General features: G+C 67.3%; 54 protein-coding genes (1 of these 54 only partly in view). 26 read left to right on the top strand and 28 right to left on the bottom strand.

Annotated elements, in window-relative coordinates; genetic code table 11:
• Nucleotides 1-1,651: the 5' portion of a multicopper oxidase family protein gene (locus ACFVTE_RS22315; protein WP_387104447.1), read on the bottom strand. It extends 539 nt beyond the left edge of the window; 1,651 of the gene's 2,190 nt are visible here — the first part of the coding sequence; its start codon is at nucleotides 1,649-1,651; its stop codon lies off the left edge, out of view.
• A 320-nt stretch (nucleotides 1,652-1,971) separates the two neighbouring features.
• Here ACFVTE_RS22315 and ACFVTE_RS22310 point away from each other — a divergent pair, with 320 nt between their 5' ends.
• Both ACFVTE_RS22310 and ACFVTE_RS22305 read left to right on the top strand, forming a co-directional pair.
• Complete coding sequence (locus ACFVTE_RS22310) at nucleotides 1,972-2,589, top strand: TetR/AcrR family transcriptional regulator (RefSeq protein ID WP_387104444.1); 618 nt, start codon at nucleotides 1,972-1,974, stop codon at nucleotides 2,587-2,589.
• 66 nt (nucleotides 2,590-2,655) lie between these two features.
• Complete coding sequence (locus ACFVTE_RS22305) at nucleotides 2,656-3,489, top strand: DUF427 domain-containing protein (RefSeq protein WP_387104441.1); 834 nt, start codon at nucleotides 2,656-2,658, stop codon at nucleotides 3,487-3,489.
• Nucleotides 3,490-3,638: 149 nt separating this feature from the next.
• On the opposite strand, the gene ACFVTE_RS22300 is transcribed toward ACFVTE_RS22305, so the two are convergent.
• Nucleotides 3,639-4,046, bottom strand: coding sequence for a VOC family protein (locus ACFVTE_RS22300; protein ID WP_331572255.1), 408 nt, complete (start codon nucleotides 4,044-4,046; stop codon nucleotides 3,639-3,641).
• A 288-nt stretch (nucleotides 4,047-4,334) separates the two neighbouring features.
• Entirely contained in the window at nucleotides 4,335-6,446 is a 2,112-nt protein-coding gene (paaZ, locus tag ACFVTE_RS22295) for a phenylacetic acid degradation bifunctional protein PaaZ (RefSeq protein ID WP_387104437.1), read from the bottom strand.
• Between the two features lie 137 nt (nucleotides 6,447-6,583).
• Between paaZ and ACFVTE_RS22290 the strand changes: the two genes are divergently transcribed.
• The 4 genes from ACFVTE_RS22290 (at nucleotide 6,584) to ACFVTE_RS22275 (ending at nucleotide 9,725) form a co-directional block, all read left to right on the top strand.
• Nucleotides 6,584-7,009, top strand: a complete 426-nt coding sequence (locus ACFVTE_RS22290) for a PaaI family thioesterase (RefSeq protein ID WP_387104434.1) — start codon at nucleotides 6,584-6,586, stop codon at nucleotides 7,007-7,009.
• 82 nt (nucleotides 7,010-7,091) lie between these two features.
• A complete protein-coding gene (locus ACFVTE_RS22285; protein ID WP_387104431.1) occupies nucleotides 7,092-7,841 on the top strand; it encodes an ABC transporter permease in 750 nt (249 codons plus the stop codon).
• A gap of 174 nt (nucleotides 7,842-8,015) precedes the next feature.
• The gene (locus ACFVTE_RS22280) at nucleotides 8,016-9,344 is read left to right on the top strand and encodes a hypothetical protein (RefSeq protein WP_387104428.1); all 1,329 of its coding nucleotides are present in this window, start codon (nucleotides 8,016-8,018) and stop codon (nucleotides 9,342-9,344) included.
• 84 nt (nucleotides 9,345-9,428) lie between these two features.
• Complete coding sequence (locus ACFVTE_RS22275) at nucleotides 9,429-9,725, top strand: antibiotic biosynthesis monooxygenase family protein (protein ID WP_387104426.1); 297 nt, start codon at nucleotides 9,429-9,431, stop codon at nucleotides 9,723-9,725.
• A gap of 20 nt (nucleotides 9,726-9,745) precedes the next feature.
• On the opposite strand, the gene ACFVTE_RS22270 is transcribed toward ACFVTE_RS22275, so the two are convergent.
• A complete protein-coding gene (locus tag ACFVTE_RS22270) occupies nucleotides 9,746-11,848 on the bottom strand; it encodes a S1 family peptidase (RefSeq protein ID WP_387104424.1) in 2,103 nt (700 codons plus the stop codon).
• The gene (locus ACFVTE_RS22265) at nucleotides 11,845-12,552 is read right to left on the bottom strand and encodes a tyrosine-protein phosphatase (RefSeq protein ID WP_387104421.1); all 708 of its coding nucleotides are present in this window, start codon (nucleotides 12,550-12,552) and stop codon (nucleotides 11,845-11,847) included. Before ACFVTE_RS22265 ends, ACFVTE_RS22270 begins: the two co-directional genes overlap by 4 nt.
• Nucleotides 12,553-12,721: 169 nt before the next feature.
• On the opposite strand from ACFVTE_RS22265, the gene ACFVTE_RS22260 reads away from it, so the two are divergent.
• The 3 genes from ACFVTE_RS22260 to ACFVTE_RS22250 are packed head-to-tail and all read left to right on the top strand — an operon-like array spanning nucleotide 12,722 to nucleotide 14,322.
• The gene (locus tag ACFVTE_RS22260) at nucleotides 12,722-13,573 is read left to right on the top strand and encodes an SGNH/GDSL hydrolase family protein (protein ID WP_387104418.1); all 852 of its coding nucleotides are present in this window, start codon (nucleotides 12,722-12,724) and stop codon (nucleotides 13,571-13,573) included.
• 52 nt (nucleotides 13,574-13,625) lie between these two features.
• Nucleotides 13,626-14,057 carry an SRPBCC family protein gene (locus ACFVTE_RS22255; RefSeq protein WP_387104415.1) on the top strand — a complete coding sequence of 144 codons (432 nt, stop codon included), beginning with the start codon at nucleotides 13,626-13,628 and terminating at the stop codon, nucleotides 14,055-14,057.
• Between the two features lie 34 nt (nucleotides 14,058-14,091).
• Complete coding sequence (locus ACFVTE_RS22250) at nucleotides 14,092-14,322, top strand: DUF6480 family protein (protein ID WP_377948614.1); 231 nt, start codon at nucleotides 14,092-14,094, stop codon at nucleotides 14,320-14,322.
• 67 nt (nucleotides 14,323-14,389) lie between these two features.
• Here the strand turns inward: ACFVTE_RS22250 and ACFVTE_RS22245 are convergent, their stop codons facing one another.
• From ACFVTE_RS22245 to ACFVTE_RS22225, 5 genes are all read right to left on the bottom strand, one after another.
• Entirely contained in the window at nucleotides 14,390-15,244 is an 855-nt protein-coding gene (locus ACFVTE_RS22245; RefSeq protein ID WP_387104413.1) for a 3-hydroxyacyl-CoA dehydrogenase family protein, read from the bottom strand.
• A complete protein-coding gene (locus ACFVTE_RS22240; protein ID WP_387104522.1) occupies nucleotides 15,241-16,083 on the bottom strand; it encodes an enoyl-CoA hydratase/isomerase family protein in 843 nt (280 codons plus the stop codon). The genes ACFVTE_RS22245 and ACFVTE_RS22240 overlap by 4 nt, the downstream gene beginning before the upstream one ends.
• A gap of 50 nt (nucleotides 16,084-16,133) precedes the next feature.
• Complete coding sequence (locus tag ACFVTE_RS22235; protein ID WP_387104410.1) at nucleotides 16,134-17,345, bottom strand: thiolase family protein; 1,212 nt, start codon at nucleotides 17,343-17,345, stop codon at nucleotides 16,134-16,136.
• 181 nt (nucleotides 17,346-17,526) lie between these two features.
• Nucleotides 17,527-18,216, bottom strand: coding sequence for a pentapeptide repeat-containing protein (locus ACFVTE_RS22230; RefSeq protein WP_387104407.1), 690 nt, complete (start codon nucleotides 18,214-18,216; stop codon nucleotides 17,527-17,529).
• A complete protein-coding gene (locus tag ACFVTE_RS22225; protein ID WP_387104404.1) occupies nucleotides 18,216-18,674 on the bottom strand; it encodes an SRPBCC family protein in 459 nt (152 codons plus the stop codon). Before ACFVTE_RS22225 ends, ACFVTE_RS22230 begins: the two co-directional genes overlap by 1 nt.
• Before the next feature lie 119 nt (nucleotides 18,675-18,793).
• Between ACFVTE_RS22225 and ACFVTE_RS22220 the strand changes: the two genes are divergently transcribed.
• Complete coding sequence (locus ACFVTE_RS22220; protein WP_003797692.1) at nucleotides 18,794-18,970, top strand: CsbD family protein; 177 nt, start codon at nucleotides 18,794-18,796, stop codon at nucleotides 18,968-18,970.
• Nucleotides 18,971-19,119: 149 nt separating this feature from the next.
• The gene (locus ACFVTE_RS22215) at nucleotides 19,120-19,845 is read left to right on the top strand and encodes a dienelactone hydrolase family protein (protein WP_387104401.1); all 726 of its coding nucleotides are present in this window, start codon (nucleotides 19,120-19,122) and stop codon (nucleotides 19,843-19,845) included.
• Nucleotides 19,846-19,918: 73 nt separating this feature from the next.
• Here the strand turns inward: ACFVTE_RS22215 and ACFVTE_RS22210 are convergent, their stop codons facing one another.
• Complete coding sequence (locus tag ACFVTE_RS22210; RefSeq protein WP_387104399.1) at nucleotides 19,919-21,382, bottom strand: amino acid permease; 1,464 nt, start codon at nucleotides 21,380-21,382, stop codon at nucleotides 19,919-19,921.
• Between the two features lie 512 nt (nucleotides 21,383-21,894).
• Between ACFVTE_RS22210 and ACFVTE_RS22205 the strand changes: the two genes are divergently transcribed.
• Nucleotides 21,895-22,242, top strand: a complete 348-nt coding sequence (locus ACFVTE_RS22205; RefSeq protein ID WP_387104396.1) for a hypothetical protein — start codon at nucleotides 21,895-21,897, stop codon at nucleotides 22,240-22,242.
• Complete coding sequence (locus tag ACFVTE_RS22200; RefSeq protein ID WP_387104393.1) at nucleotides 22,239-24,209, top strand: hypothetical protein; 1,971 nt, start codon at nucleotides 22,239-22,241, stop codon at nucleotides 24,207-24,209. The genes ACFVTE_RS22205 and ACFVTE_RS22200 overlap by 4 nt, the downstream gene beginning before the upstream one ends.
• A 90-nt stretch (nucleotides 24,210-24,299) precedes the next feature.
• Here ACFVTE_RS22200 and ACFVTE_RS22195 read toward each other — a convergent pair whose 3' ends face one another.
• A complete protein-coding gene (locus ACFVTE_RS22195) occupies nucleotides 24,300-26,078 on the bottom strand; it encodes an ABC-F family ATP-binding cassette domain-containing protein (protein ID WP_387104391.1) in 1,779 nt (592 codons plus the stop codon).
• Between the two features lie 347 nt (nucleotides 26,079-26,425).
• Here ACFVTE_RS22195 and ACFVTE_RS22190 point away from each other — a divergent pair, with 347 nt between their 5' ends.
• The 5 genes from ACFVTE_RS22190 (at nucleotide 26,426) to ACFVTE_RS22170 (ending at nucleotide 30,879) form a co-directional block, all read left to right on the top strand.
• On the top strand, nucleotides 26,426-27,187 hold the full coding sequence (locus ACFVTE_RS22190; RefSeq protein ID WP_387104388.1) for a CPBP family intramembrane glutamic endopeptidase: 762 nt from the start codon (nucleotides 26,426-26,428) through the stop codon (nucleotides 27,185-27,187).
• Nucleotides 27,188-27,242: 55 nt separating this feature from the next.
• On the top strand, nucleotides 27,243-27,683 hold the full coding sequence (locus tag ACFVTE_RS22185) for a VOC family protein (protein ID WP_387104385.1): 441 nt from the start codon (nucleotides 27,243-27,245) through the stop codon (nucleotides 27,681-27,683).
• A 21-nt stretch (nucleotides 27,684-27,704) separates the two neighbouring features.
• Nucleotides 27,705-28,658, top strand: coding sequence for a 1,4-dihydroxy-2-naphthoyl-CoA synthase (locus ACFVTE_RS22180; protein ID WP_387104382.1), 954 nt, complete (start codon nucleotides 27,705-27,707; stop codon nucleotides 28,656-28,658).
• A gap of 75 nt (nucleotides 28,659-28,733) precedes the next feature.
• Complete coding sequence (locus ACFVTE_RS22175; protein ID WP_387104379.1) at nucleotides 28,734-29,906, top strand: AMP-binding protein; 1,173 nt, start codon at nucleotides 28,734-28,736, stop codon at nucleotides 29,904-29,906.
• Between the two features lie 91 nt (nucleotides 29,907-29,997).
• Complete coding sequence (locus ACFVTE_RS22170; protein WP_387104377.1) at nucleotides 29,998-30,879, top strand: 1,4-dihydroxy-2-naphthoate polyprenyltransferase; 882 nt, start codon at nucleotides 29,998-30,000, stop codon at nucleotides 30,877-30,879.
• A 3-nt stretch (nucleotides 30,880-30,882) separates the two neighbouring features.
• Here the strand turns inward: ACFVTE_RS22170 and ACFVTE_RS22165 are convergent, their stop codons facing one another.
• Nucleotides 30,883-31,206: a DUF4229 domain-containing protein gene (locus ACFVTE_RS22165; RefSeq protein ID WP_387104375.1), complete on the bottom strand. Its 324-nt coding sequence runs from the start codon at nucleotides 31,204-31,206 to the stop codon at nucleotides 30,883-30,885.
• Between the two features lie 174 nt (nucleotides 31,207-31,380).
• Here ACFVTE_RS22165 and ACFVTE_RS22160 point away from each other — a divergent pair, with 174 nt between their 5' ends.
• Complete coding sequence (locus ACFVTE_RS22160; RefSeq protein WP_387104372.1) at nucleotides 31,381-31,881, top strand: PLD nuclease N-terminal domain-containing protein; 501 nt, start codon at nucleotides 31,381-31,383, stop codon at nucleotides 31,879-31,881.
• A gap of 370 nt (nucleotides 31,882-32,251) precedes the next feature.
• Here ACFVTE_RS22160 and ccsB read toward each other — a convergent pair whose 3' ends face one another.
• Genes ccsB through ACFVTE_RS22135 form a run of 5 tightly spaced genes read right to left on the bottom strand, consistent with a single transcriptional unit; the run spans nucleotide 32,252 to nucleotide 37,178 of the window.
• Complete coding sequence (ccsB, locus tag ACFVTE_RS22155; protein ID WP_387104370.1) at nucleotides 32,252-33,358, bottom strand: c-type cytochrome biogenesis protein CcsB; 1,107 nt, start codon at nucleotides 33,356-33,358, stop codon at nucleotides 32,252-32,254.
• A complete protein-coding gene (locus ACFVTE_RS22150; RefSeq protein WP_387104368.1) occupies nucleotides 33,358-35,136 on the bottom strand; it encodes a cytochrome c biogenesis protein ResB in 1,779 nt (592 codons plus the stop codon). Before ACFVTE_RS22150 ends, ccsB begins: the two co-directional genes overlap by 1 nt.
• Nucleotides 35,136-35,891 (bottom strand): cytochrome c biogenesis protein CcdA, encoded by a 756-nt coding sequence (locus tag ACFVTE_RS22145; protein ID WP_353713065.1) that lies wholly within the window; start codon nucleotides 35,889-35,891, stop codon nucleotides 35,136-35,138. The genes ACFVTE_RS22150 and ACFVTE_RS22145 overlap by 1 nt, the downstream gene beginning before the upstream one ends.
• Nucleotides 35,892-35,897: 6 nt before the next feature.
• Nucleotides 35,898-36,509: a TlpA family protein disulfide reductase gene (locus ACFVTE_RS22140; RefSeq protein WP_387104365.1), complete on the bottom strand. Its 612-nt coding sequence runs from the start codon at nucleotides 36,507-36,509 to the stop codon at nucleotides 35,898-35,900.
• A gap of 3 nt (nucleotides 36,510-36,512) precedes the next feature.
• On the bottom strand, nucleotides 36,513-37,178 hold the full coding sequence (locus tag ACFVTE_RS22135) for a histidine phosphatase family protein (protein WP_387104362.1): 666 nt from the start codon (nucleotides 37,176-37,178) through the stop codon (nucleotides 36,513-36,515).
• 199 nt (nucleotides 37,179-37,377) lie between these two features.
• Between ACFVTE_RS22135 and ACFVTE_RS22130 the strand changes: the two genes are divergently transcribed.
• The 3 genes from ACFVTE_RS22130 to ACFVTE_RS22120 all read left to right on the top strand — a co-directional run bounded on the left by ACFVTE_RS22130 (nucleotide 37,378) and on the right by ACFVTE_RS22120 (nucleotide 39,780).
• Nucleotides 37,378-37,926: a YceI family protein gene (locus ACFVTE_RS22130; RefSeq protein WP_306925585.1), complete on the top strand. Its 549-nt coding sequence runs from the start codon at nucleotides 37,378-37,380 to the stop codon at nucleotides 37,924-37,926.
• Between the two features lie 129 nt (nucleotides 37,927-38,055).
• Complete coding sequence (locus ACFVTE_RS22125; RefSeq protein ID WP_387104359.1) at nucleotides 38,056-38,688, top strand: hypothetical protein; 633 nt, start codon at nucleotides 38,056-38,058, stop codon at nucleotides 38,686-38,688.
• A gap of 204 nt (nucleotides 38,689-38,892) precedes the next feature.
• Nucleotides 38,893-39,780: a hypothetical protein gene (locus ACFVTE_RS22120; RefSeq protein ID WP_387104357.1), complete on the top strand. Its 888-nt coding sequence runs from the start codon at nucleotides 38,893-38,895 to the stop codon at nucleotides 39,778-39,780.
• 47 nt (nucleotides 39,781-39,827) lie between these two features.
• Here ACFVTE_RS22120 and ACFVTE_RS22115 read toward each other — a convergent pair whose 3' ends face one another.
• Both ACFVTE_RS22115 and ACFVTE_RS22110 read right to left on the bottom strand, forming a co-directional pair.
• Nucleotides 39,828-40,523, bottom strand: coding sequence for a redox-sensing transcriptional repressor Rex (locus ACFVTE_RS22115; protein ID WP_387104354.1), 696 nt, complete (start codon nucleotides 40,521-40,523; stop codon nucleotides 39,828-39,830).
• A gap of 86 nt (nucleotides 40,524-40,609) precedes the next feature.
• Entirely contained in the window at nucleotides 40,610-40,867 is a 258-nt protein-coding gene (locus ACFVTE_RS22110; protein WP_387104353.1) for a glutaredoxin family protein, read from the bottom strand.
• A gap of 83 nt (nucleotides 40,868-40,950) precedes the next feature.
• On the opposite strand from ACFVTE_RS22110, the gene ACFVTE_RS22105 reads away from it, so the two are divergent.
• The gene (locus ACFVTE_RS22105; protein ID WP_387104350.1) at nucleotides 40,951-41,769 is read left to right on the top strand and encodes an HAD family hydrolase; all 819 of its coding nucleotides are present in this window, start codon (nucleotides 40,951-40,953) and stop codon (nucleotides 41,767-41,769) included.
• A 76-nt stretch (nucleotides 41,770-41,845) separates the two neighbouring features.
• On the opposite strand, the gene ACFVTE_RS22100 is transcribed toward ACFVTE_RS22105, so the two are convergent.
• The 8 genes from ACFVTE_RS22100 to ACFVTE_RS22065 all read right to left on the bottom strand — a co-directional run bounded on the left by ACFVTE_RS22100 (nucleotide 41,846) and on the right by ACFVTE_RS22065 (nucleotide 50,511).
• Complete coding sequence (locus tag ACFVTE_RS22100) at nucleotides 41,846-41,944, bottom strand: 30S ribosomal protein bS22 (RefSeq protein WP_003792170.1); 99 nt, start codon at nucleotides 41,942-41,944, stop codon at nucleotides 41,846-41,848.
• 221 nt (nucleotides 41,945-42,165) lie between these two features.
• On the bottom strand, nucleotides 42,166-42,378 hold the full coding sequence (locus ACFVTE_RS22095; protein WP_003797758.1) for a helix-turn-helix domain-containing protein: 213 nt from the start codon (nucleotides 42,376-42,378) through the stop codon (nucleotides 42,166-42,168).
• A gap of 96 nt (nucleotides 42,379-42,474) precedes the next feature.
• The gene (locus ACFVTE_RS22090; protein ID WP_387104348.1) at nucleotides 42,475-43,611 is read right to left on the bottom strand and encodes a 3-deoxy-7-phosphoheptulonate synthase; all 1,137 of its coding nucleotides are present in this window, start codon (nucleotides 43,609-43,611) and stop codon (nucleotides 42,475-42,477) included.
• Nucleotides 43,612-43,980: 369 nt separating this feature from the next.
• Nucleotides 43,981-45,285: an MFS transporter gene (locus ACFVTE_RS22085; RefSeq protein ID WP_387104346.1), complete on the bottom strand. Its 1,305-nt coding sequence runs from the start codon at nucleotides 45,283-45,285 to the stop codon at nucleotides 43,981-43,983.
• 91 nt (nucleotides 45,286-45,376) lie between these two features.
• Nucleotides 45,377-46,885, bottom strand: a complete 1,509-nt coding sequence (locus ACFVTE_RS22080; protein WP_387104343.1) for a rhamnulokinase family protein — start codon at nucleotides 46,883-46,885, stop codon at nucleotides 45,377-45,379.
• Nucleotides 46,882-48,930 carry a bifunctional aldolase/short-chain dehydrogenase gene (locus ACFVTE_RS22075; RefSeq protein WP_387104342.1) on the bottom strand — a complete coding sequence of 683 codons (2,049 nt, stop codon included), beginning with the start codon at nucleotides 48,928-48,930 and terminating at the stop codon, nucleotides 46,882-46,884. Before ACFVTE_RS22075 ends, ACFVTE_RS22080 begins: the two co-directional genes overlap by 4 nt.
• Nucleotides 48,918-50,084 (bottom strand): L-rhamnose isomerase, encoded by a 1,167-nt coding sequence (gene rhaI / locus ACFVTE_RS22070; RefSeq protein ID WP_387104340.1) that lies wholly within the window; start codon nucleotides 50,082-50,084, stop codon nucleotides 48,918-48,920. The genes ACFVTE_RS22075 and rhaI overlap by 13 nt, the downstream gene beginning before the upstream one ends.
• A 61-nt stretch (nucleotides 50,085-50,145) precedes the next feature.
• Nucleotides 50,146-50,511 (bottom strand): L-rhamnose mutarotase, encoded by a 366-nt coding sequence (locus tag ACFVTE_RS22065; protein ID WP_387104337.1) that lies wholly within the window; start codon nucleotides 50,509-50,511, stop codon nucleotides 50,146-50,148.
• 178 nt (nucleotides 50,512-50,689) lie between these two features.
• Here ACFVTE_RS22065 and ACFVTE_RS22060 point away from each other — a divergent pair, with 178 nt between their 5' ends.
• The 3 genes from ACFVTE_RS22060 (at nucleotide 50,690) to ACFVTE_RS22050 (ending at nucleotide 56,074) form a co-directional block, all read left to right on the top strand.
• A complete protein-coding gene (locus ACFVTE_RS22060) occupies nucleotides 50,690-51,715 on the top strand; it encodes a LacI family DNA-binding transcriptional regulator (protein WP_387104335.1) in 1,026 nt (341 codons plus the stop codon).
• Between the two features lie 218 nt (nucleotides 51,716-51,933).
• Nucleotides 51,934-54,006, top strand: coding sequence for a DUF6807 family protein (locus ACFVTE_RS22055; protein ID WP_387104332.1), 2,073 nt, complete (start codon nucleotides 51,934-51,936; stop codon nucleotides 54,004-54,006).
• 52 nt (nucleotides 54,007-54,058) lie between these two features.
• Nucleotides 54,059-56,074: a beta-galactosidase gene (locus ACFVTE_RS22050; protein ID WP_387104331.1), complete on the top strand. Its 2,016-nt coding sequence runs from the start codon at nucleotides 54,059-54,061 to the stop codon at nucleotides 56,072-56,074.
• The last annotated feature ends 146 nt before the right edge of the window (nucleotides 56,075-56,220 follow it).

Here is a 56,220-nt window from a genome sequence, read left to right as displayed (position 1 = left end):
GCACCGGGACCCGGTACTTGGGATCGGGGAAGAACCGGGACGAGTTGCTCCACATACGGCCGTTAGGCATCTTCATCACGTTGGTGAGGTAGACGACGTCGCCCTTGGTGGTGGGCGTTCCGTCCTGGTAGCGGGTGAAGTCAACAATCACCTCGCGTCGCTTGGCCGGCCACAGCTCAAAGGAATCGCGTTTGATCGGAACGGGCAACAGCCCGCCGTCGGACGCTATCTGGGTAAACTGCATGCACTGCTGCCCGTCCGGGATGCGGTACTGGCCCTCCAGCTCGTCATCGACGTAGCCCAGCGAGGCCGACGACTTCGGGCCCAGCGTCGAGCTCATCAGCTTGAACTCGTAGATCCTCGAGACGGATGCGTCCAGGAACCGGAAGCGGTACTTCCGCCGCTTCACCTCCATCACCGGGTAGGCGGTGCCGTTGACGGCGAAGATGTCGCCCACGAACCCGTGGTTGGGGAAGTGCTTGTAGAACGTCTTGCCCCACCAAGCGGGATGCTCCGCCGGGTTTTTCGCGGCCGGAAACTCGCCCTGTACATCGTGGATGTCCTTGTGGATGGTGACGCCGTCGTCGAGGCGGACGTCGGAGAAGGCCAGCGGAACGTCGTACTTGACGTCGAAGGACCCGTCCGGATTGTTGGTCCGGACACCGGGCAGCCGCAGGCCCTGGCGCTCGTCGCCCATGTCCGTGCCGTTCTTCGGGTCATAGATCGGATAGAGGCCCACCATGCCCTTGTATACGTTCGAACCGGTGTGGTCCATGGTGTGGTCGTGGAACCAGAAGAAGCTCTGCTTCTCCAGGTCATCGCCGCCGGCGGGCCAGTTCAGGTACAGGTTGTCGACGAACATCTTCGGCAGGAAGCCCGGGCTCTTCGGCCCGGCCACCATCGAGTAGTGCGGGTTGCCGTCGCTTTCCGGTGCGGTGTGCCCATTGTGCAGGTGGGTCAGGAAGGACCAATTCGGCGAGCCAAAGTCCTGGCGGTCCAGGTTTAGCGGATTTTCGTCCAGGTGGTTCTCAAACCGCACCAGCACCGGTTTGCCATACTCGGCGTTGATCATGGGCCCGGGGAAGGTGCCGTTGAATCCGTAGATGGTGCTGAGCGGAAGCGTGCGCTTAATGCCCGCCTCGATCCTTCTGCCGAACGAGTCGAACGACCGCGTCGGATTGCCGTCTGAGTCGATCGGCAGCACCTGCGACGTGGTGAACTTGTGGGTCCGGACCAGCACGTTGATCTTGTAGACAATGGGGTCCGGATAACCGATCCGGCTTGGCCAGAGCTGGTGCTGCTCGTTGCGCAGCGAGTTCTGCTGGCCAGGGCCGGGTCCGGGCGGGTTGCTCCACGTATCCACCTCTGATTTCGGTACCGGCGCCAGCGCCTTCGGGATCGGCAGCGGGTCGCTGAACGGCGAAATGATCAACGGGCTCGTCGGGTACTTTTCAATGTAGAACAGCTCATCACTCAGGGCTGTCGACGTGGCGGCGAATGCGCCGTCGGGCGACAGCAGCCCTCTTCGGGCCAGCAGCGGGCTGGCCCAGGTGTACGCTGCAGCCAGCGCGGCGCCGGCTCCTCCGGCCGCACCCAGGCGTATCAGTGCGCGGCGTCTCAGCCCGTTGGTGTTTTCAGATTCCTCAGACATAGTCTGTGCCTCCTTGGCATGGGGGCACGTGCCAACTCCAATGCCCCGGTCGTCAACCCAATATGTTTGGTTATGAGACCGAACCTGGCTGCGGGGACCTCCTTGTCCCGTGAGCCAGCTTTTCCTGCCGCTACTCCCCTGGCCAAAACTGTGGGGTCCCCACCTTGGGAAAATACTGATGGCCAGCCGGGCAGACCCTCCGAATGGGCGGTTTGCCGGCCGTCCCGGATGCCCGGGGCCCGCGCCACGTGATGGCACTCTGAGGCGTTTTGTTTTCGTCCGTGCCGGGATTACCGAACGTTCATGAGAAAATAGCGCGTATGCCGAGTACAGCAGCCAGCACAGCAGCCCCCACCAAACGCGGCCGTCCGGGCTACGACCAGCAGTCCGTGCTGCTGATCGCCGTCGACGTCTTCAACCGCCACGGCTACGATGCCACATCCATGGGCATCCTCGCCGAAAACCTGGGCATCTCCAAGTCGGCGATCTACCATCATGTGCCGTCCAAGGGCGACCTGCTGAAGCTCGCCCTGGACCATGCGCTCGGCGGCCTGGAGGCCATCCTGGAGCAGCCGGGGGCCACGTCGGGGGCCGCGGACGCCCGGCTGGAGTTCGTACTCCGGCAGACCATCGCCGTGCTGGTGGAGCGGCTGCCCTTCGTCACGCTGCTGCTGCGGCTGCGCGGGAACACGGACATCGAGCGCAACGCCATGGAACGCCGCCGCGCCTTCGACCACAAGGTGGCAGGGCTGATCTCCGCGGCCCGCGACGAAGGATCGCTGCGCCAGGACATCGACCCCCGCACGGTCACCCGGCTCCTGTTCGGAACCATCAACTCGATCGTCGAGTGGTACAAGCCGGGCGGTTCGCTCTCGCCGGAAAAACTGGCCGACGACGTCATCACCATGGCGTTCGACGGCCTGCATGCAAAGCCCTGAGCCAGGCCTCCGGCCCCTCAACAATTAGGCGTTGACGCCGGGCGTCCGGGTGCCCACCCTGAAAGCATGGCCACGAAACTGTCAGAGCTTCTGTTCGGCGCATTTCCTGATCTGCGGTACCAGCCCACCTCCAAAAGGATCCGGGCGGGCATCGACGGAAGTCCCGTCGTCGACACCCAGGAAGCCCTCCTGGTCTGGGAACCGAAACGCGTCACCCCGGTCTATGCCGTTCCCGAGAAGGATCTGCTGGCACGGCTCGAGCCACCCGCCGCCGAGGGGGACGGCGGCCCGGACGAGCTTCCCGTCCGGCTGTCGGCCGACGCTCCGCAGGCGCTGGATCCGCGGACCGGGTTCCGGCGGCATACGGCGGAGGGCGAGGAGCTCGACGTCGTGGCGTCCGCGTTCAGCGTGCCCCGGGCTGCGTTCCGGCCCTCCGATCCGGACCTGGAAGGGTACGTCATCCTGGATTTCGGCGCGTTCCACTGGCTCGAGGACCACGAGGAAATCATCGGCCACCCCCGGGACCCGTTCCACCGCGTGGATGTCCGCGCCACGCTCCGGCACATCGAAGTAAAGCTCGACGGCGTGCTGCTCGCTGACACCGTCGGCGCCCACCTGCTGTACGAGACGCTGCTTCCCGTGCGGTACTACATCCCGCCCGAGGACGTCCGGCTGGACCTGCTCGAGGCCAGCCCGCACCGGACCATCTGCCCCTACAAGGGCGAGGCCAAGTACTGGAGCTACCCGGAGTCGGCTAAGGGCAGGAACATCGCCTGGGCCTACGACTCGCGGTTCATCGACGCGCGGCAGATCCACGGCCTGGTCTGCTTCTTCAACGAGCGCGCCAACGTGTACGTGGACGGCGAACCGCAGGGCCACCCGGTCACTCCCTGGTCCTGACCCCTCCTCACCTTTCGCCGCTTAAAACCAATCCCTTCCTCACCTCCCGTCGGCTCCTCCCGGACCCTTCCTCACCTTTCGCCACCTAAAACCAAACCCTTCCTCAGCCAAGCGAGGAAGGGTTTGGGAACCTGTAAGCAGTGCGCGGATCAGAGCTGATACTCAGCCTGTGTTCCGAGCCTCTCGTGAATGCAGAGGATGTTGTTTTCGGTGTCCATGAACCAGGCGCATTTCTCGGCGTCGGTTGTACAGATGTGGTGATCGGTCCTCAGGTCGGGGAGGTCATAGTCCTGGAACCGAACGCCCCTGGACTCCATGTCCTGGACGGTCCGCTCAATGTCAGTGACCTCGAAACTCAAGGTGGTGTGCTCGGAGTGCTTTCCATCTTTCACAGGCATCAGCTGCAGCATCGGGCCGTCAGCGTTGCCAAATAAATCGCTTCCATCCTCAGCCTTGCCGCGGTGTGGGAGGCCCAACGTTTCCGCGTAGAATCCGCGGGCGCGGTCCGGATCATCGACAGGCAGGACGGTCGTGGCTGTTCTTAGTGCTAGGGTCATTTCGCCACCTCCTACGGGGGTCATTTTACGCCCGGAAAACCCCGAAAGATCAGGGGAAATTCCGCCCCGCACAGCAGGACCTGAGGACGCATCCGGCAAAACCCGACAGGACCTGAGGACGCATCCGGCAAAACCCGACAGGACCTGAGGACGCATCCGGCAAAACCCTGCAGGACCTGAGGACGCGTCCGGGAAAACCCGACAGGATGTGAGGACGCGTCCGGGAAAACCCGACAGGACCTGAGGACGCGTCCGGCAAAACCCGACAGGACCTGAGGACGCGTCCGGCTACTTCTCCACGAGGGTGAGGACGTCGTAGGTGGCCACGATTTCGTCGTTCTGGTTGGTCAGGACGGCGTCCCAGGCCACCTCGCCGTACTCGTCGGTCTCGCGCGGGGTGATCTTCTTGGCGGTCAGCGTCACCCGGATGGAGTCGCCCGCTGCCACAGGCGTTATAAAGCGCAGGTTCTCCAGCCCGTAGTTGGCCAGGACCGGACCCGGAGCAGGCTCCACAAACAGCCCCGCGGCCCAGCTCAGCAGCAGGTACCCGTGCGCCACGATGCCCGGGAAGAACGGGTTGGCCTCCGCGGCCTCCTGGTTGGTGTGGGCGTAGAAGGTGTCGCCGGTCGAGTTGGCGAAGGCGGAGATATCCTCGAGCGCCACCTGCCGCAGGTCCGAGCGGACGGCGTCGCCGATGCGCAGCGTCTCCAGCGACTTGCGGAACGGGTGGGTGCCCTCGGTCTCCACGGTGAAGTTGCGGTCGGCGCCGGTGTGCCAGACCCCGGTCACGGCGGTCAGCATGTTGGGCGATCCCTGGATGGCGGTGCGCTGCATGTGGTGCATCACCGAGCGGATGCCGCCCAGTTCCTCGCCGCCGCCGGCACGCCCCGGCCCGCCATGGACCAGGTGCGGCACGGGCGAACCATGGCCTGTCGACGAACGGGCGTCCTCGCGGTTCAGCATGAGCACGCGGCCGTGGTGGGCTGCGATGCCGGTGACCAGTTCCCGTGCCACGGCAGGATCGTTGGTGCAGACCGAGGCCACCAGCGAACCGCCGCCGCGGGCGGCGAGCCGGACGGCGTCGGGAATGTCCTTGTACCCGATCACCGACGACACCGGACCAAAAGCCTCCAGCGAGTGGACCGGCTCAGCCTCGGCGTCAGCCCAGCTGAGCACCACGGGAGACATGAAGGCGCCGCCTTCTACGACGCCCGTAGCGCCGTCCGTGCTGGTGACCGACGGCGAATCGAGGGTTCCGTACGCGAGCTCACCGCCGGCGTCGAGCATGGACTGCACGGCAGCCCGGACATCGGCGAGCTGTTCGAGGGAGGCGAGCGCACCCATGGTGACGCCCTCCGCGCGGGGATCGCCCAGCACCACGCGCTGTTCCACCCGGGCGCCGATGGCGGAAACGACGGCGGGCACCAGGTCCTGCGGCACGATCGCGCGTCGGATGGCGGTGCACTTCTGCCCGGCCTTGACCGTCATCTCGGTGACCACGGACTTGATGAACGCGTCGAACTCCGGCGTGCCCTCCACGGCGTCGGGGCCCAGGATGGCGGCGTTCAGGGAGTCGGTCTCGGACGTGAACCGCACGCCGCCCAGCACCACGTTCGGATGCGATCTGAGGGACTGCGAGGTGGACGCCGAGCCGGTGAAGGCCACGAGGTCGCGGTAGTCCAGCACGTCCAGCAGTCCGCGGACCGAGCCGGAAATCAGCTGCAGCGAACCCTTGGGCAGGATGTTGGATTCGATGATGGCCTTGACCACGGCCGCCGCGACGTAGCCCGTGGGCGTGGCCGGCTTGACGATGGTGGGGACGCCGGCGAGGAACGCGGGTGCGAGCTTCTCCAGCATGCCCCAGACCGGGAAGTTGAAGGCGTTGATCTGCACGGCAACACCAGGGATGCGGGTGTAGATGTGCTCGCCGGCGAACGATCCGTCCTTGGACAGCACCTCCATGGGCCCGTCCACCACCACCTGTGCGTTGGGCAGCTCGCGCCGGCCCTTGGACCCGAAGGTGAACAGCACGCCGATGCCGCCGTCGATGTCGATCATCGAGTCGATCTTCGTGGCGCCGGTCTGCGCGGAGAACGCGTAGAAGTGCTCGCGGCGGGCATTGAGGTACTGCGCCAGTTCCTTAAGCTTGAGGGCACGCTGGTGGAAGGTCAGCTTGCCGAGTTCTGTCTGGCCGGTGGTGCGGCCGTAATCCACGACGGCGGCCAGGTCCAGTCCGTCGGTGCTCACCTTGGCCAGGATCTCCCCCGTGCTGGCATCGCGGACGGCGACGGCGGTAGCCGTCGAGCCGGCGTCGGGAGTCCACCAGGAGTCCTGCACGAAACTGGGGACGGTCTCCACGGTGTCCAGGGTGGCTTCGGGGGCTGTGGCGGTGGTGGTCATCGTTGACGGGTCCTTCCAACGGGGGACAAATCTGATCCGGCCAGAACATTACTGACCGTCCGTTCGGTAATATGTCTACAGTACATGAATGTGCCCCGCTGCACACTAGCGGCACCGCACCCTACCCAAGGAGAGCCATGCAGCCCGATGCCCCCGACGCAGAACTGACAGACATGTGGAAGATCACCCTCGGCGAGCTCGACGAGAAGATGGGCGTGAAGATCGTCGAGGAGTCCGTCGAGCGCGTCGTGGCCACCATGCCTGTGGAGGGGAACCGGCAGTCGTTCGGCCTGCTGCACGGCGGCGCGTCGCTGGCCGTGGGTGAGGCGGTGGGTTCGTGGGCCGCGGTAATCCACGCCAGCACCCTGGGCAAAACCGCCGTGGGCGTCGATGTCTCCGCCACGCACCACCGGTCCGCACGGAGCGGTCTCATCACCATCACGGCCACGCCCATCCACCTCGGCGGCACACTGACCACGCACGAAGTGCTGATCACCAATGAGGCGGGTCAGCGGCTGTGCACACTGCGGATCACCAACCTGCTGCTCGCCCCGAGGGCCTGACACCCTCCGCCGCCTGACGCTTCCGGACAGCCGCCGCGCCGCACGGCGCCATCCAGACAGCCGCCCCGGCTAGGCTGATCCCGTGACCGAGCTTGGCATCCTGACTCCCACCCTGATCGCGGTGGGCCTCCTGATGGCGCTGACAGCCGCCGCCCTCAGTGGGTTCCGGGTTCCGCATGCCTTCGCGCCGGCCCTCGCCATCCTCCGGGGCGCGGCCCAGCTCGCTGCCGTCAGCCTGATCCTCGGTGCCGTGATCGCCAGCGCCGAATGGGTGGCCGTGGCGCTCGGCGTCATGTTCACCGTCGCCGCCGTTACCGCCGCCCGCCGGCTCGCCTGGTCCTGGCGCCGCCTTGCGGTTGTGGCCGGCTCGATGGCCGCCGGCATCCTCGCCTCGCTGGTCATCGTCTTCGGCACCGGGGCCATCGAGTTCACCTCCCGCTACGCGCTGGCGATCGGCGGGATCGTCGTCGGCAATTCCATGGCGATTGCCGGGCTCGCGGGCCGCAGGTTCAACGAGGCCGTGATCGACCGCTGGGACCAGGTGGAGGGCTGGCTCGCACTGGGCGCCACTCCGAGGCAGGCCACGCACGAAATGGCCCGCGGAGCCGTGTACTCCGCGCTCATTCCCACCGTGGACCAGACCAAGACGACAGGCCTGGTGACGCTGCCGGGCGCCTTTGTGGGGGCGATCTTCGGCGGTCTTTCACCGCTGGAGGCAGGCCGGTTCCAGATCGTGGTGCTTGCCTCGATCATGGCCGCCGGGTCGGTCACAGCCATCCTGCTCATCAGCCTGCTGGCCCCGGTACGGGTGCGCCCCGCACCGCTCGCCTAAGCAGCTGCCATCCGGAGTACGACCGCGGCCCTCCCCCGGTGCCACCGCGCACCTTTCGATCCTGCCCCGTTCCGTTGACATTGCGCCGGGCGCTTTATACTCTGGCCGCTCCGGACCACAGGCAGCGGCACTGCTGGGCCGGGCCTTATTGTCCGCCTCCCGGCAGGTGCAATCATGAGCACACGTTCCACAAGGGCCGCCGCCGCACTGGCGGCTGTCCTCTTGCTGGTCCTGCTGGCGGGCTGCGTCTCGACGACGAACCCTGCGACGCCGTCCACCCACTACTACGTGAGTGCGGAGGGGAGCGACACCAACTCCGGGACGTCCCCGGATTCGCCGTGGCAGTCGCTGATGAAAGTCAACGAAACGGCCTTCAAGCCCGGCGAGACCCTGAGTTTCCGCAAGGGTGACGAGTGGATCGGCAACGTTGTTCTGGACGAAAGCGGAACAGCGGCGTCGGCCATCAGACTGAACGGCTACGGGAACGGGAACCTGCCCACCATAACCGGCGGGGAGGGCGGAAACTGCTTCCGGCTGGACGGCAGCTACGTCGAGGTGGACGGGCTGCGGGCCACAAACTGCGGGTATGCGGGCTTCAACGTCTACGGCGACCACGTGGTGGTGAAGAATTCCGAGGCCTCGGACAACACCGCCGGAATCAAGGTGGGCACGGGCTCGGACTTCGGAAACTACTCCAACAATGTCCTGACGGACAACAACGTCATGAACGTCAACACGCCGGGCGACCAGTGCGGCACGCCGGACGCAGCCAACTGCACCGACGATTCCGGTGCGTTCGGTGTGCTGATCAACGGCAACGACAACGAGTTCTCCGGCAACACCGTCACAGGTTCCACGGCTTTCTCCTACGACTTCAGCCGGGACGGAAGCGCCTTCGAGATCTACAACGGCAGCCGCAACAACATCCATCACAACAGGGCCATCGACAACAACGTCTTCTCCGAGATCGGGCGCTCCGACGGGGCCGCCGACGGGAACGTTTTCCGCTACAACCTGGTCCGCTCCTCGTGCGGCGACGAATGTGCCGAGGCCGCAGGCCTGATCATCCGCGGCCCGGACACAAAGTTCGGCCCCACCAACGGCACCATTTTCGAGTTCAACACGGTGTGGCTGGACGGCAGCCACTCGCGCGGCGTTGTGTGCCATGCGAACTGCCCCTCCTCGACCGTCATCCGCGCCAACATCCTCGTGGCATTGCGGGACGCCCTGTGGATGGACGGGTCCGGCTGGACGGAACAGGCCAACGTGGTCAACGGCCCCAGCAACGTCCCGCTGGACAACAGCTCGACGACGGCTCCCGCAGAGTTCGTCAATCCCCCTGACGACCTGCACCTCACCGGTGGCAGCCCGGCGATTGACCGCACGGGAAGCAGCCCGTCCGGGGTGGACCTGGACCAAACTTCCGTTCCACAGAAGGGTCAGTGCTCAGGCTCGGGACAGGCGGACGCCGGCGCTTACGAATACAGGCCGTCGAACTGTTAGCGCGGGCAACCTCGGCCCTTCCGCGCGCCGTATAGCAGGAAGATAATCAGGTATCCGCTCTGCACACCAATGGAGGTGGTGGATGTGTCCGTGTACACAATGGGGATCTGGCTCGTGAAGCCGGGCCACGAGGACGACTTCGTGAAGGCCTGGAAGGACATGGCCGATAAGACCCACAAGGATTATCCGGGCGGGCGAGGCCTGCTGATGCGTGACCGCGATGTCCCTAACCGCTTCATCAGCACCGGGCCCTGGGCATCGCTCGAGCAGGTGGAACAGTGGAGGTCATCGGCCACGTTTACCGAGGGACTGGCGTCAATCCGCGACATCATCGAGCACTTCGAGCCGCACACGCTGGACGAGGCCGCCACCATCGGCTGAGCCTGTCTTCGCCGCCGGGGTTAACGCCGTCCGCGGCGGCGTACGACCACCAGCAGCACGGCACCGAGCAGCAGAGCCGCTCCCGCCCCGGCAACTGCGACGGTCAGGCCCGATACGCCTGTGTCGGCCAGCATCGGCGGCACCGCATTCGGGTCCGGAGCTGCCGCGCCGTCGGGTCCTTCGGCCGCGGCAGGGCCGGCAGCAGGAAGCACAGCCACCACGGACGGCTCCGGCGCGGGCTCAAGCACCGCGGGCTCGCCGCCCTGCGCCGCGGCCGGCGGGGACGCAGCAGGCGACCCGGCGGGGTCTGGACTTTCGGCGGGGTCCGGGGTTCCGGCGTCGGAACCTCCAGAGGTCTGTGCCGGTGCTGTTCTGAATGTGTTCAGCTCCGAGCGGCTGAAACCGTTCACCGTCTGCGCGGTGAATTCCTCGGCCGCGTCGGGCGCGCTGAAGGCCCAGTTGCCCGCTGGGTCGACGTCCACGTCGAACGGATCCCTGCCCGGGAAGGTGACCAGGACCTGGGTTCCGGCCGGAACATCGGCGGCCGGGGCAGCGGCCAGCCGGCCGGTGATCCGCTGGCCCGGAGCGATCGGCCCTGCCGGAAGTGATCCCGCCAGCACCGGCTTGTTCAGGAACAGGCTCAGCTGCACGCCCGGAAGGACGGACATCGAATCCCGCAGCGTGGCCGCGACGGCGAAGTTCTCGGTGGAGTCGTTTGAGTTGCCAGCGGAGTGCGTTCCCACGGCGTAGTTTCCGCTGATCCATGGCCCGCCGGAATCACCGCCTCTGGATTGCACGGATGTGGAGAGGAAGCCGCTGAAGGACCGCAGATCGGCAGGGTCCCCCGAGCCTCCGCCCACGATGTAAATCCCCACCTCGTCCACGGTGCCGCACGACCATCCGGCGGTCCGCCCGGAACGGCAGACGGCCTGCCCCACAAACGGCGCGGTCATGCCCGCGATCTTCACGGAGCCGGTCCCGAGTTTGGTGGCATCCGCCCAGGTGGTGGTGGCGGGGAGCGGGTCAAGGTCCGGCCGGATGGACTCGATGACTGCGATGTCGTTCCCCGGCGCGCCCGGATTCTCCGGGTCCGCGACCGTCGAGTTCCCGGGGCCGCCGAACTGGCTGAAGCCGAAGGTCCCGAGCTCCCCGGTGACCGCGTTGTCCGCGGCGAATCCGCCGGCGGGGTCGCCTGCCGGCAGGGTCACCTCGGCGAGCCGGGCGGCGCCGTCGTCGGCGCAGTGGCCGGCCGTGAGGACCAGGGGCTTGCCATCGGGGCTGAAGGCGCTGAATCCGGCGGAACAGACCACTCCGCCGTCGATCCGGTATCCCTGCCCGCCGAAGAAGTCCTCCTCCGGGGCCAGGGGTTCGCCGGACTCGAGGACGACGTTGGCGTACTGCCCCACGAATTCCGACGGCGACAGTCGCCCGCCGCCCGCAGGATCGGCCGACGCCGGAGCCTGGCTTGCCATGGGACCCGCGCCGTCCGCTTGGGGCTGGTTTACCCCGCCGGTGCGGACGATGAACTTGCCCTCCGCCTCCGCCACGGCCTGGAGCCCGGCCGGTCCCACCTCGCGGAGGTACGCCTGGTAGAGCTGCTCCACGCTCGCGGCCCGAAGGTCCTTCTCTGTTTGTCCCGCCGCAGCGCTTTCTGCGGCAGCCGGTTCCGACGGCGGCGCAAGCACGAACTCCCCGCGGGCCTCGGAGTCGGTCGCGTTGAGAGCATCCACAGCCTCGGCCAGGGCGGGGCCGGCACCCGCAACCACGATCCTGCCTCCGACCAGCCTGACCGCTTCAAAGCCGGGGACATTGCGGAGCGTGTCCAGGGCCGCCGCCGCTCGCTTGCCCTGCTCCCCGGCGGCGTTGAATTCCTCGAGGGTCATGCCCAGGTCGTGCAGAACCGCCTCGGCAAGACCCGCCGGATCCGCAGCCGGGGACGACACCGCCGGCGAGGCAGCCGGGGACGGCACCACCGACGAGGCGGCCGTGCCGACGGCATCCGCCGTCGTCGTGCTTTCCAGGGCAGCGTAAGCGGGCACCGACGTGAGCGGTGCGCCCAGTGCCACCGCGGCTGATAGGGCGAGTGCGCGCCGGAGTGCCCGGCCGGATACGGGAGAAGTCACAGGGCAACCCTAGCGGCGAGGGCGGCCAGCACCGCGTCCAGCTCCGGTTCGGTGACGCCGTTCCGCAGCAGGAAGTCGCGGGTGTTGAGCTGCCGCACGAAGTCCAGAACCTTGGCGCCGCGGGTCTCCAGGAGCGGGGCGAGGGTTTCCTCGTCGAGGTGACGTTCGTGCGGATGCGGCGGCCACAGGGTCCGGTGGCGTTCGTTGATGCTGCGCATTGCCGCCTGGTAGCTGGCCACGATCTCGGAATCACTGGCGCCTGCGAGGTCCTGGAGCATCGCCGCGATCATGCCGCTGCGGTCCCTGCCTGCCGAACAGTGGATCACGACCCCGCCCGGCGCGGCGGCCACGGCCTTGAACACGGCGGCCAGCCTGTCCGGAAAGAGCCGGGCATTGGCGGCATAGTGCGCGGGGTCGTTCAGGTAGGGGTCGCACAGGGCCTTGAACTCGGGGTTTTCCGGATCCTCGGTGGGTGCCAGGACCAGGGCGAAGGCGGCGAGCGCCTCACCCACCTCCGGATCGGTGGGCCGGCGCTGCCGTTCGCCGGGATTCCGGAGGTCAATGATCGTGCGGACGCCGTCCCGGTAGGCTTCCTTCCAGCCCGCCTCCGTGAGCCATTCCCGCCGCCCCATCCGGTAGACGGAGCCAGCCACAAGCCACGCGTTCACCGCCCCGTCCCAGCCGATCTGTCCCCTCGCGTTCACGGAGCCAGCTAACCACACCTGCCCCGGCGGCCGCACGGGTTCCGCGCAAGTTGCGCCTGCGGGCCGGCCGAATTGCCGGGCTGGAGTATTGACCCGCGGGCGTAGCCTTGGACAATATCTTTGGACACCGGGGCGCCGCTCCGCGGCCTGAGCGAATGTGGGGATTCAGATGACAGCCAAACAGCCTTCTCGACGGCGGATTGCCCGCCTCACCGGTGTCCTGGCGGCGTTGGTGCTCGCCGGCCTGACCGCCGCGCCGGCATCCGCGGACCGGTTCGATTCCTACGTGGCGCTGGGTGATTCGTATGCCGCCGGCCAGGGCGCCGGTCCGTACGTGGACGCCTGCCTGCGGAGCGACCACGGTTATCCGGCGCTCCTGGACGCGGCGCGCAAGATCGGCCTGGCCGGGAATGCGGCGTGCAGCGGCGCCACGACCGCTGCCGTCCGGGCGGCCCAGATCCCCTCGCTGAGCAAGAAGGTTGACCTGGTGACCATCACTGCAGGAGGCAACGACCTCGACTCCATTGGCGCACTGGTGGTCTGTTCGCAGGATCCCGGTGCGGCGTGCACTGCGGCCCTGGCACAGCGGGCGGCCGTCCTGCAGACAGCCCTGAACAGCCCGGCAGACAGCCCGTTCTTCCAGGATCTTCTGGCCATGCTGAACGACGTCAAGGCGAAGGCACCGCGGGCCGACATCTACGTGACCGGATACCCGCTGCTGTTCGAACCGGGCGCCGGCCCTGCCGCAGCTCCGATCAACGGCCTGACGCAGCAGCTGAACGCCGTCATTGCCAGGGCGGCCCGCCAAGCCGATGGCGGGCGCTCGAAGGTCGAGTATGTGGATGTGTCGCAGGCGTTCTCCGGGCACGGCATCGGCTCCGCGCAGCCGTGGATCGTGGGGCTGCCGCCGCTGTGCACGGCCTCTGCCACCTGCGGCAGCCAGACCGCCGATATCTTCCATCCGACGGCTGACGGCTACACCAAGGGGTACGCCGCCTCCATCCGGGCGGCGATCGACTAGGCGCCGGCCCAACACCGTGTGCCCCGGCGCCGAGCGTGGCTAGGCTGGTGTCATGATCACAGTCTCGGGCACTGTCGCTTCATCCCTGCCGGCGCGGACTGCGTTCGCCTACCTGTCCGCCTTCGAGCACACCAGCGAGTGGGACCCGGGCACGGCGGTCATGGACAAGCTGACCGAGGGACCCGTCGCCGTCGGCCACCGCTACCACGCCGAGGCCGTGTTCCGGGGCAAGCGGCAGCCCATCGAGTACGAGGTCATAGAACTGTTCGACAACCACATCAAGCTTCGGGGCCAACACCGGAACCTCGTGGCCTTCGACTCGATCGACGTGCGGTCGCTCAGCTCCGGTTCCGAGATCGTGTACACGGCGGAGTTCAGCATCAACTGGCCCTACAAGCTGCTGCAGCCGTTCCTCACGCCGCAGTTCATGAAGCTGCGCGACCCTGCCCTGAACGGGCTGCGGCAGAAACTCGAATCGCTGTAGCCGTCCAGCCGCGAATCCAGCATAGGAGGACCCCGTGAGCAGCCAGAACCCTGATCCCCTTGAAGACCACCTCACCGGGCTGGAACCAGGCGGCGGAGTGCCGCCCGGGGAAACACCGCCCGCTGAAAGCTCCACCGGAGGACCCCAGGGGCACGACGAGGGAGGACCGCCGCGGGGAACCCAGGTGGCGGTGCTGGTCCTCATCGGAATCGTGGTGCTGCTGTGCCTGTTGTTCTTCGTCGGCTACATCGTCGGCCTGCTGTAAGCGCCCTCCTGTAAGCACACCCGACCGCTGAAGGCGCGCCTGCGAGCAGCCAGGCGCGCCCCGCGGGTCAGTCAGCCCAGTCGAAGAACCCCTTGCCGGTCTTGCGTCCCAGTTCGCCGCGGGCCACCTTGTCCCGGAGGATCTGCGGCGGCGCGAAGCGCTCCCCCAGCGTCGAGTGCAGGTATTCGGCGATGCCCAGCCGGACGTCCAGGCCCACAATGTCGGTGGTCTTCAGCGGCCCGGTGGGGTGCTTGTAGCCCAGCACCATGGCGGCGTCGATGTCCTCCGCGGAAGCCACGCCCTCCTCCACCATGCGCATCGCCTCAAGCGCAATCGCCACGCCCAGCCGCGAGGACGCGAATCCCGGGGCATCATTGACGACGACGGCGGTCTTGCCGAGCGCTTCCGTCCAGCCTTTCGCTTGGGCCGCCAGTTCGGGTGACGTCTCCTTGGCCACCACCACCTCGATCAGGGTGGAGGCGGGCACGGGATTGAAGAAGTGCAGCCCCACGAAGCTGGCCGGCCGCTGCAGCTGGGCGGCAAGGTCGGTGACCGAGAGCGAGGACGTGTTCGAGGCCAGGAACGCGTCAGGCGCCAATTGTGCCTCCACTGCTTTCAGGGCACTGACCTTCAGCTCGAAGTCCTCCGGAACCGCCTCCACTACCAGGCCGCAGCCGGCGAAGGCTGAGTAGTCGGTGGACGTGCTGAACCGGGCCAGGACTTCCTCCGGCGTTCCGTCCAGGGCGCCGCGGGAAGCGGACTTCGCCACGGCGTCGGCGACCCGGGTGCGGGCGCCGGCGGCAGCATCGCCGTCGCGCTCCACCACCACAACGGTGGCGCCCTTGATGAGGAAGGCGTGGGCGATGCCTGCGCCCATCCGGCCGCCGCCGAGGACTCCGACGTGCTGGGGAATCGCGGTCATGAGTTGGTCCCGTCTGTGTTCTTCGTGTCGGTCTTCTTGTCGCTTTTCTTGTCTGGGCTCTTCCTGGCTGAGTTCTTCTTGTCCAGGAAAGCCTGCATGCGGTCGAACTTGGCCTGCGACTCGAACAGGATTCCCTGCGCCAGCTGGTCGATCAGCGGGTGCGCCTCGGCCGGGGCGTGGAAAACGGACTTGGTGATCCGGACGGCCAGCGGGTCCTGCCGGGCGATCCGGTCGGCCAGCCGGTGGGCGGCGTCCATGAGTTGGGCAGGCTCGTGGAGCTCGGTGACCAGGTTGACGGCGAGGGCCTCCTCCGCCTTCAGCACCCGGCCGGCCAGCAGGATTTCCTTGGCCACGGGTTCCCCCACGAGTTCCTTGAGCCGCCAGCATGCGCCGGCCGCGGCCAGGATGCCCAGGCCGGTTTCCGGGTTGCCGATCCGAATGGCCGGGGTGCCGATCCGGAAATCGGCAGCGTAGGCCAGTTCTGCGCCGCCGCCAAGGCAGTAGCCGTCCAAAGCGGCGACCACCGGCATGGGCAGCTTGGCGATCCGCACAAAGATGGTGGAGTTGATGCCCTGCAGCGCGTCGTCGCGGCGGCGTTCCCGCAGCTGTGCGATGTCCGCGCCCGAGGCGAAAACGCCCTCCGTGCCGGCAATGATGAGGACCTTCGGGTTCTTCTCCAGCTCCGCGCACACGGCATGGAGCTCGTCCACCATCTGCTGGTCGATGGCGTTCCGGACGTCGGGGCGGTTGAGGAGCACCACCACCCGGTCCCCGCGCTCCTCGACCAGGAGGGTGCTGAACTCCAGGGTGCTCAAGTATCCGTTCGCGCTGTGCTGGATCGCATCGTCCCGGTTCGCTTTGTCCGGGTTCGCGTTGTAGGGGCCCGGCACTAGACGCGCTCCAGCAGCATGGCGGTGCCCTGGCCCACGCCGATGCACATGGTGGCCAGGCCGATCCGCGCCTCTTCGCGCTCCATCCGGCCCAGCAGGGTAATGGCGATCCGGGAGCCACTGGAACCCAGCGGATGCCCCAAAGCGATGGCGCCGCCGTCGTTGTTCACAATGTCCGGGTCCAGCCCCAGGCGCCGGACGCTCGCGAGGGACTGGGTGGCAAACGCTTCGTTAAGTTCGACGGCGCCAAGGTCACCGACGCTGAGCCCGCTCCGTTTGAGTACCTTCTGGGTTGCCGGAACCGGGCCGATGCCCATGATTTCCGGTTCGCAGCCGGCGGACGCACCGTCGATGATGCGCGCGCGGGGCGTGAGGCCGAGGCGCTGGATGGCGGTCTCGGAGGCCACGATGATGGCGGAGGCGCCGTCGTTGAGGGAGGACGAGTTGCCGGCCGTGACCACCGAACCGCCGGGAACCACGGGGCGGAGGCCTGCCAGCACGTCCATGGAGGTGCCTGCGCGCGGACCCTCATCGGTGTCCACCACGGTCTCTGATTTGCGGGTCTTAACCGTCACCGGGACGATCTCGTCCTTGAACCGGCCCGCCTCGATGGCTGAGATCGCCCGTTCGTGGGAGCGGACAGCGAAGGCGTCGGCGTCCTCGCGGGAGATGTTGTCCACCCGGCCCACTTCCTCAGCGGTCTCCGGCATGGAGAATGTCATTTTGCCGTCGCGCGACAGCTCACCCTTCTTGAACAGCGGGTTCACGAAGCGCCATCCGATGGAGGTGTCGAAGATGTCGCCAGGCTTCGCGAAAGCCGTCTGCGGCTTCTCCTGGACCCAGGGCGCGCGGCTCATCGACTCCACACCGCCGGCCACCACGATGTCCGCAGCCCCGGACTTGATCATCTGGCTGGCCATGATGATGGCGCTCAGGCCGGAGGAGCAGAGCCGGTTCACGGTGATGCCCGGGATGTGCAGCGGGAGACCGGCGAGGATGGTGGCCATGCGGGCCACGTTGCGGTTCTCCTCGCCGGCACCGTTGGCGTTGCCCAGGATGACCTCGTCGATCGCGTCCGGATCCAGGCCCACCCGGGCCACGGCCTCACGGACCACCAGCGCAGCCAGATCATCGGGCCGGACCGCCGAGAGCGCCCCGCCGTATCGTCCTACCGGGGTGCGGGCACCGCCGACCAGAAAAGCCTCGACCATGAGAACATCCTTTTTCGCAGAAGCTGGGCGGTCGGCAGCAAATAAATTACCGACCGTTCGTTCTATAAAGATTACACGGTGGGGGCAACCGGTCAACGGGATGGGAGTTTTTGTCCATTTGTCGCGACTTTAGGCGCCTCGAAGTCGTGACAAATGGACAAAAACTCCAAGCTCCGGTCCGTCAGGCGACGGTGACGCCCAGGTGGGCCGCCAGGAGCGGGGCTAGGAATCCAAGCTGGTACTCGTCGATCACGACGCCGGCCAGGCTGCCCAGGCCGCTGATGCTCCGAAAGTCGGTGCCGCGCAGGTCGAAGTCCTTCAGCTTGGCGCCGGCGAGGTCCAGGCTTCCGATGGTGCAGTTTTTCAGCGCCACCCGGGCGGCGGTGGCGGAGCCGAGGTCCAGTTCGCTGATGATGCAGTCGCTGATCTGCACGTCCGCCAGCCGCGATCCCCGGAGGTTCAGGTAGTCGATCTTGCCGCCGTCGATCCGCACGGACTGCCAGCCGCCCTCATACATCTCCGCCGATCCCCACCGGGGGTTGCTGAAGACGACGTCGTGCATGGTGGAGCGGGGAGCGTTCAGGACAGGGGCAAAGGCCTCCTCGACCACGCAGTCCCGGAACGTGGCGCCGCGCAGCTGGGCGTCATTGAAGGAGACGCCGGCGAACTCACACTCGGCGAAGGTGATGCCACTGAGCTCCAGCCCCTCGGCGTCAGCACGGCTGTACCGCATGCCGTCATACCGGTCGGCACGCCTGAAGTCCGGCGCGCCGTCCTCCCGGAGGCCCTCCAGGGCGACCGGCACCAGCCTCGGCGGTGTGACCTTCGATGCCGCACCCTGCCCGGCTTTGCCCGCAGACCGCCCCGCCACTAGAGCTGCTCCGCTTTCGCCGCGATCTCGGAAAGGTCCTTCGCCAGGGCCTTCCGCGTCATCTTCATGCCCAACCGCCCGAACAGGGCGAGCATCAGCCGGCTGAACACGGTGGGCCTGAGAACCTCCGCTCCGAAGGTCATGATCAGGTCGGTCCCGCCACCGCGTTCCTCCAGCGTGAACCGGGACGTGTAGTCCGCCCCGCCCTGCAGCGCCTTCACCGTGGTGCTGTGCGGCGGATCCGCCTGAGACACCCACATTTCCACGGTTTCGCGCCGGCCCATCACGGAGCGCGTCTCCTTCCAGCGGGTCCCCACGCCGTACGGCCCCTCGCTGACCATCTGGATGGACTCGACCCCGGACAGGGTGGCCGCGGACCCCGGAACATCCGAGATCACCTGCCAGACTTTCTCCGGACTGGCGTTGACGTGCTGACTCAGGCTGATGCTGTGATCCATGCTTCGAGCCTAGCCGCGGGACTGGCATCTTCGCCTCGCGGCTTGAAATAGTAAGCATGCTTCGTGTTAGGCTGAAATGGCTTTGTCAGATCAACCGGCAACGGAAGGTGGTGCCCCTCATGGGTATCGGAGACAAGATCCAGAACGCTGCAGAGGACTTCGGCGGTAAGGCGAAGGAAGCCGCAGGCAACGCTACGGACAATGACCGCCTGAAGGCAGAGGGCCAGAAGGACCAGGTGGTCGCCGACGCCAAGAAGGTCGGCGAAGACGTCAAGGACGAATTCAAGCGGGATTAGTACACCACCGCCAAACGGCGACGCCGGACTCCCTTGGGGGGAGCCCGGCGTCGCCGTTTTTGTGTCAAAGGCGGGACGGCCGCTCCGCGGGGACCCGGCGCCGCGCAACAACCCGGATCCGCAAGACTGGCCCGTGCAAGACTGGGCCCATGACGCACGTAGACCTGGGCGGAACAGGCGCAGCCGCCGGCGGATCCAAGAGCCTTCGCGGCTACCTCGCCACACCGGCCGGAACGGGCCTCTTTCCCGGCGTCGTGATGATCCACGAGGCTTTCGGCCTCAACGACCAGATCCGCCGCCACGCCGACCGGCTGGCAGCGGCCGGCTACCTCGTCCTCGCCGTCGACCTCTACAGCGACGGCGGCCCGCGCCGCTGTCTGGTCGGCACCATGAGATCCATGATCACCGGCGAAGGGCGCGTCTTCGCCGACATCGCCGCGGCGCGGACCTGGCTGAAGGCGTCGCCCCTCTCCACCGGCCGGACGGGCGTCATCGGTTTCTGCATGGGCGGAGGGTTCGCGCTGCTGGCGGCCAATGACGGCTTCGACGCGGCGTCCGTGAACTACGGCCGGCTCCCCCGCAACCTCGAAGCGGCGCTCCGCGGCGCCTGCCCGCTGGTGGCAAACTACGGCGCCCGGGACCGCACCCTGCGGGGCGCCGCGGCCAGGCTGGAATCCGCGCTGGATGCGGTAGGCGTCGAACACGACGTCAAGGAATTCCCGACGGCGGGCCATTCCTTCCTGAACGACCAGGAGGAAGGCCCCCGGGCGCTGCGCCCGCTTACGCGGGTGATGGGCATCGGCCCGGATCCGGCCGCCGCCCCGGAGGCGTGGCGCCGGATCGAGGACCACTTCGCACGGCACCTCAAAGCCTAACAACCACAGAACGACCGCGGCGGGCCGCCTTCCGCAAAAGGTGACCCGCCGCCGTCGTGATCTAAACAGGCAGCTAGCTGAAGAGTTCGCTCTTCGGCTCGTTGTTCTTGACCTTCTGCCAGCCCAGCCACAGCACCAGGGCAAAGGCCGGGATGCTGGCCAGGGTCCAGAGGCCGAGCAGGAAGACGTCGCCCGTGGCCTTGTCCGTCATGGTGTCGAAGCCGATCAGCACGGTGATGGCCAGCAGCGCCACAAGCCCGGCCCAGCTGGTCCACGGCGAACCGGGCATCGGCAGGCTGGAGACGTTGCCCTTCTTCTTGCGCAGGGCGATCTGGCTGGCAAAGATGGAGCCCCAGGTGAAGATGACGCCGATTGAGGCGGTGTTGAGGGCGAGGTCGAACGCGTGCGAGCCGCCCAGCCAGATGTTCAGCAGGATGCCCACCAGGTACACGGCGGCGATGGCCAGGATGGCGGCGTACGGCACGTGGCGGCTGGACATCTTGGTCAGCCACTGCGGGGCATGGCCGTTGTTGGCCATGGTGCGGAAGATCCGGCCGATCGAGTACAGGCCGGAGTTGCAGGAGGACAGCGCGGCGGTGATGACGATCATGTTCATGACGTCGCCCATCCACGGCAGCCCCATCTGGCCGAAGACGGTGACGAACGGGGAGGTGCCGGCCTTGTACTGGTCCGAGGGCAGCAGCATGGCCAGCAGGGTCACGGAACCGACGTAGAACACCACGATGCGGATCACGACGGCGCGGATCGCCTTGGGCACTTCGCGTTCCGGGTTTTCCATCTCGCCGGCGGTGATGCCCACGAGTTCGATGGCGTTGTAGGCGAAGATGACGGCGTTGAGCACGAGGATCATCACCAGGGCACCCTTGGGGAACATGCCGCCGTCGCCGGCGAAGAGGTTGACCGGCGACGCGTGGCCGGCGCCCACCTTGGCGTTGGTGACCACCATGAAGGTGCCCACCGCCAGGAAGATCACGATGGCGCCGACCTTGAGGCAGGACGCCCAGAATTCGAATTCGCCGAACGCCTTGACGCTGAGCAGGTTCACGGCCACCAGCAGCACCAGCGCTGCGATGGCGGAGAGCTCCACGGGGACGTTGGGGAAGAAGAACTGGAAGTAGAGGCCGATCGCGATCAGTTCCGCGATGCCGGTCATGGCCCAGTTGATGAAATACATCCAGCCGGACAGGTAGGCGCCCTTCTTGCCGAACAGTTCGCCGGCGTAGCTCACGAACGAGCCCGACGTCTGCCGGTACATGATGAGCTCGCCGAGCGCACGCATCAGCAGATAAGCGATGACGCCGGCAATGGCGTAGGAGAAGATCAGCGCGGGACCGGTGGAGGCCAGCCGGCCGCCGGCTCCCATGAACAGGCCGACGCCGATGGCGCCGCCCATCGCGATCATGGTGACGTGGCGCCGGCTCAGGGTCTTTTTGTAGCCCTCGGCGCTGAGGGTTGAGTCGACGGCGGCGGATGGAGCCGTCGGGCTCATAAGTTCTGTGGGGGTACTTTGAGGCACAACTGTTCCTTGTAGGTCGGGGGTTGCCTGGGGTAGGGCACTGCCGGTTCCGGAACCGGGAGTTTTGTACAGATAATTCGACTTCAGGCCCCTCCTGAGGACCCTGTGTGCACAAAAACTCGTGGAGCATCGAAGGTTCGCACGGCCCATCCATCGTACAAGATTTCCGGACTGCCCGTGACGCGCGCAACATTCCGCAGGCCAGGGCCTGTGTTGGACCCGCTCCCATGCCGCGTTGCGAAACAGTAACTCGAATGGAGAAAAGGCTCCTCTGACGCCCTGATTGCGGCTACTCTGAGCACCATGGCTGGGGATTCGTTCCCGGCCATGGCGTCCGCACCGTCTCATGCGGACGCCGGCACTCGCGCCATTTTTCAGGGGGGACTATGAGAAAGAGAGCACTACTGCTGTCTGCGGCCTTGCTGCTGGCAGCCCCGGGGTGTTCCGGCGGGGGCCCAGCCCCTTCCGGATCCGGCCCCAGCGCTTCACCACCGGCAACCAGTACGACGGCGGTGTCCCAGCCGCCGTCGGAATCTTCACCACCCACGACGGCACCTTCCCTGCCCACCGATGTGTCCACGTCGCTGAACGCGATCGACGCCCTACAGGAGCACACCTGCGCAGCCGGCGCCGACGGCCAGTGGACGTTCAAAGGCACCCTGGTCAACTCATCGGACAAAGCCAAAAAATACACGGTGGCCATTGCGGTCACCGTCGGCGCGGCGGTCCAGGGCCACACCCTGATCACGGAAACGGTCCAGGCAGGGAAATCGGCTGAAGTTTCTGCAAAGAACTTCGCCAAAACCACGGGCCAGACCGGCACGTGCGAACCGGTGGTGTCGGTGGAGGACGCTTCGTGAAAAAACCAATACTTGCGGCGGCCCTGCTCCTGAGCCTGGCGGCCGGATCACTCGCGTCATCCCCTGCCCTCGCGGTCGGTTCCGAGACGCCGCCCAGCCAGGCGTCCGACTCCTCCCCCGCTGCCGGAACCGCAGGCACCACCGCGGCCACCGACCCGGCCACCACCCCCGCAGCTGACCCGGTTCCCGACCCCTCCACGGATCCGGCGACTGATCCAGCCACAGGTCCGGTGACGGACCCCGCGGCGCCGGAGCCGCCGTCGGATGCCTCTGTGACGGGCCCCGCTGTCACCGATCCGGCCGTCACGGACCCTGCCGTCACGGAACCGGCCGTTACTGATCCTGCGCCGGCCCCCGATCCCGAATTTGTCACCGCCGGCGGCATCGGTGCCAAGTGGCGGAGCCTTGGCGGAGCGGGCGGCGTGCTCGGCGAGCCGACGTCGAACGAGCAGTGCTCGGCCGGGCTCTGCGTGCAGAACTTCACCGGTGGCTCGATCTACTGGACCTCCAAGTCGGGCGCGCATCCGGTCCTGCTGTCCTCCGGACGCACCGGTCCGCAGTGGACAGCGGGCGGCGGCCTCGCGGCCTTCGGCTACCCCGTCGGCGACGAAATCGTCCTGGGCTCACGCTCCCTGCAGAAGTTCTCCACCGGCAAGGTGATCATCTGGACAGGAACCCGCTTCCTCAGCTTCTCCACCGGAACGGGGATCGGCAGCCGCTGGGCAGCGTCGGGCGCCGAGACGGTGCTGGGCCTGCCATCGGCCGGTGAAACCTGCGGGCTGAAAAACGGGGGCTGCTCGCAGGTCTTCGACAACGGCACCATCTACTGGTCGCCGCAGACCAGGGGCCAGGTGATCCGCGGCGGCATCGGCTCCCGCTGGCGTGCCGCCGGCGCGCAGAACGGCGTCCTGGGCTACCCCACCACCACGGAAGCCTGCGGCCAGGTGGCGGGCGGCTGCCTCCAGCGGTTCCAGGGCGGCAGCATCTACTGGTCGCCCGCCACGGGCGCCTGGATCACGCGCGGCGGCATCGGCACCAGGTACATCCTGACAGGCGGCAACCGCAGTTCCCTGGGCTACCCGCTGGCCAACGAGGCCTGCGGGCAGGCCGCCGGCGGCTGCATCCAGCGGTTCCAGGGGGGCACCATCTACTGGTCCCCGCTGACCCGGGCCTGGACCGTCCGGGCAGGCATCGCCCAGCGGTATGCCACCAACGGCGGGGCAGGCGGCTGGCTGGGCTATCCGACGGCGAACGAAAAATGCGCCGGCGACCAGTGCATCCAGTCCTTCCAGCGCGGCTTCATCGGCTACACCAAGGCCAGCGGCACCCGGGCATACGGAATCACGGAGTGCCAGAAGCTGAACAACGGGCGGTCCCGGTACTCCACCTACGGCGCCAACCGGGTGCTGCTCACGTTTACCCAGGGCTACGGCCAGTCGTATGCCACCAACGTCTACTGCGTCCGGATGGCGGGAACGTACGTTCAGGACTGGCGGACGGACGGTTATGTGGGCGCCTCGGGTTTCAAGGCACCCGGTGTTCCGTCGGGCCCCACCCGTTACCTGTACTCGCCCACGGGTTCGTATTCGGTGACGGAGGCCTTCGGGCTGGGCAACCCGGGTACGGCGCTGCCCTACCGCACGCTTAACCCGCGCTCCCGCTGGGGCGGCAACCCCTGGACCGCGACGTACAACAAGTACTTCGAGTCCTCATCGTGGGTGGGCTGGGACGAGAACATGTGGTACTTCGCCACCCGCGCCACGCACGACTACCGCCAGGGCGTGGTGATCAACTACAACCGGCCCAACATCATCCAGAACGCAGGCTTCGCCATCTTCCTGCACATGAACAAGGTCCCGACGGCGGGCTGCATCTCGCTGGATGACTGGGCCGTGGTGGATTACATCAGGAAGTCCCGGCCCGGTGACCGGATCATCATGGGAACGTACGGCGCCCTGTTCCGGTAGCTTTCCCAACTGAATACCCCAGGCCCGGCAACCGCCCGGGCCTGGGGTTTCTCGTTTCCAGCGCGGCTTGGGTCCTTCTGCTTCGCCGGCTCAGGCGGGCAGCGCCGCCTTCTCCAGCATGCCGTCCACCATGGTGTACCTGAGCCATCTCCCGGAAGCACCCTCGCCTGCCCGGCCCCGGGACCGGTCCGCGCACGCATCGAACCACTCACCCAGGGCACGGTCGTGGCTGACCATCACGACTGTTCCGTCGAACTCCGCGAGCGCCGATTCCAGTTCCTCCACGAGCGCGGGTGCCAGATGGTTGCTGGGTTCATCGAGGAGCATGATGTCCGTGTGGCCGAGTAGCAGCCGCGCGAGTGCCAGCCTGCGCTGCTGGCCTGCCGAGAGTGCGCCCACCGGCACATGGAACTCGCTGGTGCGGAAGAGGCCCAGCCGCAGCAGCGCCTCGGCGTGGTCGTCGATGTTCCCGCCGAGCCCGGCGGCAAAGGCCGGCAGCAGCCGCAGGCTTGGATGCTGGGGCAACTCCAGTTCCTGCTGCAGATAGCCGATCCGGCCGTGGCGCACCACTTGGCCCACGGCCGGCTCGAGCGTTCCGGCCAGGACGGAGAGCAGTGTGGACTTCCCGGCGCCGTTGGGACCGGTGATGAGGATTTTCTGCCCGCGGTCCACACGGAACTCAGCGATGTCCAGCCGGCCCGGCACCTGGGTGTTGCGCGCGTGCAGGACCCCGTCGACGCCTTCCTGGTGTCCGTTCGAGGAAGTCCCGCCGCCGGAAGTCCCGCCGTCGGAAGTCCCGCCGTCGGAAGTCCGGCCGTCGGGCCTGCCGTTCAGCGCGCCGTCGAGTCCGGCGTCGAGCTTCAGGCGTTCCGGCGGGCGCTCCACCGGGTTGTCCTCCAGGCGGCGCAGACGCTCCTGCGCGTTCCGGATCTTACTGGCGGCGGCGCGCTCCCAGGTTCCGGTCTTGAAGTCGAAGGCCGCCTTGTCGTTGTCCCGCCGGCGGGCGTAGCCCATCCGGTCCGACACAGTGTCCGCCTGCCGCCGCTCAGCTGCCATGGCGTCGAGCCAGCCATGGTACTGCTGGACCCAGCGCTGGCGTTCTGCCCGCTTCTCCTTCAGGTAGCCGTCGTAGCCGTTGCCGTAGCGGTTCACCGTGCGGCGCTCGGCGTCGACCTCTATGACGGCGGCGGCGACCTTCCGCAGCAGCACGCGGTCGTGCGAGACCACCACCACGGCTCCGCGGTGCGCTGCGAGGCGGCCCTCGAGCCACGCCGTACCGCTGGCGTCGAGGTGGTTCGTGGGCTCGTCCAGGAGCAGGATGTCCGCGGGATCGGCCAGCAGGCAGGCCAGCGCGACGCGCTCCTGCTCCCCGCCGGACAGCGACCCCAGCGTCCGGGCACGGTCGACGCCGCCAAGGCCCAGCCGGTCCAGCGCCGCCTCTACACGGGATTCCGCGGCGTAGCCCTCGCGCAGCTGGTACTGGGTCTGCAGGTTCCCGTAGGCCTCCAGCTCGGCCGGTCCCGCCGATGCCAGACCGTCCTCCAGCCGCTCCAGCTCGGCTTCCATCTCCCGCAGTGCGCGGAGCGCGTCGTCGATGGCGTCGGCCACGGTCAGCCGGGCGGAGAGTCCGGATGTCTGCGCCAGGTAGCCCACCCGGCCATGCCTCCGGGCCGTTCCTTCCGCGGGCGGCTCGATACCGGCCAGGATCCGCAGCAGGGTGGACTTGCCGGCACCGTTCTCACCCACGACGGCGGCGTGTTCGCCCGCGGCGATCACCAGTTCGATGCCCGCAAAGAGTTCGCGGTCCCCGGAGCCGTGGGAGACGCCGGACAGGCGCAGCTGTTCGGTGCGGAAATTTGGTTCAGTCATGGGAAGTCCTCGCAGTCCAAAGGGCGGCCCCGGAGCCCGATACATACGTCTCGGTGCATACGCTCAACAGGGCCTGGGTCGACAGATCCACTGGATACAGGCCGGAACATGGTCGACGCCGGACGATGCCGGCGTCGTGGTTAGGACTTCATGGGTCAAGCCTGCCCGGCGGCGGGCGGCCCCGTCAAGGTGAGCACGTGTGCCGTCGCGGTTTCGCACCCGCCGCCGGCCCAGCGCGAACGTACAGTTGCGGCCCCAAATGAGCGCTCACCTGGGGCCACAACTGTACGTTCGCGCAGAACCGCAGGTGTCCGTTCGGGCGGGGCGTGGCGCACTACGCTGGAGGCATGGTGAATACCAGACGCATGCTCCCTGCTCCGCGGCCGGATCTCTACCGGTTTTCGCCGCTGGACCTCACCGCCGCCGGGCTTTATGTGGCCGTAGCGGCTTTCTTCGCGCTGGCCGGAGAACTGATCCTGCCGCTGCTCCGGGCGCTGGCCCCGACGCCGGCCGTGGCCTCCTACGGTGTGAACCTTCTGTTCTACGGGTGCGTCGGGGCGCTGGCGCTGTTTGCCGCCCGCGGTGTGGTGTCCCGGGACTTCAAAGTGCTTGCCACCCGGCCCTGGTTCACGCTCGCGATGGTGCCGCTGGCCGTCGTCGCGATGATGATTGTCACCGCCGTCCTGGTGGCCGTCGGCGGGACCGCCGAGACCTCCGCCAACCAGGCCGGGCTGCAGGCGCTCATGCGGCAGGTGCCGGCCTGGCTGATGGTGCCGCTGATTGTCGTGGTGGGCCCGTTCGTGGAGGAGTACGTGTTCCGGCACCTGCTGATCGGGAAGCTGAGCCGGCGCGTCAACATCTGGATCTGCTGCGGACTGTCCGTGATCCTCTTCGCCGCCCTGCACATCGTGGGCCAGGAAGCCCTCACGCTTCCCGCCCTCATGCCGTACCTGGCCATGGGCGGCACCCTGGTGTTTGTCTACGTGTGGACGGGGCGGAACCTGATGTTTTCGTACTTCGTCCATGCCACCAAGAACCTGCTGGCCGCGGTCTTCCTGTACACCATCCCGCCGGAACTCCTGGACCAGCTGCAGCGCGCCCAGAGCTAGAGTCACCCCTCCCTGCCCCTATCCCGAGGCGGCGGCGCCGTCGTAGCTTGGTGCCATGGGACTCAACATTCAGATCGCCATCGACTGCCGCCACCCGCACGACCTCGCCGACTGGTGGGCCGAAACGCTGGACTGGTCCGTGGAGCCGCAGGACGAGGGCTTCATCCGGTCCATGATCAGCCAGGGCTTCGCCACGGAAGACCAGACCATGACGCACAACGGCAAGCTCGTGTGGAAGGACGGCGCGGCGATCCGGCCCACCGAGGAACTTGACGCCAAGGCACCTGAACGGCGCCTGCTGTTCCAGACCGTGCCGGAGCAGAAGACCATCAAGAACCGGGTGCACTGGGACGTCCGGCTCGACGGCCGGGACAAGGATGACGTCCGCGCCGAACTCGAAGCCCGCGGCGCCACCTTCCTCTGGACAGCCAGCCAGGGCCCGCACGAATGGCACACCATGGCCGACCCTGAGGGCAACGAGTTCTGCATCAGCTGAGCCGATTACTAGACTTGGACGGTGAGCAACGAATTCCCCGCCAAGGTTTCCGACGTCTTTGACCCGTCCCGCTGGCGCACCGTGTCCGGCTTCGACGACTTCCAGGACCTGACGTACCACCGGCAGGTGGAGCGGTCCGACGACGGCACCGTGGCCCGGGACCTGCCCACCGTCCGCATCGCGTTCAACCGGCCGGAGGTCCGCAACGCCTTCCGCCCGGGGACCGTGGACGAGCTGTACCGCGCCATGGACCACGCCCGGATGACGCCGGATGTGGCCACCGTGCTGCTCACCGGCAACGGTCCCTCCCCCAAGGATGGCGGCCACTCGTTCTGCTCCGGCGGGGACCAGCGGATCCGCGGCCGGGACGGGTACCGCTATGCCGACGGCGAGACGCAGGAAACCATCGACCCCGCCCGTGCCGGCCGGCTCCACATTTTGGAAGTCCAGCGGCTCATGCGGACCATGCCCAAGGTGGTCATCGCCGTCGTCAACGGCTGGGCGGCCGGCGGGGGCCACTCCCTGCATGTTGTCTCTGACCTGACCATCGCCTCGCGGCAGTTCGGCAAGTTCAAGCAGACGGACGCCACGGTGGGCAGTTTCGACGCCGGCTACGGCTCGGCGCTGCTGGCCCGGCAGATCGGCCAGAAGTCCGCCCGGGAGATCTTCTTCCTCGCGCGCGAATATTCCGCAGAGGACATGGTTCGGATGGGGGCCGTGAACGAGGCGGTGGACCACGAGCGCCTCGAGGAGGTGGCCCTGGAGTACGCCGCGGACATCGCCCGGCAGTCCCCGCAGGCCATCCGGATGCTCAAGTTCGCCTTCAACCTTGCCGACGACGGGCTGGCCGGCCAGCAGGTGTTCGCCGGCGAAGCTACCCGTTTGGCGTATATGACCGACGAGGCGGTGGAGGGCAAGGAAGCCTTCCTGCAAAAACGCGACCCCGACTGGTCGAAGTTCCCGTACTACTTCTAAGCCCGCACTCGTCGGAAGGCACCCCATGCTCCCCAGGTCCGCGCACCTTATGTCCACACAACGCAGGCGCACGCAGTGAACATCGAGCCGGCCCTCAGGGCACTGGCGGCCGCCCTCCATGGTGAGGGTTCCGCCGTCGAACTTTCCGCCGGCCCCGACGGCGAACCGGTGGTGACGCCAGTCCCGACCCCCGGGTTTGAGGACGCCGTCGTGGTGGTCCGCACCTCCGGATCCACCGGGACGCCCAAGGCGACGGTCCTGACGGTGGACGCCCTGGCGGCGTCGTCGATGGCCACCGCCTTCGCCCTCAAGGGCGAGGGCCAGTGGCTGCTGGCCCTGCCGCTGCAGTACGTGGCCGGCGTCCAGGTGCTGGTCCGGTCGCTGTTCGCCGGCACCCGGCCGTGGGCCATGGACCTGTCCGGGGGCTTCACCGCGGATGCCTTCACCGCGGCCGCACTGGAGCTGACGGACAAGATCCGCTTCACGTCCCTGGTGCCCGCGCAGCTGCAGCGCCTGCTCGCCGACCCGTCGGCGGACACACTCGCCGTGCTGCGCCGCTTCAACGGCATTCTGCTCGGCGGCGCCCCGGCCTCTGCCGAGCTCCTCGAATCCGCGCGCGAGGCCGGCCTCCGGGTGGTCACCACCTACGGCGCTGCGGAAACCTGCGGCGGCTGTGTGTACGACGGCTACCCGCTCGAGGGCGTGGCCGTGCGGCTCGGCGACGACGGCCGGATCCACCTGGGCGGGGCGACGCTCGCCGCCGGCTACCTGGACGCACGGCTGCAGACCGCAGAGGCCTTCGTCGAGGAGGACGGCAGCCGCTGGTACCGCACCAACGACCTCGGCACCCTGGGCGCCGACGGCCGGCTCACCGTGCTGGGCCGCGCCGACGACGTCATCATCACCGGCGGCGTCAAGGTCTCCGCCGCGCACGTGCAGGCCGAGCTGGAAAAGTCCGACGGCGTGACGGCGGCTTTTGTGGCCGGCGTCGAGTCCGCGAAATGGGGCCAGGCCGTTGCGGCGTATGTGGCGGTGACCGGGACCGCGTCCGGGGATGCCGGCGCTGGCGCCGGCGGTGGTGGTGCTGTACGGGACGGGGCGGCGTGGGCCGAGGAATGGCACCGCACGCTGGGGCTGCTGGCCCCCAAGACCGTCCTGCCGGCCGGCGAGCTGATCATGCTGCCGAACGGCAAGCCGGACCGGCTGGCCATGATTGAACGGCTCAACGCCCTCCATCAGGGAAAATAGAGTAGTCCTGGCCGCGCCGCTGCGGCTTCCGCGTAACCAGCGCGCGCCATGCTTTTTGAACGTATCACCGACCCAACACGAGGTACTTACCGTGGCAACAGCCGCACAATGGATCCAAGGCGCCCGGCTTCGCACCCTGCCGGCCGCGATCGCCCCTGTCCTGATCGGCTCGGCAGCGGCCTATGAGATGGGTTCCTTCCTCCCGCTCAACGCAGTTTTGGCGGCCCTTGTGGCGCTGCTGCTGCAGGTCGGCGTGAACTACGCCAACGATTACTCGGACGGGATCCGCGGAACGGACGAAAACCGCGTCGGCCCGCTGCGGCTGGTCGGTTCCGGTGCGGCCCGCCCCGAACACGTGAAGTATGCCGCGTTCGGTGCCTTCGGCCTGGCGATGCTCGTGGGCCTGGTCCTGGTCCTCCTCACACAGACGTGGTGGCTGCTGCTGGTGGGGGTGGGCTGCGTGATGGCGGCCTGGGGCTACACCGGCGGAAAGAACCCCTACGGCTACATGGGCCTGGGCGACGTCTTCGTGTTCGTGTTCTTCGGGCTGGTGGCAACGCTTGGCACCACGTATACGCAGGCGGGGCAGATCGGCCTGCCCGCGGTGATTGGCGCCATCGGCACGGGCCTGATTGCCTGCGCCCTGCTGATGGCCAACAATGTCCGGGACATCCCCTCGGACATCCAGGCCGGGAAGAAGACCCTGGCGGTGCGGCTGGGCGACAAGCACGCCCGCGAGAGCTACGTGCTGATGCTGGCCGTGGCCATCCTGCTCGTGGTGATTCTGGCGCCCACGCGGCCGTGGATGCTGATCGTGCTGCTGCTGATCCCGGCGTGCCTGATGCCGGCCTGGCTCATGATCAACGGACGGAAGCGCAAGAGCCTCATCCCGGTCCTGAAGCAGACGGGACTGATCAACCTCGGCTACGCCGTGCTGTTCTCGCTGGGACTCGTGCTGAGCACCGGGCTCTAAGGCCTAAGCGTCGCCGGCCTGGGGTTCGCGCTTCTTGACGTCGTTGCGGATGGTGACGTCCGGGTTGGTGTCGACGAGGCGGTCCTCGGCCAGCGCATCATCGATCTCCCCGGCGGTGCGGATGGGCTTGGCCCGGCCGGAGAAGCGGGCGTGCAGTGACGCCGTCGCGGCATCGCGCTGCTTCTGGAAGAACAGGTAGCTGATGGCGAAGGAAATCAGCCCCGCACAGACGACGGCCAGAAACCACCCCAGCTGCAGGAAGACAAACAGCACAAACAGGGGCAGGAAGATCGCGAACCGGATCAGGGTGTATTTCAGAAAAGCCACTATCCAAGTTTAGCCGCCCTGCCTGAACGTATCCTGCCGGTGCTGTTGGCGCACGGCTGGCGTTGCCCGGGGCAGCGCCGTCGTCATCTGCGGCTCCGGTTCGGCGTTTTGCTGGCGCCTGACTGTGGGCATACTGTAATCTCCGCCGGCGCGCGCGACGGCTAGACTGATTGCATGCCTCGTGTTGCACTCGCAGTCGCCATTCTCGCCATCTACGTCTATGGACTCGTGGACGTTATTCGGACCGACAAGCGTTTCACCCGCGGCTTTTCCAAGACAACCTGGCTGATCATGGTGATCCTCCTACCGCTCATCGGCGCCGCGCTGTGGTTCCTGATCGGCCGCCCCCGCGCCACGACTGTGGCCCAGCCCGTGTACCCGAAGCACCCCACCGCCCCCGACGACGACCCCGACTTCCTACGGAACCTCGAGCAGCGTCGCCGCCAGGCCGAGGCGGAGCGCCTCCGCAAGCTTCGGGACGACGCGGCCCGGAAGAACCAGGCCGACGGCGGCACTCACCGCACGGGCGCAACGGGCGCAGGCGGCACGGGGGCAACCCCGGGTATCGGCAGCGGCAGTTCGAGTGCCAGCGGCCCTGCGTCGGGTGAGCCTGGTCCACGCAAGCCGGGCGCCTCCGGAGAGGCCAACGCCGAAGGCAACCCCGAGGCAAAGTAGCCTCCTCACCCCTCCATCACGTGGCCGATTTACCAAAAAGGGCCGCCCAGCTATCAGGCCGGGGGCCTTTTCCGGTAAATCGACGGCGCAGTATGCTCCTAAGCCGGGTCCACGCCCTCTTCCTCCCGCCCTGCAGGCACAGCCGTTCACCATCCGGCAGGCTACTGCTGCCGGCCTGACACGCAGACGCGCCCGCGCCCTCGATTTGGCGAGCCCCTGCCACGGCGTACGCTCGCCAGCGGCCGTGGAGATCACCCTCCTCGTTCGCGCGCGGGGTCTTAGCCTTCGACGAGCGCATGCGGCCCTTTTGGGTAATTCGGCAAGCCCCGCAGCCAGGTGGCCGCCCCGGAAGGAGAGCCGGAGAACTCCCCTACAGCCCCGAGTAGGAGTGCAGGCCGTTGAAGAACTGGTTCACGATGGTGAAGTTGAAGACCACGCACAGGTAGCCCACGATCGACAGCCAGGCCGCGCGGGTTCCCGTCCAGCCGCGGGTGGCGCGGGCGTGCAGGTAGCCGGCGTAGACCACCCAGATCACGAAGGTCCACACTTCCTTGGTGTCCCAGCCCCAGAACCGGCCCCAGGCCTTCTCGGCCCAGATCGCGCCGAACATGAGGGTGAAGGTCCAGCCGATGAAGGCGATCGCGTTGATGCGGTAGGACAGGTTCTCCAGGCTCAGCGCGGACGGCACCAGTCGCATGAACCCCAGCTTGTCCGCACCACCGGCGGAGATGGCCTTCTGCCGGTGCGACTGGACCAGCTGCAGCGCGGACATGGCGAACGTCAGGGTGAACAGCGCCGAGGACAGCACCGCGATGGACACGTGGATGATCAGCCAGTAGCTCTGCAGCGCGGGCACCAGGTGGCCGACGGGCGTCCAGAACGCCACGGACGCGGCCACCAGCATGATGATCACCAGACCCACCACGAAGGTGCCGAGGAAGCGCAGGTCACGGCGGACCAGGGCCACGAGGAACACGGCCGCCACCAGGAACGCGCCGGTGGTGAGGAACTCGTACATGTTGCCCCACGGCACTCGGCCGGCGCCCACCGCGCGGGTCAGCACGGCGGCGGCGTGGATCGACGCGCCCAGGACGGTCAGTGCCACGGCGACGCGTGCCGGCGCACGGCGTTCACCGTAGCGCATGCTGTCGTCAGCGGTCTGCCCGGCGGCGCCGTTCGCGGTGCCTGAGGAGTACGACGTCGGCCGTTCGGCACGGTCTGCCGGTCCGGACAGGCGGTCCTCACCGCTGCCCGCGGTCCGGGACGTGCTTGATCCAACGCCGGCACCCACGGGAACCTTGGCGGACGTACCCGCGGACGTGCTGGCAGCTGCGGCCTTGAGGTCAATCGACTTCAGGGCCTTGCTGCTCTTGGCCAGGTCCCACGCGAACGCGATGAAGGCGACGGTGTAGGTGCCGGCGGCAAGCAGCATGAAGAGCTCGCTGTACTGGCCCATGGTCTCGTTGATGGGAAACATTACTGGTCCTTCGTCGGCTCAGGCGAGCCTGCTGGTGAGGAGTTGGAAGGTGGTGTTTCGGGGTTGTCGGCGTCGAGGTTCCACTTGCGCAGCAGGAGGCCGCGCAGCGTGGCAGCCTCGCCGGAAAGGCGGTGGTCCTCGCCGCGGGCGAGGAGACCGTACTCCACCATGGTCCGGCCGTCCTCGTGGGTGCCCGTGCGGACCCAGACGCGGCGCCGGTTCACATAAAGGGAGACGATCAGCCCGGCCACCGCAAGCAGCGCGAAGATCAGCGCGGAGAGCTGTCCGGGGTTGTGGTGGATGTCCACGCCCACGTACTTCTTCACGCCGTCGAACGTGATGGAACCCTTGCCGTCGGGCAGTGTGTAGGTGTTGCCCGGGGCCAGCGTGATGCCGCCAGCCTTGAGGTTCCGGCTGTTGAGTTCCTTGAGGTTCTTGACGTCGAGCTCAAAGACGTTCTGCGGGGCACCCTTGTCCAGGCCAAGGTCGCCGTAGAAGGAGTTCAGGCTCAGCTGCGGGTTGATGAGGTCGGGATCGCCACTGAAGGAGATGCCCTGCTCGGTTACCAGCGCCGTGGGCAGGAAGAAGCCCACAAACCCGAGCTGGTCGGGCTTCGCGTCGGGCACCTTGATCACCACCGAGGAGTAGTAGTTCTCGCCCTGCAGCTTGGCCACCACAGGACCCTGCATGGCCACGTTGCCGTTGCCGTCACGGACCGTGACCACCGGGGCGTAGCCGTTACCCGTCAGGTAGATGCTGGTGCCGCCGAGCGTGACGGGGTCGTTGACCTTGAGGACTTCCTTCTTGGCCGGCGCCCCCGGGTTTTCCTTGGTGGTGACGTCCGCGGTGAAGTCGATGGGCTGGCCGAACTTGCCCTGGGATTCCCGGTCGAACGTGGCCTGGAACTTGTCCAGCTGGATCGAGTACGGCTGGAGCTGGCTGCTCTGGAAGTTGGTGCCGGGGTTGAACTGGTCATACCCCACCAGGGTGTTCACAAACGTGTCACCCTCCACCAGGATGCGCTGGCCGCTGTACCCGAACAGGCCACCGATGGCCACGGACACCAGCACGCCGATCAGCGAAGTGTGGAAAACAAGGTTTCCCACTTCCTTCAGGAAGCCGCGCTCGGCCCCCAAAGACGGCCGCGCGCCGTCGTCGTGCCTTACCTCAACGCGGTATCCGCGTTTCTTCAGCAGCGCCGCTGCATCCTCAATGGCGTCCGACGCCGGGATGCCGGCGTCCGCCGGCAGCACCAGGGTGCCGTACTCGGGCAGGCGGGACAGGCGCTTCGGGGTGCGCGGCGGCTGCGACCGCATGGCCTTGTAGTGGGCGATGGCGCGGGGCACCACGCAGCCGATCAGCGAAATGAACAGCAGGATGTAGATGGCCGAGAACCAGGCGGAGGAGTAGACGTCGTACAGCTGCAGCGAGTCCAGCAGCTTGCCGTAGTCCGGGTGGTCCTTGATGTACTGGGTGACCACGGAGGGGTTGGCCGGCCGCTGCGGGAACAGCGATCCGGGCACCGCGGCCACCGCCAGCAGCAGCAGGAGGAACAGCGCGGTGCGCATGCTGGTCAGCTGGGTCCAGGCCCAGCGCAGCATGCCCACGAAGCCCAGCGACGGGAGGGCAGCCCCGGCCTTGGCGGCCTTCACGGCGTCCTTGGCTTTCCGACCCTTGGGCGCGCCTTTCTGGGGCTCGGCGGCGTCATTCTGGGCAGGCCCGGGCTGCGGGGCGTCCCCGGCCGGGGTTTTCTCGGTTGACTTCACACGCTCGCTCATCAGATCGGCAACTTCACGTCGGTTTGGAACCAGTACTGCAATTCGGTGACCCAGGTTCCCCACAGACCCGTAGCCATCAGGATGCCCAGGACAATCAGGACTCCGCCGCCGGTGCGCTGGATGGCCAGCCGGTGCTTGCGGAAGAAGGACATCACGCCGGCACCGCGGCGCACCGCCAGGGCAATCAGCAGGAACGGGATGCCCAGCCCAAGGCTGTAGACGAAGGCCAGGAACGCACCCTTCGCCGCGGACGAGCCGCCAGAGAGGCTCAGGAGCTGGACGGCGGAGTAGGTCGGGCCGATGCAGGGCGCCCAGCCGAGGCCGAACGTGATGCCCAGCAGCGGTGCGCCCCAGAGGCCTGCCGGCGGTTTCGCGTGGATCTTGGCGTCGCGCTGGAACCAGGAGAATCCACCCATGAACACCACGCCCATCAGGATCACCAGTACGCCCAGGACCTGCGTGATCCAGGCGTTCTGGCCGCCCGAGATCAGGGACCCCAGCTGGCCGAACGCCCCGCCGAGCAGCACGAAGATCACCGAGAAGCCGAGCACGAACAGGCCGATGCCCGCCAGCATGCGGCCGCGCTTCTGCTTCTGCAGGTCAACGCCCGTGAGTCCCGTGACGTAGCCCAGGTAGCCGGGCACCAGCGGGAGCACGCACGGCGAGAGGAAGGACACGAGTCCGGCCAGCAGCGCCACGGGGATGGCGAGCAGCAGCGAACCGTTCAGGATGGCTTCGGCGAAGGGGCTGTTCACGGGACGTTACTCTGCCACGGCAGACTGGATGAGAGCTTTGAGCGTGCCCTTCTCGATCTCCCCCAGCACACGCGATGCAACCCGTCCCTGCTTGTCCATGACGAGCGTCGTGGGGACGGCGCCCGGGGGCACCAGGCCGGAAACGGCAAGCAGCACGCTGCCGTCCTTGTCGTCGAAGCTCGGGTACGTGAGGCCAAAGGTCTTGTCGAAGGCGTCGGCCGTGGCCTTCTCGTCGCGCAGGTTCACGCCGAAGAACTGCACGCCCTTGCTCTTGAACTCCTGGTGCAGGGCTTCCAGTGAGGGCGCCTCCACCCGGCAGGGCGCACAGGCGGCGAACCAGAAGTTCAGCACGGTGACCTTGCCAAGGAAGTCCTTGGGGGTCACGGCGGTGCCGTCAAACAGGGTGCCCTGGATCTGGATGCCGGACTTTCGCTCGGATGCCGCGAACTCGGTTACCGAGCCGTCACCGGCCACGTAGTTCTTGTTGTCCCCGGCTTTGGCCTGTTTGGCCAGGGCGTCCTCCTGGGCGCAGGCGGACAGACCCAGCGTGATCGCCGTCAGGGCCAGGCCGCCGGCGGCGAGGACGCTGCGGCGGGAACTCTTGGGTGTTTCAGTCATAACTTAGGCTCCGGGGGTGCTCGAGGCACCGGGAAGAAGGGCGGCGGCAGGTTCGCTGTACTCCACGCGCAGCAGGGCGCCGTCGTCGCCGAAAACCAGGGAGGTGAGGGAGGTCAAGGTGCATTCGCGTTTCCGCGGATCGTGCCACAGCGGCTTGCCCTCGGCGCTGAGCCGGGTGGCCCAGATGGGCAGCTGGTGGCAGACCAGGATGGCCTCGGCGTCGTCGCCGCCCAGCTCGATGGCCTTGGCGCGGGCTTCCTGGACGGCCTCGGTCACGCGGGCCGCCTGCTGCTTGTAGGGCTCGCCCCAGGAGGGGCGGAACGGGTTGATCAGGTGCGGCCAGTGCTTCGGCTTGCGCAGCTCGGCCTTGGTGACCTTCAGCCCTTCGAAGTGGTTTTCCGCCTCGATGATGCGGCTGTCGGTGTGGATGTCCAGCCCGAGCGCTTCCGCGGTGGGCTGGGCAGTTTCCTGGGCACGGGTGAGCGGCGACGCCACCAGGTACACGATGTTGGCGCCCTGGGCTACGCGGTCGCGGAAGTGCCCGGCGAGCGTCTGCGCCATCTGCCGGCCAAGTTCGGAGAGGTGGAATTCAGGCAGCCTGCCGTACAGGACACCTTCGGGGTTGTGGACCTCGCCGTGGCGGAGCAAATGGACAGTGGCTTGGGGCATGTCTACCAGTTTCTCAAAGGGCAGGGGCAATGGCGAAATCTTCTACACCAAGTAGAACTCAAAAATTTTTCAAAAAGTTCCCGGCCGCTGGAATAAAAGATGCAAATGCATGTTTATACTGGATGCAGCAGTTAGTTGAGACTTCAATAAAAAGCTTCAACGACCACCCGAATGACCGACTGATACAAGGAGAACCACCATGGCACTTTCCACCGAGCTCACCCGCGGCACCTGGACCCTCGACAACTCCCACAGCGAAATCGCGTTCACCGTCCGCCACGCCGGCATCAGCAAGGTCCGCGGCCAGTTCAAGGACGCCGCCGCCACTCTCAACCTGGCCGACGACGTCACCGCCAGCAAGGTCGAGGCCACCATCCAGACCGCCAGCTTCGATTCCGGCGACGCCAACCGTGACGGCCACGTCCGCGGCGAGGACTTCTTCGACGTCGAGAAGTTCCCGGAGATCTCCTTCGTCTCCAACGGCCTCGTGGCCAATGGCGACAGCTACGAACTCCAGGGCGACCTGACCATCAAGGGTGTCACCCGCCCCGTCTCCCTCGAGACGGAGTTCAACGGCGTCGCAGTGGACCCCTTCGGCAACACCCGCGCCGGCGTATCCGCCGAGACCACCATCAGCCGCAAGGACTTCGGCCTGACCTGGAACGCCGTGCTGGAAGCCGGCGGCGTCCTGGTCAGCGACAAGGTTGCCATCAACCTTGAACTGGCCTTCATCGCACCTGCAGCCTAGGTCTCACGGCTGGTTTCCCAGCCACGGTTCCTGACACCCAAACGCCCCGTCCGCGGACTCTCCGCAGACGGGGCGTTTGGCGTTCGGGCCTTCTGGGTTTGGCGAAATCCCGGGGTTAAAGTGAGTGCCATGAGCACCCCCAGCGAAGAACCGGAGCCCCGTGATCCCGGCGGCGTGCCGCCGTCCGGCAACGAACGTCCGACGCCCGGACAACGGTTCCCGGGGCAGCAACCTGACCAGCCGTTCCCCGGTCAGCAGCCGCCCGGCGGTGCCGGCCGGTTCGCGTTCGAGCTGCCGGCAGACCGGCCCCGGAACTTTGGCGAGGTTCTGCCACGTGGCGGCTTCTCCGGCCTGTTCGACGTGACCGGCTTGCCCACGGAGCTCAAGGTGTCCTACTGGATCTGGGTGATCCGCGGCCTTCTGGGGCTGCTGGGCGGCGTAATCGGCCTTTTCGGTGTGCTGGTGCTCTTCGCGATCATTCCCGGCGTGGCCATGCTCGTGTTCCTGCTCGTTCTGGTGGCCCTGGCTGTAGCAGCCGCGGAGATTGTGCTCGCCCTGAAACTGAAGGAAGGCAAGGAGTGGGCGCGGCTGGCACTGACCATCGTGACCGGGGTGTCACTGCTGCTGGCCATCGTCAGCTCGAGTTTTCCCGCAGGCCAGGACGGGAACTGGCTGGGCTTCCTGGTCAGCCTGGTGGCCACCGTTCTGATGTGGGTGCCCAACTCGCTGAGCTGGTTCGCAGCGGCACGGGGCCGCCCCTGACCAGTGTCCGGCAGGAACGCTGATCCCTTATCCGGTCACTCCCCTGCAGGCAGCGTTTCCGCAGGTTGGCCCGGCTTTGGAATACCTCTCCGGAATGATCCACCGCACACCCGCTGAGGGGTACGGTGGGAAGTGAACCATGCTGGGGAGGGCAGGCGTCTGAACCGGTAGCCGATTCAGACGTCACTACGCAAAGGACCGCTCATGAGCAATCCTCCAGTCCCGCACTCCAATGACCCCGGCGCCAACGAGCCGGACAACGGTTCCCAGCCAGCCAACGGGCAGCCCCGCTACGGTCAGGATGCGCCCCAATACGGGCAGAACGCCCCCCAGTACGGACAGGGCGAACAGGGCACCCCGCAGTACGGCCAGAACGCACCCCAGTACGGCCAGGCCGGACAGGCTCCGCAGTACGGACAGAACCCGCCGCAGTATGGGCAGGGCGGACAGGGCGGCGCACCGCAGTACGGGCAGTCCCCGTACGGTCAGAACCCGCCCCAGTATGGGCAGCCACAGTATGGGCAGCCGCAGTATGGTCAATCCCAGTCGGGCCAGTCGCCCTACGGCCAGAGCCCGTATGGCCAGTCCCCCTACGGGCAGTACCCGTCGGAACAGGCCCAGGCGGCGACCGGCGCAGGGGTTCCGAAGCTCGTGAACTATTCCTTCTGGATGATCATCGCCGCAGGCGTGCTGTCGATCCTGAACCTTTTGGTCGCGATTCCCAGCCTGGATGACCCGGCCATGCGGAGCACGTTCGAGGAGCAGCTGCGCGGCAGCGGCCAGGACATCGCCTTCGAGGACGTCAAGGGCTTCATCATCGGAACCATGGTGGTCTTTGCCCTGATCGGCGCCGGCCTCTACGCGCTGGTGGCCTTCAACGTCCGGAAGGGCAAGAACTGGGCCCGCATCCTGGGCACAGTCTTCGCAGCGCTTTCCGTGTTCAGCCTCTTCCCGCTGGGGCTGAACACCCTGGTGGGCCTTCTCGGCATCGCCGCGATCGTGATGCTGTACATGCCCGGCGCGGCACAGTACTTCCAGAAGCCGCAGCCGTTCGCCAACCCGTACTCCCAGCCAGGCCCGTACGGCCGCTAGCAAAAAGTCCCCAACCACCAACGGGCGCGGATTCCTGAACGCCGGAGCTACTCCGGCTGACCGGGGGTCTGCGCCCGTTGCGCGTGGTACGCCAGAATCTGCAGCTCGGTGGCCATGTCCACCTTCCTCAGCGTCACGCCGTCGGGCACCTGCAGCATCACCGGAGCAAAGCTAAGGATGCTGCGCACCCCGGCGCCCACCACCCGGTCACACACGCTTTGGGCGACGCCGGCCGGCAGCGCCAGAACCACCATGTTGGTACCGGTCCGCTCCAGCACCGTCTCCAGGTCCGCAACGTCGCTGACCCGCAGCCAGCCCACCTCGTTGCCCACCACCATCTGGTCGGCGTCGAAGATGGCCACCACGTCAAAGCCCCGGGATTCGAAGCCCCCGTAGCGGGCCAGCGCCTTGCCCAGGTTGCCGGCGCCGACAATCGCGACTTTCCAGTCGTGCGTCAGCCCCAGCGCGGCGGCGATGTGGCGGCTCAGGTACTGCACCTCATAGCCCACGCCTCGGGTGCCGTACGAACCCACATGGGACAGATCCTTGCGGAGGGTTGAGGAGCTGACCCCGGAAAGTTCAGCCAGTGATTCGGAGGAGACCCGCTCGGTGCCTTCGGCCAGCAGGGAGTTCAGGGCGCGCAGGTAGATCGTCAGCCGGGCCACGGCCGCGGGCGGGATCTGCTTGCCGGCAGCCCCGGTGGGCCCGGGCAGGGCCTGTGGTGGTGAATCGAGCGAAGTCACTATCTGCTCCGTTGCGTCGCGTTGTGAGTCCACTCTAGATCCCCATCAGTTATGCCAACAAAGCCATCGCCATTGTTCGAAATCGGCTAATCCCCCGCCATGGCACGGCGCAGGACACGTTCCAGGCGCGCCTCGTCGATCTTCCAGAAGTCGCGCTGGATGCCGTCCACCAGCACCACCGGGATTTCCTCGGCATAGCGCTCGCGCAGCTCATCGTCGGCGTCCAACTGCCGCTCGGACCACGGAAGTCCCAGCCCGGCCGTCACCCGCCCGACGGCGTCGCGCGCCGCGGCGCAGAGGTGACAGTCAGCTTTGGTGAGGAGAACGACGTCGGGGTTTGCCATGCTTCAACCGTATCGCCGTTCCCGGCGCCGGGCGACGCGGGGGCCGTCAGGCGTGGGGTACTGCATTGACTAGACTCAGTGGCATGCCCGAGGAGAAGTACGTCGCTGTGGCCCACCGTCCGGTTGCGAAGCAGCAGCACGGCGAGGCAGCCTTCTTCGACGTCGACAACACCCTCATGCGCGGCGCCAGCCTGTTCCACGTGGCCAGGAAAATGCACCAGCGCGGGGCCTTCACGATTGCCCAGGCGGCTGGCATGGCGTGGAAGCAGCTCAAGTTCGTGCTCCGGGGCGAGAACCTCAACGACGTCCACGCGGTCCGGGATTCTGCATTGAGGCTTGCCGCCGGCATCACGGAGGAGGACATCAAGGCGCTGGGCGAAGAAGTCTACGACGAGATGATCGCCTCCCGGATCTGGCCCGGCGCGAAGGCCCTGGCCGAGCAGCACCTGCGCGTCGGCCGGAAGGTCTGGCTGGTCACGGCGACGCCGATCGAGGTGGCCACCGTGATTTCCACGCGGCTGGGACTCACCGGCGCCCTCGGCACGGTCGGCGAGACGCAGGACGGTTTCTACACCGGCAGGCTCGTCGGGGACATCCTGCACGGCGCCGCCAAGGCCGTGGCCGTCCAGGGCATCGCGGACCAGCACGGGCTGGACCTGAAGCGCTGCTGGGCGTACAGCGACTCCTACAACGACATCCCGCTGCTGACGATGGTGGGCCACCCCGTGGCAATCAACCCCGACGCCCGCCTGCGCAAACACGCCCGCGAACACAACTGGCCGGTCTACGACTTCCGCTCAGGCCGCCGGGCAGCCACCCTGGGCCTCAAGGCAGCCACGGCAGGCGGCGCAGTTTACGGCCTGTGGCGGGGCTACACCCGCTTCCGCGGCCCCCGCGCCTGACGCGCCACTTCCCCAGCGACACGCAAAAATGCCCGCTCCCTCGAAAGGGAACGGGCATTGAAGCGTAGAGCGGACTCTACTTCTTATTGCGGCGCTGGTGGCGGGTCTTACGAAGCAACTTGCGGTGCTTCTTCTTGGCCATACGCTTGCGACGCTTCTTAATAACTGAACCCACGAAAGTTCCTTACAAACTAGATGCAGTACCTGTCTGATGGAGAAGGTCCGTGGACTGAGCAACAGACTGAACAACTGACAGATTCTTACAATGACGTAAAACGTTCCTTAACAGGGTACCGCTTATCCGGGGCATCCCCTGACCAGCACAGCCCCGTGGCGTGCAGCGGCCCCCAAGGCGGCTGCAGCAACCACGGGATCGGTGCGGTCAGTGTTGTCCCGTTAGGCGGTGCCCGTGTGACCGTCCACGACAGCACCCTTGAGGTACTGTTCGACGGCGGTCTCCGGGACGCGGTAGGAGCGGCCAAACCTGACGGCGGGCATCTCCCCCGAATGGACAAGGCGGTACACGGTCATTTTGGAGACACGCATTACCTCAGCCACCTCGGCCACGGTCAAGAACTTGGCGTTCGAGAAGTTCGACTCTGCGGACATTACCCATATTCCTTTGCTCTCAGCAACGACGCCGGTCTTTCTGCGGTGCGCCGATGCTGAGCCATCGAACAACCGTGTTCTAGTTACTCTAGATGCTCACGTGGCCATTGTGAAAGCCCGCCGCTTCCGGGACGATGCGGCCAGCTGCTCGAGCACGGAGGCCGTCACATCCCACTCCATGCAGGCATCCGTCACGCTCTGGCCGTAGACCAGCTCCGAGCGGCCGGCGGCGTGTTCGGCCACGTCAAGGTTCTGCGCGCCGCCCACCAGGAAGCTCTCCAGCATGACGCCGGCAATCGCTCCGGATGCCGTTCCCGCGTCCTCGAGCTGGGCGCCGATTTCGAGCGCCACCTCGGCCTGGCGGTGGTGGCTCTTGCCGCTGTTGGCGTGGCTGGCGTCAACGATCAGCCGCGGGTTGAGGTTCTTGGCGGCGAGCTTGGCGGAGGCGGCCTCGACGTCGGCGGCGGAGTAGTTAGGGCCCTTGCGTCCGCCGCGGAGGATCACGTGGGTGTCGGGGTTTCCCGCGGTGGACACCAGCGCGGCCCGGCCGTCGCCGTCGATCCCGAGGAAAGCCTGGGCCGCCGCCGCGGCGCCGCACGCGTCGACCGCCACCTGGAGGTCGCCGTCGGTCCCGTTCTTGAAGCCGATGGGCATGGAGAGGCCCGAGGCGAGCTGGCGGTGGATCTGGCTTTCTGTGGTCCGCGCGCCGATGGCGCCCCAGGAAATGAGGTCGGCCATGTACTGCGGGCTGATGGGTTCGAGGAATTCGGTGGCGGTGGGGAGCCCCAGTGCGGTGACCTGCTGCAGGAAGCTGCGGGCCGCGCGCAGGCCGCCGGCGATGTCGTGGCTGCCGTCCAGGTGCGGATCGTTGATGAGGCCCTTCCAGCCCACGGTGGTCCGCGGCTTTTCGAAGTAGGCCCGCAGCACGATGAGCAGGTCTTCCTTGTGCTTCTCGGCCTGGCTGACCAGCCGGCGGGCGTATTCCAGGCCGGCCTTGGGGTCGTGGATGGAGCACGGTCCCACGATCACCAGCAGTCGGTCGTCCACGCCATCCATGATGGCCCGGACCTCGTCACGGCCGCGTTCGATGACGTCGGCCGCCTTCGCGTCCAGCGGCAGTTCGGCCATCATTTCCTGAGGCGTGGGCAGGGCGGTGATCTCGCTGACCCTCAGGTTCGACGTGGACGGGCGTTTCGACGTCGGCTGCTGGGTTTCGGTGGCTGTTGCGCTCATGTTCGGGGGTCCTGTTCCGGGTGGGAGCGGGCCCCTGATCAGAACCCGCCGTGGAAATGGCGAAGGGCAGAGAATGATCTCTGCCCTGTTGGCTCTGAAGGAAAGTTGGATGCGTGTCAGTTAGACGCGGGCCCCTCCAGAGCCAACGAAAAATACGCATACCAACGGTTAGTCATGGGAACGACCATAAACCCGCGGTGGTGGATCGCCAAATCGGCCGCGTCACATTCGTCAGGGGCGGCACGGCGGACCGGCGGGAGCGCGAACGTACACTTGTGGCCCCCAGGAAGCGTTTCCCAAGGGCCACAAGTGTACGTTCGCGCTGGTCCGGGGCGGTTTGCAATACCCCGCCGGGCTAGGTCAATACAGCTAGGCTGTGGCTTGCTCCGCGGGCTGCTTGGCCGGCTCGCCGTAGCGTTCCTGCTCGATCTGCTCCAGGCTCTTGCCCCGGGTGTCCGGTGCCCAGACAATGCCAATCACCATGGCGGCCACCAACGCCGCGATCATGATGGCGCCGACAAAGGGCACGCCGCGCTCGGCCAGGAGCGTCGGGAACCAGTAGCTCAACAGGCCGACGACGATGCGGGCCACGAAGAAGAGCACGCCCTGCGCGCTGGCCCGGTACCGGGTGGCGAACATTTCGGCCGCCCACAGGGCGTAGAAGGCCTGGGCGCCGATGCCGGCCGAGATGCCCCAGAGGGCCGCGAAGAGAATCAGCACCGGCGTGGTCACGTGGACAAAGACCAGCAGGACCCAGGCGGCCAGGCCCAGCACCGCGCCGATCCCGTAGAGCAGGCGGCGGTCCACGCGGTCCCCGTACTTCATGAAGCCGAAGTACGTGGCCACCACCGTGAGCGTCCACAGCAGCACCTGCAGCATGTTCTGCTCAGCGGACGATTCAACCCCGGATGACTCGTAGACCCGCGGCATGAAAATACCCATCTGGCCTGCCACGAGGTTCCACAGCGCGTAGACGCCCACGAGGAAGAGGATGGCCTTCAGGTTGGTGGCGTTGGTCAGCAGCTCGCGGTAGTTGCGCCGCTTGACGCCGGACGCCTCCTCCAGGAGACGCGCCTCATTCGACTTCTTCCAGGTGTGGGACTCGGAAAGCCGGCGGCGGATCCACCAGGTGATGAAGGCGATGACGAAGAGGTGCGCGAAGACCAGGCGGCTGCCGAGCAGCCCCAGCGGAACGACGACGGTGGCGAGGAGGAAGACCAGGGCCGGAGCGAGCGACCACGCAAACTGCGCGGTTCCCACATGCCTGGCCCGCTGTTCGGACGGCGCCTCTTCCGCGATGTAGGTCCAGGCGACGGGCACGCCGGCTCCAACGGCGATCCCTGTGAGGATCACGCCCACGACGAGCATCCACGGAGCCACGGCAAAGATCACCAGGGCCGTGCCGATCATGTACAGGATGAGGTCGTAGGTGTAGATGAACTTGCGGCCGTAGCGGTCGCCCAGCGGGCCGCCGATCATCGCACCGACAGCGGCACCGAATGCGTTCGCGCTGAGGGCGGCGATGAGGCCGACGATGAGGTTGCTGAAGCCGAAATACTCCTGCCACAGCGTCAGGCTCGTCGCCAGCGCAATGATGGATCCGGCTTCGATGTAGTTGGACATGGACACAGCGACGGTGGCCTTCCAGCCGCCGATCTGTGGGGTGTTTGTCATAGTGAATCTTTCTCTGGCGACGCCGTCGGCGCCGGGCAGCCGCGTTGGGGCTACCCTGATTTGACACGTTTCAAGAAGTCCGTGCCACCATTCAAGTCGCCGGAACGCCTGAGGTGACGGGTTCGTAGCGGCGCAGGCTCGTTCCGGCACCGACAATCCTGCGGAGTTGAGGCAGGCCGCCCGCGGCTACGCCGGCTGCCCGCGCCTGGACCAGCACGTTGCCGAGGGCTGTCGCCTCGACCGGACCGGCGATGACGCATTTGCCGGTGGCCTCCGCGGTGAGCTGGCACAGCAGCGCGTTCTGCGAGCCGCCGCCCACGATGTGCACCACGTCGGCGGAAACACCTGCGAGGCGTTCGGCGTCGGCGATGGTGCGCGCATAGCCGGCGGCGAGGCTGTCCAGGATGCAGCGGACGATCGCTGCCGGATCCTCGGGAAGGACGGTTCCGGTGTTCCGCACTGCTGCGCGGATCCGGTCCGGCATGTTGTCCGGGGCGATGAAGGCGGGATCGTCCGGGTTGATCCGGGGTCCTCCGGGCGCCATCGCCGCGGCCGCGCCGAGGAGTTCGCCGATCGCCGGCCGGTAGCCGCTTTCGGCCCAGGTGCGCTGGCATTCGCTGAGCAGCCAGAGGCCGCCGACGTTGCGCAGGTACCGGGTGGTGCCGTCCACACCGCGTTCGTTGGTGAAGTTCGCCGCGCGGCTGGCTTCGGTGAGCACCGGGTGCTGCAGTTCCAGCCCCACGAGGGACCAGGTGCCGGATGAGATGTAGGCGAAGTTCTCCTGTTCCGCGGGAACCGCGGCAACGGCCGAGGCGGTGTCGTGCGAGCCCACGGCCACCACCTTCGTCGTCTCCGGCAGCCCAGTTTGTTCTGCGACTACGGGCAGCAGGGTGCCCAGGGTTTCGCCCGGCTGGATCAGCGGCGGGAACAGATTTTTGGGCAGGTTAAGGGGTCCGAACAGCTCACTGGCCCACTCCCCCGCGACGGCGTCGAACAGCCCGGTGGTGGAGGCGTTGGTGGCCTCGGTGCGGCGCTGCCCGGTGAGCAGGAACGCGATCAGGTCCGGGATCAGCAGGGCCTGCAGCCCGTCCAGATCCGGTTCGGTCGCAAGCTGGTAGAGCGTGTTGAACTGCAGGAACTGCAGCCCGGTGGTGGCGTAGAGCCGGGCCGGGTCCAGTTTCCCGTGCACCCGGGCGACGGCGGCGCGGCTGCGTTCGTCCCGGTAGCTGTAGGGCTGCGCGGTGAGTTGACCGTCCTTGGTGACCAGGCCGTAGTCCACCGCCCAGGTGTCGATGCCGATGCTGGTGATCGCCTCGCCTCGCGCCGCTGCCGCTTTACCGGCGGCAGCGAGGCCGGTGAGCACCTCTGCGAAGAGGGCGTCGAAGTCCCAGCGGAGGCCGCCGTCGGACTGCACGACGGCGTTCGCGAACCTGTGCACGACGTCGAGCGTGGCCCGCGCCGGACCGCCGTCGGCCGCGTCTGCTCCGGCAGGCTCTGTTCCGGCGCTGATCCGTCCCAGGATGATGCGTCCGGAGGAGGCGCCGATGTCGACGGCGGCGAACAGGCCGCCGTCGACACTGGCAGTTGGCACGGTGCTCACCGGAGGAAGGCGGCGGCGACGCCGGCGTCGACGGGGATGTGCAGGCCGGTGGTGTGGGAGAGTTCGTTGCTGGTGAGCACGGCCGCGGCGTTGGCGACGTGTTCGGGCAGGACTTCTCGTTTGAGCAGGGTGCGCTGGGCGTAGTACTCGCCCAGTTTTTCCTCGTCCACGCCGTAGACCGCGGCGCGTTTGGCGCCCCAGCCGCCGGCGAAGATCCCGGAGCCGCGGACCACACCGTCGGGGTTGATGCCGTTGACGCGGATGCCGTGCTCGCCCAGTTCCGCGGCGAGGAGGCGGACCTGGTGGGCCTGGTCGGCCTTGGTGGCGGAGTAGGCGATGTTGTTCGGGCCGGCGAACACGGAGTTCTTGGAGGAGATGTAGATGATGTCCCCGCCCAGGCCCTGGGCGATCATGACCTTCGCGGCGGCCTTGGCCACCAGGAAGGAGCCCTTGGCCATGACGTTGTGCTGCAGGTCCCAGTCCTTCTCGGTGGTGTCCAGCAGCGGCTTGGAGATGGACAGGCCGGCATTGTTGACCACCAGGTCCACGCCGCCGAACGCCAGCACTGCTTCCTGGATCGCGGCGGCGACCTGGGCCTCGTTGGTGACGTCGGCCTGGATACCGATGGCGACGTCCGGGCCGCCGAGCTCCTCCGCGACCTTTTGGGCGTTTTCGAGGTTCAGGTCGGCGATGACCACGCAGGCGCCTTCGGCGGCGAGGCGGGTGGCGATGGCCTTGCCGATACCGGACGCGGCGCCGGTGACCAGGGCGATGCGGGTGGCGTGGGATTTGGGCTTGGGCATCCGGGCGAGCTTGGCCTCTTCCAGGGCCCAGTACTCGATCCGGAACTTCTCGGCCTCATCGATCGGGGCGTAGGTTGAGATCGCCTCGGCGCCGCGCATCACGTTGATCGCGTTCAGGTAGAACTCCCCGGCGACCCGGGCGGTCTGCTTGTCCTTGCCGTAGGAGAACATCCCCACCCCGGGGACCAGCACGATCGCCGGGTCCGCACCGCGCAGCGCGGGGCTGTCCGGGGTCGCGTGGCGGTCGTAGTAGGCCTGGTAGTCCTGGCGGTAGGAGGTGTGGAGTTCCTTCAGCCGGGCCACGGCGTCCTCGACCGGGGCGTCCGCGGGCAGGTCCAGGATGAGCGGCTTGACCTTGGTCCGCAGGAAGTGGTCCGGGCAGGACGTGCCCAGGCCGCCCAGGCGCGGGTGCTCGGCACTTTCCAGGAATTCCAGCACTGCGGGGTCGTCGCTGAAGTGGCCCACGACCGGCTTGTCGGCCGAGGCCAGGGCGCGGATCACCGACGCCAGCGCTGCCGCCTTCGCACGCCGTTCGGCCTCGGGCAGGGCACCGTAGCCGGGCAGTTTCGGGCCGAAAGGTTCGGCCGTGCCGTTCTCCGCAATGTACTGCTCGGCCTGGTCGATGATCCACAGCGAGTTCGCTTCGGCTTCCTCGCTCGTCTCACCCCAGGCGGTGATGCCGTGCCCGCCCAGGATGGTGCCGACGGCCTGCGGGTTGGCGTCCTTGATCGCCGCGATGTCCAGGCCCAGCTGGAACCCCGGCCGCCGCCACGGCACCCAGACCACCTTGTCACCGAAAATCTTCGCGGTCAGCGCCTCACCGTCAGCCGCTGTCGCGACCGCGATGCCCGAGTCCGGGTGCAGGTGGTCCACATGCGCGGCGTCCACGAGCCCGTGCATCGCCGTGTCGATCGACGGGGCCGCGCCACCCTTGCCATGCAGGCAGTAATCAAACGCGGCCACCATCTCGTCCTCGCGCTCCACCCCCGGATACACATTCTTCAGCGCCTGCAACCGGTCCAGCCGCAACACCGCAAGATTCTGCGCCTTCAAAGTTCCAAGGTCACCGCCCGAGCCCTTCACCCACAACAGCTGGACATCCTCGCCCGTCACCGGGTCCTTCTCCGTGCCCTTCGCGGACGTGTTGCCGCCGGCGAAGTTGGTATTCCGCTTATCCGCACCCAACCGGTTCGAACGGGCGATCAGGTCTTCAACAGTCTTGTTCATGCTTATGCGCCCCATCCGGATTGCTGGCCGCCCACGCGGTCCTCGTTGATTTTCTTCTGGTAGCCGCTGGCCTTGTAGGCGGCCAACGGGTCCCCGGGCAGGCCTCGGGATTCACGCCACTCGGCCAGGACCGGACGGACGTCGGTGTAGAAGGCGTCGTTGAACACGGCGTTCGCGGCCAGGACGTCCCCGGCGCGCTGCGCTTCGGCCAGCGCGGCGGTGTCCACCAGCAGGGCCCGCGCGGTCATCTCCTGGACGTTCAGGACCGAGCGGATCTGGCCCGGGATCTTCTCCTCCAGGTTGTGGCACTGGTCCAGCATCAACGCCACGCCCGACTCCTTGCCGAAGCCGCCGCCACGGATTACCTCGTGCATGATGCGGAACAGCTGGAACGGGTCGGCGGCCCCCACGATGAGGTCGTCGTCGGCGTAGAAGCGCGAGTTGAAGTCGAACGAGCCCAGCTTGCCCACGCGCAGCAGCTGCATCACGATGAACTCGATGTTCGTGCCGGGGGCGTGGTGGCCGGTGTCCAGGCAAACGAAGGCCTTCTCGCCCAGGGCCAGGGTCTGAGCATACGAGGTGCCCCAGTCCGGAACGTCCGTGTGGTAGAAAGCCGGCTCGAAGAACTTGTACTCCAGCACCAGGCGCTGGTCCTCACCCAGGCGGGCGTAAATCTCCTGCAGGGACTCGGCCAGGCGATCCTGGCGGCCCCGCATGTCGTCCTGGCCCGGGTAGTTGGTGCCGTCCGCGAGCCAGATCTTCAGGTCCCGGGACCCGGTGGCATGCATGATGTCGATGCACTCGAAGTGGTGGTCGATCGCGCGGCGCCGGACGGCGTCATCCGAGGACGTCAGCGAGCCGAACTTGTACTCGTCATCCTGGAACGTGTTCGAGTTGATCGCGCCCAGCCCCACACCGAGGCCGGCCGCGTACTCCTTCAGGGCGGCGTAGTCGTCCACCTTGTCCCACGGGATGTGCAGCGCCACCGTAGGCGCAAGGCCGGTGAGCTCGTGGACCTTGGCGGCGTCGGCCAGTTTCTCCTGGACGGTGCGGGGGGTACCGGGCGTGCCGAACACCTTGAACCTGGTGCCCGAGTTGCCGTAGGCCCACGACGGGACCTCAATCGCAAGCTCCGAAAGCCGGCCCAGCGCCGATGCTGTGTTGTTCATGATCTTTCTTTCGTCAGTGTTTGGCAGTGAAAGTTGTTGGAAGACTCAGTGTTCGGAAGCTTTAATGCTCGACGGCGGCGGCAGCGTTGCTGCCGGTGGCTGCGGCCAGCTGCTCCTCGAGGTTGAACACCCCATCGAGGACCCGGAAGCCCTCGTCGGGCGGAACATCGCTGTTCAGGAAGAGGGTGGCCATTTCCGCCTGCCAGCGGGCGTTGACGTCCGTGAGGGCCATCCGGGCCCGCACCGCGTCAAAGTCGTCGCATTCGAGGTATCCGATCAGCAGCCCGTCAGTGTCGAGGAACAGCGAGTAGTTGTTCCAGCCCGCGTCCTTGAGCGCGGCCAGCATCTCCGGCCAGACAGCGGCGTGGCGCCGGCGGTACTCCGCCAGCAACTCCGGCTGGACGGAGGATCGGAAGCAAACCCTCATGTTGCACTCCTGTGGACGTCTCGGGTGCGGCGGAAGAAACAGAAACAAATCGCGCGGCTTTGAAGATCCTCCGCCTTTGAATCGTTTCATTGGCACGATTCAAAGTACTCTGGGAGCAAGAAGGGTGTCAAGCGTTTTCACCTGGACGGGCAAATCGGTCTTTCGGAGGATCAGCAGAATGTCGCGGGCAGCCAGCATCAAAGACGTCGCCAACCATGCGCAGGTTGCGGTGGGCACCGTCTCCAACGTCCTCAACAATCCCGACCGCGTCTCCAAGCGCACCAAGGAAAGGGTGCTGCAGGCCATCGACGAGCTGGGTTTTGTCCGCAACGACGCCGCCCGGCAGCTGCGGGCAGGGCACAGCCGGACCATCGGCGTCGTGGTCCTGGACGTCGGCAACCCGTTCTTCACCTCGCTGGTCCGGGCCGCCGAGGACGCGGCGGCCGTGAACGGCAGCGCCGTGCTGCTGGGCGACAGCGGCCACGATGCGAAGCGGGAATCGCACTACATCGACCTCTTCCAGGAGCAGCGGGTCCAGGGCCTGCTGATCTCCCCCGTTGGCGATGTCGCGGACCGGCTGGATGCATTGCGGCAGCGCGGCGTTCCGACAGTCCTGGTGGACCGGCTGGCCGAGGAGGACCGCTTCAGCTCCGTCTCGGTGGATGACGACGCCGGCGGATACCTTGCCGCCCGGCACCTCCTCGATCTCGGGCGCAGAAAACTGGCCTTCGTCGGCGGGCCGCTGTCCATCCGCCAGGTGGCTGACCGCCTCGGCGGTGCCCGCCGCGCGGTGGCCGAGGTGGAGGGGGCTGCACTGGAGGTGCTCGACTCCGATGGCCAGACCGTGCTCGCCGGGCGAGGCGTGGGCAACAGCCTCGTGGAACGGGGTGCCGGAAACATGCCGGACGGCATCTTCTGCGCCAACGACCTCCTGGCGCTGGGAGTCATGCAGTCGCTGACCATGATGAACGGCGTGCGCATTCCTGATGACGTGGCCCTGATCGGCTATGACGATATCGACTTTGCCGTGTCCGCGGTCGTGCCGCTATCCTCCATCCGCCAGCCCACGGACGCAATCGGCAGGACGGCCGTCGAACTCCTGACGGAGGAACTGGAGGCACAGCACCCGCGGCACCGCGCCGTCGTGTTCACGCCTGAGCTGGTGGTCCGGCAGAGCACGGCGGGTGCCGAAGCGACACTCTAAGAAGCGCCCAACGGCGGCCTGAATGGGAAGACTGCACCTATCTAGGAGACCCCAGAGGCTTGCCTGTGAAGCATTTTCTAAGGCGGCGCGTCCCCGCATCGATGGAGTACACTGGGCAGCAAATGGAATCGGGAAAGCGCTTGCCAACCTTGTGTGCACGCTCCCGGCAACGGTTGACGATGGCGTCGTGCAGGACCGCAGCGCCGGACAGGAGCACCATGGATACCCGGCTGACGCAGTCCTCTGCTGAAACGGCGGGCGGCAAGGCAACGCACCTCCGCCAGGTCCCGGCCCGAATCGCACTGATTGGCGTCCACGGATTCGGCACCCACCACCTGAAGAACCTCGAACGGCTGGCCAAGGCCGGTGTGGTGGAACTCGTGGCCGTGGCCGACCCGAACCCGCCGTCCCCCGGCGCGCTGCCGGACACCACGGCGGTCCATCCGGACCTGCAGTCCCTCCTGGCCGGCAACCACAGCCCCGACGTGGTCATCGTGGCCACCCCCATCCAGACCCACGCGCCGCTGGCACTGGCCGCCCTGGCCTCCGGCGCGGACCTCTATCTGGAGAAACCGCCGGTGGCATCGCTGGCGGACTTCCGGCAACTGCAGGCGGCTGCCGAGGCATCCGGGCGCAGTGTGCAGATCGGGTTCCAGAGCCTCGGATCACAGGCGCTGGCGGCCATCGAGCAGCTCCTTCAGGACGGCACCATCGGCACCCTGCAGGGCATCGGCGCCACCGGGCGCTGGGTGCGGGACCGCGCCTACTACAAGCGCTCCCGGTGGGCCGGCAAGCGGAGCATTGAGGGTGTGGACGTGGTGGACGGCGTTGCCACCAATCCCCTGGCGCATGCCATCGCCACCGCCCTGCGGATCGCGGGCGCCCGCACTGTGGAGGACGTGGCCTCCGTGGCGACAGACCTCTACCGCGCGAACGACATCGAGTCCGACGACACGTCAGTCATCCGGATCCGAACCGCCACCGGACTGCCGATCACCTGCGCCCTGACGCTCTGCGCCACGGAGTCAGTGGAACCATACATCACCCTTCAGGGCTCAGAGGGAACGGCGGTCTTCCACTACACGGAGGACCGGCTGCGCGTCAGCAACGCGGACGGAGAACACTCCCGGGAGTTCGGCCGCGACGACCTCATGGAAAACCTGCTGGATCACCTGGCCACGGGCACGGAACTCACCAGCGCCCTCAACGACTCCGGCGCATTCATGCTCGTCCTCGAGGCGGTCCGCACGGCCGAACCGCCGGCCCCCATCGCTCCGGGCCACGTGCTCTGGGTGGGCGACGGCGATGCCGCCCGTGCCGTCGTTCCTGGCATTGAGGATGCCCTGGAGCGGGCCATCGGCGCGCACGCCACATTCAGCGAACTGGCCCTGCCATGGGCCCGGCCGGCTGATCCCGCCGGGAGCGCGGATACCGGCGCCGCTGTATCCGACGCAGTCCTGTTCGACACCGGCGGCAGGCCGCTGGCGGTGCAGCGCACCGGCGCCGGGCTCATCACGGGGCTGTCACCGCGCCCCTACCTCCACCCCGTCAGCACCCTCGGCGGGACGGTGGTGACTGACCATCTGCCGGCCGACCACCCGTGGCATCTGGGCGCCGGCTTCGCGCTGCAGGATGTCAACGGCACGAATTTCTGGGGCGGCAGGACGTACACCCGCGAGGCCGGCGCGTACGTGTCCCGGCAGGACCACGGCCGGATCGAACTGCTCCCCGCCAATGTGGACCCATCGGACACCTGGCAGCTCCGGTGGCTGGGCACGGACGGACAGCCCCTGCTGACCGAACAGCGGACCCTCAGCCGCGAGCTCCTGGGAGAACGCGCGTGGCGGCTGGACCTGGGCACCGAACTGACCGCCGTCGTCGACGTTTCCCTGGGCAGCCCCGGCTCCAACGGCGCCGCGGGCAGCGGCTACGGCGGCTTCTTCTGGCGCCTGCCGGCCTGCACCGGCACCCGCATCTTCACGTCCGACGCCGAGGGGGAACCGGCCATCCACGGCTCCCTTGCGCCGTGGCTGGCGTGGACCGCCAACTTCGGCGAGGTCCCCGGCATCCGGTCCGGGCAGCCCGCGACACTCGTGTTCGGCGCGCCGGCCGGGGCCGCCGATCCGTGGTTTGTCCGCTGCTCCGGCTACCCCGCCGTCGGGTCGGCCTTGGCATGGGACCGGCCGGTGGCGCTGGCTGCCGGGGAATCGCTGCGGCGGAGCCTGAGCGTGTGGGTGTGCGACGGCGAACTGTCCCCGGCCGCCGTCGCATCCCTGGTGGCCTCGGCGTAAGGTCAGAACACGTTCGCTAAACCTGCCTGTCCGCGGCGGCCCAAGGAGTCCCATGCCCGAGCAAGAGCCCCCTCCCCCAGCCCCGGCCTGGAACAGCGGCACCGGTCTGGCATTCGGCGGTGACTACAACCCCGAGCAGTGGCCGGCCGACGTCCGGATGGAGGACATCGGCCTCATGAGGGAGGCCGGGGTGACCCTCCTAAGCGTGGCCATCTTTTCCTGGGCACTCCTGGAGCCGCGCGAAGGCGAGTACGACTTTGGCTGGCTGGACGAGGTGCTGGACAGCCTGGACGGCGCGGGCATCAAGGTGGCCCTTGCCACGGCCACGGCCGCTCCCCCGGCCTGGCTGGTGCGGAAGCATCCGGAAATCCTGCCGGTAACGGCGGAGGGCACCGTCCTGGAACGCGGCTCCCGGCGGCACTACTCGCCGTCGTCCGCTGTTTACCGCCGGTATGCCGCAGGTATCACCCGAAAGCTGGCCGAACGGTACAGGGACCATCCGGCGCTGGCGCTGTGGCACGTGGACAACGAGCTGGGCTGCCACGTTTCGGAGTTCTACGGCGAGGAGGACGCCGTGGCGTTCCGGCGCTGGCTGGAGCGGCGCTACGGCAGCATCGAGGCGCTGAACGAGGCCTGGGGCACGGCCTTCTGGTCCCAGCACTATGCCTCGTTCGGGGAGATCATTCCGCCGCGGGCCGCCCCCACAACGCTCAACCCGACGCAGCGGCTGGACTTCCAGCGGTTCAGCTCCTGGGCGCTGATGGACTACTACCGGAGCCTGCTGGCGGTGATCCGCGAGGTAACCCCCGACATTCCGGCAACCACCAACCTCATGGTGTCCAGTGCCACCAAGTCCCTGGACTACTTCGACTGGGCGAAGGACCTGGACATCGTGGCCAACGACCACTACCTCGTGGCCGCGGACCCGGAGCGGGAAATCGAACTGGCGTTCAGCGCGGACCTCACTCGCGGCGTTGCGGGCAACAGGCCGTGGATCCTGATGGAACACTCGACGTCGGCCGTGAACTGGCAGCCCCGCAACCAGCCGAAGATGCCGGGCGAAATGCTGCGGAATTCGCTGGCGCACGTGGCCCGCGGCGCCGACGCCGTCATGTTCTTCCAGTGGCGGCAGAGCGTTGCCGGCGCCGAGAAGTTCCACTCGGCGATGGTGCCCCACGGCGGCCGCGACACCCGGGTGTGGCGCGAGGTGGTGGCCCTCGGCGAGGCCTTGAAGCGGCTCGGACCGGTCAAGGGTTCCACCGTGGAATCCCGGGTGGTCATCGTGTTCGACTACGAGGCCTGGTGGGCCAGCGAGCTGGACTCGCACCCCAGCGAGGATGTGAAGTACCTCGACCTGGTCCGTGGGTTCCACCGCTCCCTGTTCCTGCGCGGTGTGGGCGTGGACTTCGTCCATCCGGCGGCGGACCTCAGCGGCTATGACCTGGTCCTGGTGTGCACGCTCTACTGCGTCACGGATGCCGCCGCGTCCAACATCGCCGGCGCGGCCGAGGCCGGCGCCACGGTACTGGTCAGCTACTTCAGCGGCATTGTGGACGAACGGGACCACATCCGGCTGGGCGGCTACCCGGGAGCCTTCCGGGAGCTGCTGGGCATCCGGACCGAGGAGTTCCACCCCCTGCTTGGAGGGGGGCAGGTGACCCTGAGCGACGGCACCGCCGGCCGGGTCTGGAGCGAGCACGTCCACCTTGCCGGGGCCGAGTCGGTGGCAACCTTCACCGGCTACCCGCTGGAGGGAATCCCGGCCCTGACCCGGAGGACCGTGGGCAGCGGAGCCGCCTGGTACCTGGCCACGCTCCCCGACCGCGACGGCATCGAACGCCTCCTGGACCGGCTCCTCGCCGAGGCGGGAGTGGCGGCCTCTGCGGAAGCCTCTGCCGGCGTCGAACTGACCCGCCGCGTCACGGCGGACGGGCGCCGCTTCCTCTTCGCCATCAACCACGGCACGAAGGACGCGGCAGTTAAGGCCGATGGGGAGGAGCTGTTGGGCGGCGGACGTTTCGGCGGAGTCGTTCCCGGCGGAGCGGTGGCCGTGATCGCCGAGGACTGATTCTACGTCCGGGAGAGTGGAGTTTTTGTCCAGATAATGGCCGCTAAAGGCGGCAAATTCAAGTAGTCGGAGCAACGCGGGGGGTTATGCCGCCTGTAGCAGCTGGCTGAGCCGGTTGGCTGGGGTGTCGAGGTTGAGGGTTGGTC

Origin of the sequence: Arthrobacter sp. NPDC058097, from assembly GCF_042884885.1 — a bacterium.
GTDB lineage: Bacteria > Actinomycetota > Actinomycetes > Actinomycetales > Micrococcaceae > Arthrobacter.
This window is presented reverse-complemented; position numbering and strand designations above follow the sequence as displayed.

Coding starts and splice junctions, on each gene's coding strand:
- ACFVTE_RS22125 (WP_387104359.1), top strand. CDS start 38,056: ATGAGCACCCCCAGCGAAGAACCGGAGCCCCGTGATCCCGGCGGCGTG.
- ACFVTE_RS22235 (WP_387104410.1), bottom strand. CDS start 17,345: ATGGTCGAGGCTTTTCTGGTCGGCGGTGCCCGCACCCCGGTAGGACGA.
- ACFVTE_RS22065 (WP_387104337.1), bottom strand. CDS start 50,511: ATGAGGGTTTGCTTCCGATCCTCCGTCCAGCCGGAGTTGCTGGCGGAG.
- ACFVTE_RS22055 (WP_387104332.1), top strand. CDS start 51,934: ATGGATACCCGGCTGACGCAGTCCTCTGCTGAAACGGCGGGCGGCAAG.
- ACFVTE_RS22300 (WP_331572255.1), bottom strand. CDS start 4,046: ATGACCCTAGCACTAAGAACAGCCACGACCGTCCTGCCTGTCGATGAT.
- ACFVTE_RS22185 (WP_387104385.1), top strand. CDS start 27,243: ATGGGACTCAACATTCAGATCGCCATCGACTGCCGCCACCCGCACGAC.
- ACFVTE_RS22085 (WP_387104346.1), bottom strand. CDS start 45,285: ATGACAAACACCCCACAGATCGGCGGCTGGAAGGCCACCGTCGCTGTG.
- ACFVTE_RS22090 (WP_387104348.1), bottom strand. CDS start 43,611: ATGAGCGCAACAGCCACCGAAACCCAGCAGCCGACGTCGAAACGCCCG.
- ACFVTE_RS22140 (WP_387104365.1), bottom strand. CDS start 36,509: ATGACTGAAACACCCAAGAGTTCCCGCCGCAGCGTCCTCGCCGCCGGC.
- ACFVTE_RS22310 (WP_387104444.1), top strand. CDS start 1,972: ATGCCGAGTACAGCAGCCAGCACAGCAGCCCCCACCAAACGCGGCCGT.
- ACFVTE_RS22130 (WP_306925585.1), top strand. CDS start 37,378: ATGGCACTTTCCACCGAGCTCACCCGCGGCACCTGGACCCTCGACAAC.
- ACFVTE_RS22050 (WP_387104331.1), top strand. CDS start 54,059: ATGCCCGAGCAAGAGCCCCCTCCCCCAGCCCCGGCCTGGAACAGCGGC.
- ACFVTE_RS22160 (WP_387104372.1), top strand. CDS start 31,381: ATGCCTCGTGTTGCACTCGCAGTCGCCATTCTCGCCATCTACGTCTAT.
- ACFVTE_RS22120 (WP_387104357.1), top strand. CDS start 38,893: ATGAGCAATCCTCCAGTCCCGCACTCCAATGACCCCGGCGCCAACGAG.
- ACFVTE_RS22280 (WP_387104428.1), top strand. CDS start 8,016: ATGAGCACACGTTCCACAAGGGCCGCCGCCGCACTGGCGGCTGTCCTC.
- ACFVTE_RS22190 (WP_387104388.1), top strand. CDS start 26,426: ATGGTGAATACCAGACGCATGCTCCCTGCTCCGCGGCCGGATCTCTAC.
- paaZ (WP_387104437.1), bottom strand. CDS start 6,446: ATGACCACCACCGCCACAGCCCCCGAAGCCACCCTGGACACCGTGGAG.
- ACFVTE_RS22290 (WP_387104434.1), top strand. CDS start 6,584: ATGCAGCCCGATGCCCCCGACGCAGAACTGACAGACATGTGGAAGATC.
- ACFVTE_RS22095 (WP_003797758.1), bottom strand. CDS start 42,378: ATGTCCGCAGAGTCGAACTTCTCGAACGCCAAGTTCTTGACCGTGGCC.
- rhaI (WP_387104340.1), bottom strand. CDS start 50,084: ATGAACAACACAGCATCGGCGCTGGGCCGGCTTTCGGAGCTTGCGATT.
- ACFVTE_RS22245 (WP_387104413.1), bottom strand. CDS start 15,244: ATGACCGCGATTCCCCAGCACGTCGGAGTCCTCGGCGGCGGCCGGATG.
- ACFVTE_RS22260 (WP_387104418.1), top strand. CDS start 12,722: ATGACAGCCAAACAGCCTTCTCGACGGCGGATTGCCCGCCTCACCGGT.
- ACFVTE_RS22220 (WP_003797692.1), top strand. CDS start 18,794: ATGGGTATCGGAGACAAGATCCAGAACGCTGCAGAGGACTTCGGCGGT.
- ACFVTE_RS22110 (WP_387104353.1), bottom strand. CDS start 40,867: ATGGCAAACCCCGACGTCGTTCTCCTCACCAAAGCTGACTGTCACCTC.
- ACFVTE_RS22195 (WP_387104391.1), bottom strand. CDS start 26,078: ATGACTGAACCAAATTTCCGCACCGAACAGCTGCGCCTGTCCGGCGTC.
- ccsB (WP_387104370.1), bottom strand. CDS start 33,358: ATGTTTCCCATCAACGAGACCATGGGCCAGTACAGCGAGCTCTTCATG.
- ACFVTE_RS22105 (WP_387104350.1), top strand. CDS start 40,951: ATGCCCGAGGAGAAGTACGTCGCTGTGGCCCACCGTCCGGTTGCGAAG.
- ACFVTE_RS22305 (WP_387104441.1), top strand. CDS start 2,656: ATGGCCACGAAACTGTCAGAGCTTCTGTTCGGCGCATTTCCTGATCTG.
- ACFVTE_RS22255 (WP_387104415.1), top strand. CDS start 13,626: ATGATCACAGTCTCGGGCACTGTCGCTTCATCCCTGCCGGCGCGGACT.
- ACFVTE_RS22225 (WP_387104404.1), bottom strand. CDS start 18,674: ATGGATCACAGCATCAGCCTGAGTCAGCACGTCAACGCCAGTCCGGAG.
- ACFVTE_RS22075 (WP_387104342.1), bottom strand. CDS start 48,930: ATGGGGCGCATAAGCATGAACAAGACTGTTGAAGACCTGATCGCCCGT.
- ACFVTE_RS22135 (WP_387104362.1), bottom strand. CDS start 37,178: ATGCCCCAAGCCACTGTCCATTTGCTCCGCCACGGCGAGGTCCACAAC.
- ACFVTE_RS22060 (WP_387104335.1), top strand. CDS start 50,690: ATGTCGCGGGCAGCCAGCATCAAAGACGTCGCCAACCATGCGCAGGTT.
- ACFVTE_RS22150 (WP_387104368.1), bottom strand. CDS start 35,136: ATGAGCGAGCGTGTGAAGTCAACCGAGAAAACCCCGGCCGGGGACGCC.
- ACFVTE_RS22215 (WP_387104401.1), top strand. CDS start 19,120: ATGACGCACGTAGACCTGGGCGGAACAGGCGCAGCCGCCGGCGGATCC.